Source organism: Shewanella sp. SM32, from assembly GCF_025654235.1.
Classification (GTDB): Bacteria; Pseudomonadota; Gammaproteobacteria; order Enterobacterales; family Shewanellaceae; genus Shewanella; species Shewanella oncorhynchi.
Window position 1 is genome coordinate 1 of sequence record NZ_JAKKRO010000027.1, and the last position, 57671, is coordinate 57671.

Genomic DNA, 57671 nt, shown 5'->3' on the forward strand with positions numbered 1-57671 from the left:
CACCACAGCAAGTTGCGGTTCGTGACGCCACAGCAACGCCATACCGGTCAGGATGAAGCCATACTGGCCCAACGTAAAGAACGAATTGAAGCCGCGAAAGCAGCCAACCCAAACCGTTGGGGAAAACGTGAAGTGCGAAACTGCGAACCAGTAGGGCCGACAACGCTAAACCCGGAAAGAGAGTCAGTTAAAGAAGTAGAAAAACAGGCCGCTTAAAACGGTCAATGGTGACAACTAGCTTGAAAAACGCCGCTTTTAGACATATCCTCAGTTTCGATGTCTTTCCCATGTAACGCAAACGCTTGTACCAAAAAGGGGAAATTACAATTTGGATTAGCGTTATCGTTGACTGATTGTTCTCTAATATTATTACCCTTAGGGTTTGGGGCTATGAAATATGCTGCAGCCACAGCTTTTTTACCAGTGTATCCTATTGTACGTTCTATTTTTGCAGCCAGGTCCTTGGATGTGATTGTTGATTTACAATTATTTGAGAAAAGTTGATAACCTAACGCTGCTAATTGATCAAGATCACTCTTATCACGCAAATCCTCTGGAATGTAGTAAGGACTATCAGAGGGGATAGAATCCAGATCATTCTTTATAAAATTGAGAATGTCTGACTCATAGACGGCTAATGAATCGAAGGTAATATCAATCCCAACTACGTCATTTAGCGTGCTATTATCTTTAGCCCAATAATCAACGGCTTTATTGGTAAATAGGATTTCACCACAAGAGGCGGATTTCAGGACGGTACGGGAAATTGGTTTGTCATCAATCGTCTGAATATTAGACTTTTCACTTCGGCGAGTTTCTACTGCTAAATTCAATTCACCATTGGAGTCAAAAATCATGATTAAATCTAATTTATTGATTCTTATGCTTTTGTGTGTAAGTAAAATGGATAGTTCATTTGCTCCTAGACCACCGTAGCTGACCCCCTTTATGAGTTGGACATCAGTGATTTTTTGAAGATCTTTTTCAAACTGTTGTTCCTTATCCCTTTTAGCATCACTGTAAGGAATGAAAGGCCTTACTTCCTGTGATTTTTTTATTTCTCCTTGTATCCATTTAAGTAGATCATCACTCGCGCGTTTGATAACCCATGCATTCTTATTATCAGGCACCCTGAAAAATATCGGCATATCCTTATCCATCAAAAATTTTATGACAGAGGCGGTACTTTTATTCAAATTGACTGACGATAGCTGAACCACTCTTTCCATAGACTTATATCCTTAACTGTTTGCTATTTCTGCTACTAATAGCAGAAATAGCAAACAAGGTCCCTGTGTGTCAACCTAAGCCTGAGCCAACTGATTTTGAGATAACATATAAGTCAGGGCACTCAGGAGAACGAAAATACCGAAATCAGCCACCACAGCCGATCCCAAGGTTGAGCCAATACCCGAGCTGGAAAAGCGGGGACGCAGAGTAAACATGAAGAAATCACTTAATACAGTAAGGCTCACTTGTTGGATGGATGTTTTGACTAGGCAAAGTGTTAACAATGCTAAACTTGATGGCAACACATATTAGAGCTTAAATTCTTAAGTGTAAAAAACACAAACACCCCAGTCGTTGGGATTTAAGCAAACAAGTTTACTTTAGTGATTTTCATTCATTTTTAACTTATATAAAAGCCAGGAGGGCCCTTTTTAGTCACTCTTCAAAGATAACCATTCTAGCCCCTGCTCTGCAAAGACAAATAATCTATCACTATAACCTTGAGAGATCACACTACGGATGATCTCAGGGTCAATATTCAGATAATCATGTACCAGTGCACTACGCAGGCCTATCACTTTACGCCAGCCATTTAATTCATCAGCTGGTTGTGCTCCTCGTTGACACAGGATCTCAAATGCTTGGTAGGCATCCTGCGGACTATGTCCAGCCAGTGCCTTAGCCCAATGTTTTGCAATGCCAATGCAAGCTTCAATAGAGACCTGTAGTGTTCGCTCTGCTGCTCGATATTCGAGATTAGATAAGGAACGCTGACTAAGTAATTGACGTAACTCTCCAAGCTCGGCTTGATACCGGCTAAGGCTTAAACGCAATGACGTGATATAGGCATTATCCGACATAATACAACTATTCCTTTATAGACTTTGGGCAGAATAATCGAGTTCCATTTGCGACATTATGCGAGACTCTTCTTGCATTCTTCGGCCTTCATCTCGACTAAAGATAAGTTTGTTAGCATTAATGATACCAAAGGCCAGAGGGATTGGTGCTAGATTGATATCGACGACGGAAAGCTTCCCTTCGGCTAGCCCCAATGCCCTTTGCCAATCCATAGCAAGCAATTCAGCTCTAATACGAGTATCAAGCACACTCTCCGCCTTTACGGGATCGAATGCGACGGCTAAATCCCAATCACTATGCTCGCTAGCATTTCCTTTAGCCTGCGAACCATACAGCCATAATACCGCCACCTTCGGATGGCTTGCAGCTAAAGCGCTTAGTTGGTGCAAATACTGGCTCTGCTCGATAGTCATTGGCTTGGCTTTAAGTTGGTCATGATGTAAGTGTACCAATCCTGAGTCGGAGTTAACAGGTTAGATTCGTGTGTCACATCCCTTAACCTTTTGACTCAGGGAGATAATCTCTATTCGGCCTTAACAGGTCATGCCCCTAATTTTCTTGAACCCGCTGTTACTGACAAAGAGCCAACTGCTGCAGTGGCAATATGATTGCTCCACCACTCCATTAACTTGGTCCGTCGCTCTAAATAGGTAGTGCGATTATAGGCGCTGCGGATTTGATTTTTATCTACGTGGGCTAACGCTGCCTCAATAACATCACCATCAAAGCCTTGCTCGTTTAAGGTAGTGCTTGCCAGCGAGCGTAAACCATGACCCGTTGTTCTTCCCTTTAATCCCATGCGCCCTAATGCTTTGTTAATGGTTTCAGGATCTGTGTGCTTTTGAGGATCTTTAGATGACGGGAAAACGAATTGGCTGTGTTCACTAATCGGCTTAACAGTCTCGAGTATCGCGAGGGTATGCTCTGTAAGCGGGATAATATGCTCACGATTCATTTTCATGCGTGATTCAGGAATAGTCCAAAGTTTGGCATCAAAATCGATTTCTTCCCAACGGGCTCCGGCCGCTTCATTTGGCCTGGTCATTGTGTGCAATTGCCATTCAATCAAACACCGGGTCGTTAACAATAAATTGGCGTTTGCGACGGTCTGCAGTAATTCAGCTAGCTCTGCTGGTTTTAATGCCTTCAGATGCTCCACTTTGCTTTTTCTAAAAACTTCTCGAATACCTGACAACGGATTGGCATGAATGTAACCAGAGTTAACCGAATAGTTCATGATTTCATTCAGTAACTGAGCGGTACGTTTAACCGTTTCAAGATGCCCTTTCTGTTCAAGGGGCTTGAGCGCGGCAATGGCTATAGGAGCCGTGAGTCTACTAATCGCAATACTCCCCAGCTTAGGGAAGGCATACAGCTCAAGCTTGCGCCAATTACCTTCGATGGTTTTAGCTTTAATACTGCCCTGCTTTGAGTCCATCCACATTTGCGCAATATGCTTGAGAGTTTGAGCGTTTTCTGTTGCTGCTTTTAATTTGTTTTCAACTTTAAGTAATTGAGGGTCGATGCCTTCGGCCAAGTTTTTTCGCGCTTCTAGCGCTTTATCTCGCGCCTCAGCCAAGGATACGTCAGGATATGAGCCTAAACCAAAATAGGTGGGTTTGCTGGTGGAGGGACGTATGTATCTAAATTCCCAAGTTTTCCCTGCAGTGCGCACATAGAGATAGAGATTGCCACCATCTGACAATCTATAGGGCTTTGCTTCCGCTTTAGCATTGAGCACCGCTTTTGCAGTCAGCTTATTTGTACTCCTTCCCATACCGTTCTACCCCCTCAAATTAAGCCCCAAAGTAATGCTTGATTTTGGCATTATTTCGCACTCTAAAATCAAGCATTACTTATCACTGAATAAATTTAGATAAATCAGGATATTGCCAAGTTAAATCTGGGCCATAAAATCGAGAAAATCAAGTAAAAAAACGGCATAAAAAATGGGTATTTTTTGAAGTCAAAAGTAATGCCAAAATTTGCCCAATTTCCTTGGCATTACTTTTGGCATTACTAAAGATTTCGGATGCAGTAGGATGTCATTAAACAATATAGGATGGTAAGTTATTGAATTTCATGAAAAATAGATAAGAAAAAAGACGCCCTAGGACGTCTTTAAACTTGAATTTGGCGGTGAGAGAGGGAGTCGAACCCTCGAATCACACCTTTTTCTAACAAACCCCATAAAATCATAGTATTGTGCACCTTGATTTTTTCAGATTGTACCAGCTTTTTGTACCACTTGAAACACCTAAGGAGCACGACTAACAAGTCGACTCCTTCATTATTATAGCGATCAAGTTCATAGCTAAAGAATAAACGCCTTGATAAAACCTAACGACAAACATAAGTTATGTTCGATTTTTAAGGAGTTTCAAACATAACCCATTTAAGCACAATATTTGAAGGACTTATCTGATGTGCAATGTAAAAATACTGTTTACAGTAATACTATTAACATTATCAATCACAGCATGTGGAGGTAGTAGCTCAAATGATGTTCCAGATGTACCAACTACTCCAGATGTACCGACCACTCCAGATGTACCAATAATTCCCCCTCTAAATCCTCAAGTGACTCTTACAGCAAGTACTGATCAAATACTCGTTGGTAAAACTTACACTTTAACTTGGATTCTGAAAGATGTGAGTAGCTGTACGCTATCTGGTGCAATTACCCAGACAGTAACTTCTAACGGCTCAGCAACAATAACTCCGACTCAGCAAGGGCTGCAAAAAAACATTATTGATTGTGGTTCAGTTTCCTCTAGTGTAAATGTAAATGTGTTACCGCTAACCCCTCAAGTGACTTTAACTACGTCTACTGAACAAGCTATTGTTGGTAATTCTTATACTATTAGTTGGGTCTTAAAAGATTTGAGCAGTTGTTCTTTATCTGGGGCTATTACTCAAACTGTAGAAGAAAGTGGGTCAGCCCAAATAACCCCAACACAACAAGGTGAACAAAAAACCACCATAGAATGTGGCGAAGTATCATCTAGTGTATCTGTTAATGTACTACCTGAATTTGTTGCAATACCTGATCCTGTTTTTGCAGATGCTTTATCACGAATAGGTCACCCTATCCACAACGGGCAAATGTCAACATTAGACGCACTCAATATAACGATGTTGTGTATTACTTCTAAGCAAGGATTTTATGGCGTTGCAGATAGTAATAATACTGCCATCTTCACAAATACAAGCGTACCAGACTCAGGGGTACGTTGTGCTTATACGAACGAATATATCACTGATGCAACTGGCCTAGAGAGCTTTTTGAATCTTCGGACTATACGCTTAGAGCACCAACAGATAGAACAAGTCAATTTATTAACCTTAAAAAACTTGTACTTACTATCACTATGGGGAGATCCTATTAAGGAAATCAATTTAGCAAATAACACACAATTAGCTTTTCTTGGCCTCAGTGAAACAAGTTTAACAACAGTAGATACTTCTAGACTGATGGATTTAGAGGAAGCAGCCCTACAACAAGATGGGGATCGGCAGTTACTACCATACACTCTAAGTAATGGCACCTTAGTTACTGGGTTTTCAAATGTTGATTTCTCCCAAAATCAGAAAATAAAACGAGTCTACCTAGACAACAACCCGTTAATTGATCTTGGGATTAGCAAGAATAAAGATTCATTACGAGAAATTTGGGCAAATGGTACTAACGTCGAATCATTAGACCTTTCAGGATACAAATACCTAAACTACATCATACTAAATGACAGTAAGAACTTGAATTATCTAAATCTCTACGGAGTAAACTATGATTCAGTGCCATATCGCCTATATTTGAATAACGAGCCAAGTCTTACTGAAATTATTGTCAAGAATAGAGATGCTTACATTAAAGCTAGAGATGAGCAGAAAATTTACATTGACTCTAGTATTAATATTGTTGAAGGAAAATAGCTTACATATACACAGTTTAAGATATACACGATTTATTTCTTGAAATCAATGAAGAGAGTGTCACCTATATGTCTGTTCTAGCATATTTGATGGCATCTCTTCTACCAAATAAACTGAAGTATTATCGAGATTTTGAGGCTTCCAAGACTTGATCGCTTGCGTCATTAAATGCAGGATCCGACACCATAAACCTAACAGCTCGGTCTTTATCCGTTGCATTACAAGACATGCGGTCTAACGCACCTCTTGCCAGTACATCAGCACTCCATTTCAGATCGTCAAAAACAGGCCTAATCTGTGGTTCAGTTCGACCAACTGAGCGTAATACTGCACTGATATTCTTCTCCCATAATGTAGCCTCAACATACACTGTAATCTCAATTAAAGCCCATTCTTGCTTGAGTTCTGTTGGTGACCTAGTTTTACATGCGGAGGCAATTTTCTCCCACATATAGAGTTTTTGTAGGTTGCTTGCCATATCCTCAATTCCTGCCTTTACAGGCAGTGAAAATACAGTTCCTACTAGGAGTAATAGGATGACGAAATCCCTTGGTTTACGCATAATTTCTCCAAAAAAAAGCCATCAATTTGATTAATGGCTTTGGCTGTTATTTAGAAGGCACCAGCTTTTTTGGCCGCTAAAAGAGCTTCCTTTGCGATTTCATACATTGGGTCTGAAACCATTTTTTTGACTAGATAATTTTTGTCTGACTCGTCGCAACGTACATCTGAGTATTCTTCTTGTGACAACTCTTTACCAGCCTTCATATATTCTTCAAAAAAGCGAGCTTCAGATTTATATTTATTTTCCCATGCGACTGTCTCAAAGAAGAACAAAGCACTCATAAACGTCCAATCTTGTTGAAGTGCTACAGGTGCTTTAGTTATGCATTCTAAACTCACCTGCACCCATGCGTGTAATGTAATCAGATGTGCTCCTAACTCTTCATCCGATTTAGCTTTAACCTGAAATGAACAAGATCCATAGATAATTGATAATAAAATAAATAAACATTGTGACTTAGGCATGTTTCCTCCCAAAAAAGCCATCAATTTGCTTGATGGCCTTAGGTTTTTTTATACTTTTGAATAGATACCAAGACTTATATAGTAGTTGTTACTTAATAATTTCTGTTGTTTTTTTATAGATATCCATCCCCATATACCTACTACAACGGCAAGAATTCCCTCCCAGTCAGAAATCAAGTCAAATAAATTTTTGCTACTTAATGAATGAAGTCTTAGTGGTAAATAAATCTGAATATAAAACCCGGCACAGAGATTTAGTACACCGTATGTCGCCAGAATAAAGAATAATATAGCGATTGTTTGTAACTTTAGATGTTTTTTACGAAATTCTATATGCGATAAGTCCACATTATACGATGCACTAACTTGAAACCATCTTAACCTTACGGAGATATTCCATATACCAACAAGGGATAGAACCACTGTCAACGTAAGAATAAATCCTTCAATTGAAGCAATTGGAGTTAGGAGTAATGCTATTATGGGAAATGCTTGCTTTACTGCGTTAAAGTTCGAATAATCAACTATTAGGAATATTGTACTTATCAGAAATAATGCCCCAAATACCGCATAGTAAATCTTTAATTGATTTTTTGTTTTCTCGCTCATAACTTATCCTTAGATGTTAATTGTTTTGCTATCCGTTGAACGCTGGACAAGCTGATATTCAGCCTCTTCGCCACTTCTGGCTTAGGCAAACCTTCTGCAAGCAACGGGGCAGCGTCTTTCGCCTTAGTGATTGCTGTGGGTTTACGTCCTTTATATTTTCCACGCTGTTTTGCGAGAGCTATCCCTTCTGCTTGCCGCTCTAACATCAGCTCTCGCTCAAATGTTGCGATGGCACCGACCATAGTCAGCATGAGCTTGCCTGTTGGGGTTGCTGTATCTATGCCTAGATTCTGGATTTGCAGTGAAACCTGTTTCTTGGCTAAGAACTCAGCTATCTCCAACAAGTGACGAGTGTTACGAGCAAGCCTGTCGAGCTTGGTGACAATCACAATGTCACCTTCTCTCACAAACTCAAGCATAAGTTGCAGTTGTGGACGGTCATCCTTTGCACCACTTACCTTCTCTTGGAACACTTTGTCGCAGCTCATCAATGCCTTTAGCTGGGCATCTAGGCTTTGTCCCGTGGTCGAGACTCTAGCATATCCAATTTCTGCCATTTGTGACTCCTGTTCAATAGAGCAAGGTATACTGACCAAGCCCTTCAAAAGGTCCAAAACAACCCATGTGACACGGTTATTGATGTGTTTACGACCGTGTCACATGGCCTTGGTTTATTGGTTATGAAAACAATGTGTTATTCAGATTCTTGATCTTCATCAACATCAATATTTGCCCAAGGTTCTTCATCTGAAAGGTAACGCTCAGCGAAGGCTTGGATGAGGATCGGCACTATGGTCAGCAGTGCAGCTTTAGCGACCTTTTTTAGTAACTCGTTAATGATGTTTCTCCTTCCTGATTGTCGTTCAGGCAGCCGAATGCCCACCACATGAACCCATGTAGTGAAACGCTGGCTGTCTTAATGGTGTTTGCGGGTTAATCCCAGTTGATGGTTATTTGGTAGAGATCATCTACCAGATAGCTTCTGAAGTTGGCTTCCCATAGCCGGTATAGGCCGCTGAAGTGGCTTAACGGATGATGACCAACATAAGCCTGATACCCTGAAGCCTCTGCAAAGTTGAAATCGATGTCCTTCTCTAATTCTGGGTAGTAACGTCCCTGATAGGCAAAGTCAGTGATATAGCAGAATTGCCACATGCTGGTAGTTGATGAATATTCCAAACGGATTTCGACCGGATGAAAGCCACCAGACTCAGCAGAATAGCTTGGATCACGAAAGTTAATCGTAACGGCTTTACTATTGATTGGTTTGTTAGCATCCACCAGCAATCGTTTGAGGATCTGGGCCAAACTAAGCGTGATAGGTAGTAATTTCCTTCCTGACTGAAGGTCAATCTGAATAGGCTGTTCAGTTGCCGTTGGCGTATTCATAACCATCCCCTTTCAGCAAACGAAACGACATCTTGATGACCAACAACAAAATGGTCTAACGCTGATACATCAATAGTTGCCAAGGCTGTCTTTAAACGCTCTGTAATACGTTTATCGGCCTCTGAGGGTTCAGGCATGCCTGAGGGATGGTTGTGGGCGAATATCACGGCAGCGGCGTTTCTATGCAGAACTATTTTTACCACCTCACGAGGATATACTGAGGCGGCATCTATCGTGCCGAAAAAGAGTTCTTCACAACTAATCAAACGGTGCTGGCTATCCAGTAGCAATACTGCAAATACCTCCCGCTCGTATCCAGCCATTTTCAGTCGAAGATAGTCTTTTACCAGTTGTGGAGAGGTGAATGCCTGCGGATTAGCTTGCAGGGTGTAGCGACTCTCCAAGATAGCAATGGCTTCCCTGATAACTGAGTCTGAAGAGTCGAGTTGATTACGGTGGGTTAATGTTGAAATAAGCATATATGTTTCCTGTATAGTTGATTTACATCAGGTTTCTTATGCCTTAGTTCATGGTAAAAAATGACGGTATAACTCAGTTGGCACCATCACCCACCGATTAAAATAGAAATATGGGGGGGTGACAAATACTGCCCCATTGAAACTTCAATCGGAGAAAAAATCATGCACGACGAATTAGTCTTAACCTACCCCCTTTTGCTTGTTGAAGGCAGATTTACGCCAGAAACAAGAGATCATCAAATTAACGAAGCCATCAAAAACCACAGTCCCTTCTTTACAGTTGAGATTGTCCCAGATAAACGAGGTACAGATCAGAAGATGATGCACCTTCAAGGAGAGGTGGCAATGGGTGCAGGGAGCTTTAGAGATCAAGATGCTATTAAAGCATTTCTCATTGAGAAAGGTTTTACCCCTGAGACTATCTCAATCACAAGGGATGGTAATCTATACGCGACTCATCCTAGAGAACATCTACCATATATGCACTGGATAGTCAGGCAGCTAGTCCATTTTCAGGCTTTTGGGGAATGGCTTAGCGTTAACTATTGGTATGGTGATTATCCAGACAGATAATGTGATACGAACCTTAGATAGACTCACCCACAAAGGCTTAAGGTGAGTCTCTAAAACCGCATTCGGTAGTGTTCATAATTCTGAATCACTTCTTTTTACCAAGACTTGGTAAGCCACCAGAACAAACCAATCTATTCCCGCCTCTATACTGATCCATTAAATCTGAACTTGAGTTATAGGCTTTGACACCCAATTGACGATTTAGATCAGTGAGGGCTTTTGCCCTTGATTTTGCTTTCTGTTTCTTCTGAAGTTGTTTTTGGAGATGTTCTAAAGCACGAGTAATGAGAACTAATCTTTTCAGCTGTAATTCTTTTTCGGATTCTGTTTTCTTGGTCTTTATTATCGTAGTGAGCCTAGCTTGCTCATCATGCAAATATGATAACGGTTTCTTTAATAACTCTGCGTATAACTTATGATGCTGACTTTGCACTGGTTGTTTTTTCGCCCAAGCAATCAAGTTATCATCAGGTGGTGTTTGGCTAGGAGTTTTTTTCTGCGATTTTACTGAATTTGGCACTATTACTGTAGAAGATAGTGATGGACTTTGAGTGTTCAAAGTAGTTGTAAGCGGTACAACCACAGACCAACGATGAACATTTACTAAGTGCTTCCACAAGTTCTTCTTGACGATTACTTCGTTACAAATTGCACACTTCAGTTTTTCCACGATATAGCTCCCAGTCTTCTATAAAGCACTTTTATTAGGAACAATCACTAACTTCTCACTTCTCGCCCTAGCCCCTTGAGCAAGATATCCAACAGAATATTTTGGATAGCTTTGGCCGCTTCGGGGCGAGCAAGATAATCCATCGACATCCCATGCTGAATGTCCATTCGTTCAATCACAGCTTGATCGGCCGCTTTAGGGAAGTCCCCCTGCATAATGGATTTACGGTCATTGTTGTGGATCTGGTCCATCACGACCTTATCTTCAGCAATTTTACTCGCCATGCCATGGAGCCAATCTAGCTTGTCGCCATCGGTAATGCCTTCGCCAAACAACTCATTCATCTTGACGAGGATTTCAGAGAGAAAGTCCTTTTTGTCTTTCTTAGGCGTCGCACTACCTAACCCTGTAATCCCATCAAGTCCTTCACCTCTGCCTTCCCTAAGCTCTAGGTCTTGAGTCCGTTTCTCCTTCAACTGGTAATGGCTAAGGACCAATCCATCAAGGTCAATCTCATCATCTTCCAACGCCTCTTCTCGCAGCAATGGCAGTAAATGTTTGGCAAAGGTACTGAGCTGCTCTAAGTCGATAGCATCAAACTGGGTTATCTGTGAGGCAAACTCATAGAAGCGGATATAGCTGTTAAGGTCCTTCTTGAACATCACCAACTGATTTCTAGCCTCTTCCGCTTCTGCAACACGTTTCTCGGCATTCGCTTTATCAACGTCTGTCCCTGCTTGCTTTATCTGCTTGAGTTGCTGCTTAGCGGTTCTCAAGGCATCGGTGGCCAGCAGATAGCGTTTACGGAAACGGTCTCTCGCCGGAGCAAGATAATGCAGCATATAATCGGTGCCACGTTTAGGGTCGAAGTAGCATGTCGCAAAGGCTTCGACTTCACTCCACAGGAATATGCCTTCATTCACGAGCTTGTGCTTCAGGTCATACACCAAGTTAGGATCAGACACAGTCTCAAGCTCTGCCGTTTCGTAATACTTTTGGAACTCTTCCAACACTTCCTGCGGCTCATTCACAAAGTCGAGTACAAAGGTACGATCCTTACCCGGATAAGTCCGGTTAAGCCGCGAGAGTGTCTGAATACAATCCACACCGGTTAACTTTTTGTCCACGTACATGGCACAGAGTTTTGGCTGGTCGAAGCCAGTTTGGAACTTATTCGCCACCAGCATCAGTTGGTAGCCATCGGTGTCGAATGCTTTACGCATATCTTGACCATTAAGATCTGGATTCATGCTCCGCTCGGTATGCCCAACAGCAGTCTCAGGGTCAATCACTTCACCCGAAAAGGCCACCATTGCCTTTATCTGGTGATAGCCTTGTTCCTTAACGTATTTATCAAATGCGAGCTTATACTTGACGGCTTCAAGGCGACTGCTAGTTACCACCATCGCTTTGGCTTGATGATTGAGTAAATGAGCCACATTTGCCTTAAAGTGCTCAACTATCACTTGCACCTTTTGGCCTATGTTATGTGGATGCAGCCTCATCCAACGGTTAAGGGTTTTCTTGGCTTTTTTGCTATCGACTTCCTGTTCGGCGTTACCACCTGCCATCGCCATCCGATAAGCCAAGCTGTAACTGGTGTAGTTACGCAGCACATCGAGAATATAGTTCTCCTCAATCGCCTGCCGCATACTGTACACATCAAAAGGCTTAGGTTTGTTGTCATCACTAAGCGGCATCATAGGGTTTTCTGGCCGCCCAAATAACTCTAACGTCTTACCCTTTGGGGTCGCCGTAAAGGCAAAGTAGCTGATGTTTTTGCTGCCACCACGGGCGGCGAGCGTCATGTTCATCACATCTTCAGCACTGAGTTCTTCATTGTCCTCAAGCTGCTCTGCCATCAACACTTCACGCAGTTGTCTTGCCGTGCTGCCGCTTTGGCTCGAATGGGCCTCATCGGCAATTACCGCAAAGGTACAATCCTTTAAGCTGGTGGCTTCTTGAATCGCCTTTAGCACATAGGGGAAGGTCTGAATCGTCACCACAATAATGGGTGTACCACTTGTCAGCGAAGCGGCTAACTGTGCCGATTTACTGCCATCACCTTCATCGCGGTTAATCCGGCTAATCACCCCTTCAGCATGCTCAAATTGCGAGATAGTTTCTTGTAGCTGGCTATCAAGCACTGTACGGTCAGTAATCACAATCACCGACTTAAAGATTTTATTGCCATCATGGTCGTATAACGAGGCGAGCTGGTGGGTAAGCCAAGCAATCGAGTTAGACTTACCCGAACCTGCAGAATGCTGAATAAGGTACTTTTGACCAGTCCCTTCTTGCTCAACCTGTGACAATAGCTTTTGCACTACATGCCACTGGTGATAGCGGGGAAATATCATGGTTTCTTTTTTAGTGACTCGGCCTAGGGCATCCTCTTCCCGCTTCACTTCAAGGTGAATATAACGCCCTAAAATTCGTAACCAGTTATCCGGTGAAAAAATTTCACCCCATAAATATTCAGTGGCAAATCCTTGGCCATTTTCGGGCTGTTCGTTCCCCGCACCACCTGCTTTCGTCCCCTTGTTAAAGGGCAAAAAGTAAGTGTTTTCGCCAGCCAGCTTGGTCGTCATCGCGACTTCAAACTGATTCACTGCAAAATGCACTAACGCCCCACGGCGAAACTTCAGTAGCGGCTCATCTTTGTTACCAGTTTTGACTTGGCGATCTTTACGGTACTGCTGCTTGGCATTCTCAAGGCTTTGCTTAAAGCAAGACTTGAGCTCTAAGGTCGCAACGGGTAAGCCATTAACAAATAAGGTGAGGTCTAAGCGACCATCATAACCATTAGGGCTGTACACCAGCTCAGGCACCACCCGCAAACGATTGGCGTGATAACGGCTCAGTAACTCAGGGTTCAGCCCATGATCAGGCATAAAGGTGGCTAAACGGAGTCTGGCACCACGGTCTTCAAGGTGATTGCGTAGCAGCCAAAGCGTGCCTTTATCGGCATGATCTAAATGCCTAACCACCGCATTGAGTAGATACTTTTCGGTTTCTTGGGGGTAAATCTTGGCGTATTTATCCCATGCTTCCGGTTGGCTTTGCTGCACATAAGCGAATACATCTTCAGGGTAGAGAGCACGTTCACGGTCGTAATGGGCAGAATCCCCCAGTAACCATCCCTGCTTTAGCAATGCTTGAATGATATAGTCCTGAAAGGCTTTTTCACGGGCTTTCGCATCCATGCTCATAGGGCTTGTTTCTCCTGTTGTGCTAACCAATTAATACCTTGATGGACAAAGTTAAAGAGAGCTTCGGTCTCGTTTCGAGCAATCATATTGGGGATTATCTTAGGGTCAAGATCCTGTGCTTGATGGATTAGGTCGTCCCTAAGTTCAATCAACTTCCCCCAATAATCTAAGCTCGGCATTGGTAAGGCATTACCCCTACTTTTCTTCTCGTTTAAGCACTCAAATGCTTGATAAGCATCTTGCGGGCAATCCCCCGTAATCGCCTTAGCCCAATGCTTGACCACACTAATACAACTCACTAGCAATAGTTGAATCAGTCGCTCAGCCGCTCGATATTCCAGAGCCGATAACACACGATGTCTCAGTAATAACCTCAGCTCCACCAGCTCAGATTGATAGCGGTTTAGGTTGGATCGTAGGGACAAGATATAAGTGTTATCGGTCATCAATATTAGCTTCCCTTCATGTAGGCATAATCGCTCATCAAAAACGGTCGGCGATACTATCTAATAAATCGCTAAGAATATTATGTGAGTGGGTTTGAAAAATCGATGAGCCCTTCCTGCCTCTACATGGAACTGTAAAGGAGGATGAATACCTAAAGTCAAAATCATTTGAGAGTAAAAAGGCATCTTCGGGGAAATAGTCTTCACCAAGAAGAATGACCAATAAATAATCAAACCCCTTTTCCAAATGTGTTACCCTTGCAGGGCTTTTACTAATCCGAGAAGTTTTTACTTGACATTTAAAGACTTCCTTTTCGGTTCTGACAGCGATATCCCACGATTTTTCAGTTGCCTTACCATAGAATACTTCAGCATCAGGATTGCAATGACGTAAGCAAACATAGGCAAAATACTCTCCAATTTTACCCACATTCATTGGGCCACTTGGAAGCAGGTTATTAGACTCCGCTTGTAGTTGCTCAAGTTTAACCAAAGCACTCAAATATTGGTCCATCACTTGGTTAACCTCTTGGACAGTAGCCCAATCAACAACATCATGACTTAGCACACTTAAGTCGTTATGCATTGGGTCGTTCCCAATTTCTAAGGTCTATTTTCCCTGTTACGGCGGCCGAGATAAGGGAATATCTTCTTTCATTCATAAAATCAATAGCTTGAATAGCTTTACTGGTTAGCAGATCTATCTTCGACACTGAGTCATAAACGTGTTTAACGATGCTTTCTTGCTCATTTAATTGAGATGGATAGCAAATCAAGGGCGATAATACATCGGAGTTAGATAAATTTGCTTGCTTAGTTCCTGAAGGCATTGAGTAGATTTGACTTAAATAACTGTCTGACAACAGTAGCAACAGCATAAAATCAGGGTTGATTTTTGATTGATTAAGATTGAACTTTGCTACACGTTGGTTTAGTAACGAATCTTCATCTGCATCGTACCTAACCGCAAAACCATAATCACGCTTCCCTAAAGTTCCCGTTAATGACATTAGCAAATCACCCTTAGAAACTTTAAAAACTGCATGACTTTTAGAAAATCCTATTGGTAGGAACGTGGGGTCACGTTCTAATTGCAATCGACTTTGATACAAGTTTCCTATTTTGATCAACTGTATCCCAGAATCGACGAAATCATCGCTGCTAAATGCAAAGCCCCCACTAACACTCGATACGTACTTAACGCGACTAACTGTCCAATGCTCTGGCACTTGGCCGAGCCACTCGACGCCAGAGTCTTTCATGGGGACGTTGGGGTTGAGACCTTTAGTGACGGCGTGGGAGATAACGGCTTGGCGTTTCTCTTTAAGCAGTTCAATCAGCCGCTGCTGCTTTGCTATCAACTGGTCAATTCTAGCGGTTTCGTAGTCTAAAAAGGCCACTACAGATTGTTGTAGTTTCAATTCTGGAGCTGAAATTTTTAGAGATGATACCTTTTCCTGATTAATGTTTGGCTGGCCACCACCTGAAGACAACCCAATAATTTCATCTCTAAACGCACGCAACCAATAAAAAACATACTTATTGTCAAGAGTTGCAGACTTGGTAAGCACACAGCAAGCTTGATTTGTCGTTGCTTCAATATCTAACAACCCCAAGCGCCCTATGGTTGCACCATACATGGCCATAATTAACGAGCCCTTAGGATAAACCTTAAGAGCACTGAATTTAGAAATTGCTTCGCGGGTTACATTTTTTGAGGTTGAAGCAACCAAATTTTCTCTTAGTTCCCCAGTAGTCACCCACGGAACTCCGTCACCATACCATTCATCTTCGTTACTTGGAGGTGTAGTTCCAGACCCTATTGATTGATAGGCGTGGGCTAATTTCCACATATCCCAATCTAAGGGGATTGGGCCTACCCAATCAACACAGGAATTCTTGTATTCAGGATAAGCCACATACTTATCGCTCATACTCGCCCCCAAAATGTCGGTTGGCTGATAATCAAAAAGATCACGAATGCACCTCCGCCAATAGCTGCATAATATCCTTCGCTACGGCATCCAGATCGGCATCGATTTCCTCTAATGAACGTGGTGGCTGATACTGGTAGAAATGGCGGTTAAAGGGGATCTCATAGCCCACCAGCCCAACCTTGCCATCAAGCGGGTCGGTTTTGCTGGTATCAATCCACGCATCGGGCACATGGGGCAATACTTCCCGCGAAAAGTAAACGTCAATATCCTCATTGAGCGGTACGTTTTCGTTATCTCTTAGGTCTGTGGCAGGTTCACGCTCACCCTTGGTCTTACAAACTTCGGCGGTATCATCCTGCTCGCCTAGATTGCTGAAAATCAGCTTTAGCACGGTAGCAGGTAACTTGCTGGTGGACACGGCAGCGAATGCCTTGCTAAATGCCTTTTTGAAGGCATCGCGGGATAAGTATTTATCCTGCGGCATAGCCGCTAAAGCGGACAAAATTCCTTGCTGTAGCTCAGCATCCAATTTTGCCCACGCATTTTGCTGCTGAAGACTATTAAGCCGCTCAGCATCATGGGGATAGAGGGCTAACTTTAATGGCCGTTCAACGGTGATACGGCGATAGCCAAAGTCAGTAATGTTGAAAATCTTGGCGATGGGGCTTTGCTCATAACGGCTGTAGAGATCCACAATCGTGCTAATGGCATCATCGTCGAGGAACTTACGTTTGCTACCAAGGGATTTACGCATGCTGGAATGCATATCGCTGGCGTTGATCAGCAATACCTTACCTTTGCGTTCTGCTGGCTTATGGTTTGACAGCACCCAAATATAGGTCGCAATGCCGGTGTTATAGAACATATCGGTTGGCAGTGCGATCAGGGCATCGAGTAAATCTCGCTCCAGAATATAACGGCGGATCTCACTCTCCCCACTGCCCGCCCCTCCGGTAAATAACGGTGAGCCGTTGAGGATAATCCCAATACGGCTGCCTTCAGATTTATCGGTTACGGGTTTCATCTTGCTGATTAAGTGCATCAAGAACAGCAAGGAACCATCAGACACCCGAGGCAAACCTGCCCCAAAGCGGCCATTAAAGCCCTTTAGCTTATGCTCATCGTTAATGCGTTTTTCGACCTTCTTCCAATCCACCCCAAACGGTGGGTTAGACAGACAATAATCGAAACGCTCAAATTCGAGTTGGTCATCCGACAGGGTATTACCCAGCTTAATGTTGCTGATGTCCTGCCCTTTGATCAGCATATCGGCTTTACAGATAGCATATGACTCAGGGTTTAGCTCTTGGCCATAGGTGGCTAAACGGGCATTTTCATTGATTTCTTTGAGGTATTCCATCCCCGAGGATAAGAAGCCACCCGTCCCCGCAGTGGGGTCGTAGATTGAACGCACAACACCGGGCTTTGTCAGGGCCGCATCGTCACCGCTAAAGACTAAGGAAGTGGTCAAACGGACGATATCCCTAGGGGTAAAGTGTTCCCCTGCGGTCTCGTTAGAACTTTCGGCAAAACGGCGGATAAGCTCTTCAAACACTAAGCCCATATGGTAGTTGTCTACGGCTTCGGGCGACAGGTCAACCTCGCGGAACTTCTGCACTACTTGGTAGAGGATGTTGGCATCATCAAGACCGTAGATAGTGTTGACAAAATTGAAGTGTTCGAAGATTTCCCTTGCATCCTTTGAGAAGGCTCGCACATAGGCGTCAAGGTTATCCCCTGTATTGTTCTCACCGAGGCGATTGAGGTTAAGCGGTGATGCGTTATAGAAGTTTTGCCCTGCTGCATTCAGCAGCAGTTTCTCACGGGCATTTTCGGGTAAAGCTTTAGTGGCCTCAGCTTGAGCCAGTACATTGTCTTTGGTGGCTTCTAATACGCATTCGAGGCGACGTAACACAGTAAACGGCAGAATAATGCGACCATATTGAGACTGTTTGAAATCGCCGCGAAGAAGGTCGGCAACTGACCAGATAAAACTGGCAAGAGAACTGATACTGATATGTTCCATAATGGCCCTGTTGGCTGCTTTACTTATTCCGTGAGCAGCTCTATAAAAACAATAACAAAAAGTGCCGAGAGTCTACCAATCATCCCCTTGAGTGAACAGTTGTTATTTCACAGTTTGCGGCTAATTATCCGCTCGACGACTGCTATTTTCTCCCTGCCGATTTTGCTGCTGATTTCTGCCAACTCAATCTCCATCAAATGCAAGTAATATTGCCCTATTTGACAGTTTTACTGTTTTTATTTGCTGATTTTTAATTGATTTTCTAAAAATAGCTATAGAAAAGTTAATAGAAATACTTTAGTCAGTCTGCTGATTTATTGGCAGTTGATGGAGGTTAGTGAATCAGACGGGGAAAGCTAACTATTAACCTATCCAGTGAATGCTTGCATGGCTTACAAACAACACTTCAATATTAAAATTCACTACAAAATAATCATTAACAAAAATTAATGTTGGTCTTTATACGCAATAATTCGTCACTATCTCGGATTTGTCCATTTTCGGGAAAATCATGGTATTGAACTCTCACATAAAATCATTAAATTATAGATAAGGGTGTGACATACATGGCACCACGGGAGTTCCAAATGTTTAATGAAGACGTTACCACAGAAGGCTCTATAGCAGCTGCCAGCTGCCATAACGCTGCTTATCGCCTGCCCTTTGAGTTGTTCAATGACCAGCTTGGACAGACAATTTATGAGATCAGCAGAATGTCAACTATTGATGGCTGGTTATTAGGTGGAGAAGTCAGTCTTGCAAGAGCCTTAGTCAAACGCTGTGGCTACTCAATTAGAACAGCAAGAAGGCATATTAAACGCTTGGAACAATCCGGGTTGCTGATTAGCACCCCACAACTAACCCTCGCTGGATTGCATGGGAACAACCTCTATAAGCGGTTATTTAACTAAGCATAGAGGAAATGCCCCGACTGGGTAATAAACGGAAAGAATACCCAGTCGGGGAAGAGCTTCAGTAAAGCTCGATGGCCAATTACAGACTAACTACTTCATTATTATTTTAGTCTGTGGCCACAGTTTAGGAGATGTCCAAATGACATCACAGACTCGTTTTACCACGGAAAATCAACCAGTAACATCTAAGTACATCAACTTTGCAGAAGTAAAAGGCAACTTTTCTTTACCAGAGGTAGTATCAGCCGCTCTAAACACTAGTTACAAATCATGTGGGACTGATATCTATCAGCTTGAGCCTGATGAGTGCCCTAACTGTGGGCATAAAGGATGTTTTAAGATAATTTGCCAAGATGCCGAAGATGAGCATTATCATTGCTTCTCATGTGAAGTTCATGGCGATATTTTTAATTTCCTCGTTGATTTTGAATTTGCAGAGAATCTCTTAGATGCAGCAAAAAAGCTCATTCAAAACGAGATTGAAGCATTAACAGTTATACAGGCTCCAAGACCCAAGAAAACAGAGGTGGAAGCAGAAAGAATTGAGCTTACCGCTGAGCAATTTGCTCGTCGTCAAGCGCTGTATATCGCCGCTTGGGAGTATTACTTTGAGCCGATGATGGACGATAAGAGCCTCCCTCTTAAATCAATCATGACTCAGCGAAAGCTAAGCCAAAACGTACTGATTGACTATGAAATTGGTTACTCACACGGGGCTCTTTGGCGTTATCTTATTGATCGTGGCTTCTCTCTTGAGGAGATATACGCTTCAGGACTCGTCAAAGAGAGTCCACAATCCCCATATGATATTTTCCCTAAAGGGGTCTATATCTTCCCGCATTATGATGAATCGGGAACTATTTGTCGTTTTACCCTCAAAGATCCTGCAAAAAAAGTGATATGTCAGCTTCCTAAACTGTTCTGGCTGAACAATATCCAGTTCTATGGGCAACATACTATGAACCGCCAAGGCACTGTAGCGATTGTCGAAGGTGAATTTGACCTACTGGCTCTTGTCGATCATGGATGGCGAGGCCCTGTACTGGCGTCAAATGGACAAATTAGCCAAGCACAGCTAATGTGGATTAAGGAAAAATTACAAGATCGAGATGTGGTTACCTTCTTCGATAGTGATACCGCGGGTGATAAGTATCGAGATAAGCTTACTCAGCTTGATTTACCGTCACTTGTCCATGTCACCTTACCAGAAGGTCAAGGCAAGGACATTGACGACTATTTAAGGCGTGAAGATGCTTTATCACTCGAGGAACTGGTTAATCAATACGGTGCAAGCCAGCAGTCTGTTGAAGTAATCTGTGAACCTGCTGTAAAGCATGACAACACTTCGACAGACCCTGTGTCTGTGTCTGTGTCTGATGAACCTATCCCCGAGATCTGGGCTAACTTCAACGAAGACTCACTGAATGATGTGGGTAATGCTGACCGATTAAAAGCGATCACCAACGACAGCATGATGTACGTACCAGAACTTAACAGCATAGTTAACTTTAATGGCAAACATTGGACTCCATCAAGCGGAAAGGAGCTTGAATATACCCGATGTGTTGGAGAACGTCTTATCAATCAAGCTGGTAGTATGTTAGAAGAAGCAATACAAACCAAAAATAAGACTAAGTTAGCTGAAGCAGAGCAATTACAAAAATTTGGCCGAATGACGCTTAATCGTAAAAAAATGATGGATATGCTAGAAATCTTCAAGTCAGGCAATCAGATATCTTCGAACTGCTTCGATGCTAATCCTATGCTGCTTGGAGTAAACAATGGCGTATTAGACTTAGCTAACGGAAAACTATTACCTGCACAGAAAGAAATGTACATCAGCCGCTGTGGGGATGTTCATTTCGATAGCTCAGATGGTTGCCCTCGTTGGTTACAGTTCATTGATGAAATCACCTGTGGCGACAAAGAATACGCTAAGTTTTTACAACGCATAGTTGGTTACATGCTAACCGGACGAACAGACGAACAGGTACTGTTCTTCCTCCACGGTCATGGCTGTAATGGTAAGAGCACCTTTATGAACGTGATACAGCGATTAATGGGAAGTTATTATCATCAGATCGATAGTAGTGTTTTGCTGCAAACCAATAACGGTAATACAGGCCCTAACCCATCCTTAGTTAAGCTGGATGGTAGTCGTGTAGTTGTGGCTAATGAATTACCTGAAGGCTCTAGGATGAATGAAAACCTAGTGAAATCTATGACTGGTGATGATGTGATTGTCACTCGTCAACTCTATGCCAAGGTAGAATTAGAATACCGTCCGAAGTTTAAACTCATCATGATAGGTAACCACAAGCCCGTGATTCGTGATACGAGCCTCGGCATGTGGCGAAGAATGATCATGCTTCCATTCAATGCGAGTTTCAGTCAGGAACAGATGGACCCACGATTAATGGATAAGCTATATGCTGAACTCTCAGGTATCCTCAATTGGGCTCTAGAAGGCGTTCAAATGTGGCTAAAGGATGGCATTAAAGCCTCGATTCCCAATTCGATAAAGTCAGAAATCGCAGAGTATCGTCACGAGTCAGACTTACTCGCGATATTCCTTGAGGAATGTACCTGTAAGGGGGATTTTACCTATACAGATATGCTATATGATGCCTTTAGAAAGTGGGCTGAGCGTGATGGCGACTGGAAGATGACCCGTAATATCATGACCAAACGGCTGGTGGAGAAAGGCTTTGAGAAAGGCCGACACAACAGTAAAGCCATGATTAAGGGAATTATCTTAAAACCAATATTTGATGACATAATCGAACTCGATCCTGAGCCACGGCAAGCTTCAAAACCGTTGTGGAGCTCAGCTAGCTGTATTTCGCCGGATCAGTATACTGTCTAACGGTTAATCTATAACCAATTGAAGAGAGGCCCTAGAGCCTCTCTTTTACCATCATTTCATTAGGACTCAATATTTATATGCAGATAAATCGCACAGTAGCCAGAGGACAGAATGACCTCATCAAACGACTTACAAGCCATTAAGGTACTGAGCGTAAAGGATGTCTGCAAAGTCTGTCTCTGTAATCTCTTGAAGCACTAAGTCACGCACAGCATTTGCTAGCAGCTCGTTATCCTCTGTAATTTCATAGTCGTTGAGAGACAAGTATTCGAGTGCGACTGCTAAGCCTGTTCGCTTATTTGCATCAGGACAAGCGTGAGATACCGCAATGCAAGCAGTATATTTGGCAGCAATCTCGAACACATCATCTAAGCCTTGGTAGACAATCGCATTATCGATACGGCTTAACGCTCCCTGAAGTTTAGGAATATCAACCGCACCTTTCATGCCGGGTTCTGTCGATAGAATTAACGCATTAATTTCGACAACTCGTTCAAAAGGAAAACAGATGATATCCATTACATATCAGCCAACTTTTGGAAAGTTTTAGGATGGGTTCTTAATGCTAGTTTTGTTTCAGACTTCACGATTTGACGCCCAATATCACCAGATAAATCAAGTTGCTTGGTCGCTTTAATCTTCGGTCTTGTAACCGCTTGAACACCGTAAACTTCTAATTTTCGATTCATAATCTCATACCTTCATGAGCTTCGACTTGCCAACAGTATAGCTTGATACTGCAAGGAAAAATATAGTAACGAACGAAGGCTAGTATACACTAGCACTAAGCCCCAGCGATTAAGCTACTGCCTTGTTATGATTCAGAACACCACTTAGGAATCGCTATCACTGGCATCTTATCTATCGCCTGATGAAGTTCTGAGTAGATCCCATAGTTTCGCCCCGTATTCCCCGCATTAGAGTGCCCTGTTATCGCATTTTGAATATCCTCACGCATCACCTTCCTTGCCTCTGTAATGAAGCGATGGCGGAACGCATGTAGCGGTTTGAGTGTGTCAAAATGTTCGATATTGAGCGTCATAAACGCCTCTTTGAGGTGCCTTGCAACCGCTAGATGATACTTAGCCTTATTGTTTGCTTTGAGCACCGGAAACAAACGGCCATCAACAGGCAAAGAGTGAAGGTAATCGAGTAATCCCAACTCGATGAGAGATCGACATACTGGCACTTTCCTTGATTCACCCGTCTTAACGGATTGGTCGTCCCTCACCTCTTGGATATGGAAAAACCATAGCTGTGGGTCGTCCTTATCCTGCTTAATGTCTTTCACATAGAGTTGAGCAATCTCTTCAGCCCTTGCTCCTGTATAGGCTAGGATAACGGGTAACCAGTAAGGTGCCTCACCATACCTTGCTTTCTGAGCATCTGTTCGAGCTAGAAAAAGTGGTAAGGAAAAAATCTGTGATAGCTCAGTGTTTGAATAGCCCGGATCTCTCACTGTCCTGACTGTTTCTTTACCCGGAGAGACTTGGTGACACGGGTTTTTCGGCAAGATATCCAATTTCACCGCTTGCTGGAAATAGCCTGAGATAAGCTTAAGCTCCTTATCAGCGGTATTGATGCTAACCCGAGCCAACCCTTGCTTATTTGCTATCTCAATTTGCTTCTTAAAGGAGAGATCTCTGACATCATGTGTTGGCTTACTGGGACATTGAATGATCCAATTGAAGAAGTTACGCATATCAATCTTTTGGATTTGACCTATTGGCTTAGTGCCGAAAAACTCGATGAGTCTGTTGCATGGTCGATTGCGGTCTGCTTGCCATGACTTAAAGGCCGTCTCACCTAAGATGAGACTTTTTTGAGTATTAACCCATTCAATCAAATGAGAAACGGTAGATGATGTTGAGACATCCCCTCGGATAGCCATATCATCAGGAACGACTTCTAACCCTGATTCAGCAAGTGCAGCACGACTGTTATCAGCAAAATCCTGCACATTCCCTGAGTCACTTCGTGGCATGAACAGTGGCTCGAAGCCTCTATTTCGCTCCCGTCGTGTATATACTTCTAGGTCAAATGCAGAATTACACAGCCTAATAATAGCTTCAGCTAATTTGACGGAGAGATACAGCCTAGCGGCATGGGAAAAGAGTTGGCACTGAGACAGATTGAGAGCTTCATCAACGAAATCGTTCATGTGACTCATGAAGCGTTGTTCTGCTGATTGCTGGTGGATAGTCCCTTCAGCGTCATTTAACGCCTCTAACGGATCGCTAAACCACTCTGCCATCGCTTCAAGGCCATCGGATGTCTCTAGGGTATATCGAGCGAGGATATCTGGCTGGCTTAATCGTTGACGTTCATTAACGAACCAATGACTCACGATAGCATCTAATTGGGCAGGGTTAACTTGCTGCTCTCGTTCTTGATTATCGTAACGCAACTGGGCATTAGCCGTGATAGCTTCAAACTCTGCAACAATGACTGATGCCCGAGATTTTGCTTCTGCTGCGTCCTTAGTTTCAAGACTTCTTTTAAGCTCTGTTTTACCGTCTAAGAAAGGCCGTAAATGTGCAGGAATACCTTTGCGGATTTTCCACATTCCAGACTTCGGATCTCTGCGAGGTTGGATCATAAATGCCATCGTTTTGTACCACCCTTTTGTACCACCTTAAGGTGCCAAAGGTTGGTTAGCCATTGGATTAAGCAACTATAATTCAATAAGTTTTTGATAGAAATGAAAAAACCCGACCATGTGATCGGGTTCTTAGAATTTGGCGGTGAGAGAGGGAGTCGAACCCTCGATACGTTACCGTATACACACTTTCCAGGCGTGCTCCTTCGGCCACTCGGACACCTCACCATATGTCGATTTATGTTAGCGTGGTTAATCTTTCACGTTCAAGAATCATTAACGATTTTATATAGCCCTGCCGAGAGGCTTTCATCGTTAACGGAGCGGTACTGTACGCAAAAGCCTAAAGGGGGTCAAGTAAAAAAGACTCAGTTTCAGGCGGTTGCACAATTGCTAAACAAACCGACGTGATTTCTTGAATCTTTTCACCGTTTTATACCGTTAATTGACGGTAAATTTGTGCACTTCTTTTGACATTGAATTCGCGTCAAACGTCAGGGCTTTGGTCAGCTCCCTAAGCTCATCGGAGATCCTTTGAGTATTAAGGTAAATCTCACTGATCTTCAGTGCATTACGATTTACGTCTTCGGATACCGCCGATTGCTCATGAGTTGCTGTAGCAATTTGCTCGTTCATGCGGTCAATAATGTCTACTTGCTCCACAATACGTTTCAATTCGATACCTGCCTGTTCAGCTTCATGGACACTGCTATTAGCCTGAGCTAATCCTCTGTCCATGGCTTTTACTGCAATGCTCGCTCCCGCCTTCAATCTATCTGTCATATTTTTAATGTCAGAGGTCGAGGTTTGTGAGCGCTGCGCTAAACTTCGGACTTCGTCTGCAACTACAGCAAAACCGCGGCCCATTTCCCCTGCGCGGGCAGCTTCAATGGCGGCATTAAGCGCGAGTAAATTAGTTTGCTCAGCAATACTGCTGATCACTTCAAGCACTACCACTATGCCGTGAATTTCACGGTCTAAATCGTTAATGGCTTTAGAAGCTCCACTAATATCGTCGGCTAACGCTTTGATCGCTTTGCTGGTTCGGCCGACTTCGAGGTTGCCTTCTTTAGCCTCTATATTGGCAGCGGAAGACGCTTCGGATGCCTGCACTGCATTGCTGGCAATCTCGGCCACTGTTGCGCTCATTTCTGTCATAGCGGAGGCCACTTGTTCTGCCTCACTGTGGCCCGCCATCACATCTTGCTCCATGGCATGGGTACAGAGATCCATTTGCGCCACAGCTTGTTGCAATCTAGCGCCACTGGAACGTACATGTAGGATCACTTTTTCAAAATCACTCATCATGTCGTTAAAGGCGATGGCGAGTTCACCGAATTCATCGGAGCTAGAGTGAGTCAGACGCACACTTAAGTCGTAATGTTTACGGGCTTGCGTGATGGTCGAATATAAGTGATGCACACTGTCATGCAAATAACGGATAACAGATAGACTCAATATCAATACTATCGCCAATACTGAGATTAAGGTCGCGAGCACTAAGAACATTTTCTCATTCGCTAAGGTTAATCTTTCATGGGTGGTATTAAGTAAATCTGCCGAGACTTGCTGTTCAAACTCACGTAATAGCTCAATCCGCGCCGTCGATTTACTGAACCACTCTTCGGGACTTTGTTGCAGGATTTTTTGATTATCTTGCTCGAATGCGATTTGACGTAACAGCTCAACGTCATGCATTGCAGCTGAACTCTGTAAACGGTTAAACGAGGATAATAAATCAGAATTTGCTAGCGCTAAAAAACGCTCTTGATATGTATTTTGCTCCGAAACCAAAGTGATAAATTTGGCATAAACCTTAGGCTTAAATCCAGCTTGGCCAAAGGTTGAGCTGAGTACCGCCCTTTCAATCCCCGCCCTTTCCTTTAATTGCAAAAAAGCACTAAAAGCCGTCGCTTTAATGGCGATTTCTTGATTCGCACCCGTTTTTGCGGTTTCATCGACTATTGTCAGTAATAACTTATTTAACTCAGTGTAATAGGCAACTTCATCGGCGACACTGATACTTAAACTATCCACCTGCGAGCGGATTGCATTTAAACGCCCGAGTTGAGCGTTTAGCTCTCTAAGTTTTGGGGCAAATATCTCCGGCAGATGATTCTCAGTGATAAAACGCTGATAGAGGCCGAGCTGCGTATCCGTTAATTGTCTTTGATCAGGTATTTTACCCGCAAACGCTTTTCCTGCTGAGCCAATAAATCCAGCACTCATGCCGCGCTCTTTTTGTAACTCATGCACTAAATTACTGTTGGTGACGGCTAGCTCGCTTAATTGCACCACTAAGGTTAAATCTTTTCTATATTCATATTTTTCAATGAGGTAAAGCGTGCCACATAAAAAACAGGCTAACAGTGGAGGCAAGACAACCATTAATAATTTTTGTTTTAGACTGAGATTACCAATCCATTGCCATTTCATAGAAATATCCTTTTAAACTGAGTTTTAGATCCAAACACCGAACACTAGGTATAGCATAATATCAACCGTAGGACGACTAAGGTTTATGGAAATTGCGCAAGCTAATAGCCTGATAAACGAGGATTTCCCCCATATTCCATCAATTGTTTAGATTTTGCTAATCGCAGAGCAAACTTGAGAAACGTCAAACAAGGATCAGATAGAAATAAAAAACGCATTGAAAATTCCAATGCGTTTTTCTAGAGAAAGGAACACTTAATACTGTGACTGAAGATGACTCTAACTGAAAAGCTGTGGGAATAATCCCTTCACACCAGCCGCAATGACTTCGATACCAATAGATAACATCAAGAGTCCCATAAGACGGGTAATCACGTTAATACCCGTTTTGCCGAGGATCTTATAAATGATAGATGCCATTCTAAACAGGCCAAAACTCACTAAACCAAACACTATCACAGTAATGAACATCGCAATAATGTTCGACAATGAATTATGCTCAGCGGCAAAGACAATCACCGAACTGATAGCGCCAGGTCCCGCCATCAGTGGCAAAGCCAAAGGCACAACCGCCACAGATTCCATCGCCGAGGATTCGCGGTCTTCCTCTTGGTTACGCTTCACTTCACCTAACTTACCTTGCAACATTGACATCGCAATAATGGCAATCAGGCTGCCACCAGCAATTCTAAAGGCAGATAACGAAATGCTGAACATATTCAGAATGTGCTGCCCCGCCACAATCGTGACTAAGAGAATCACCACAACCGCAAAGTTCGCTACTTTACCCGTGTGATTCCGCTCAGCCTCCGTTTGATGGCTGGTTAAGCTCACAAACACAGGCAACAAGCCAACCGGATTAATGATGGCAACGAGGCCAAGAAAAAATTTAACGTAAAGAGTTAACTCCAAGGGACTATCCTTATGTGCGTGTCACGCCGTCTTCATCAAAATAAGCTTGAGGGCAAGTATAGTATCTCAAGCGCTATTGACTGAAAAATGAGATTTTTGAGGTTAAATCACAACTTCGAATAATATTTAGTTATCGAAGCCGATGCATTTTCAGCGCAATTTTAAACAAACAAGTCACCCTAAGTGTAGTTTTATTACATAAAAGCACGATATTGTCGTTGATATCACACTTTCAACGCGGCTTTAGGTGTAATTTTCTACCATAAAGAGGATTTAGTGAATGCCTTGATTCACTAAATCTTTTTAGGAGTATTAATCATGACAGTGACCAATGCACAAGAACTGGATCTCATGGTCGAGCGAGTGGCCAAAGCACAAGCCGAGTATGCAACATTCAGCCAAGCGCAAGTCGATAAAATTTTCCGTGCAGCGGCCCTTGCCGCTGCCGATGCGCGTATCTCGCTGGCCAAAATGGCCGCTGCAGAAACCCGCATGGGTGTAGTTGAAGACAAAGTAATTAAAAACCACTTTGCCTCCGAATACATTTATAACAAATATAAAGATGAAAAAACCTGCGGAATTTTATCTGAAGATGTCACCTTCGGTACTATTACCATTGCTGAACCCGTAGGCATTATCTGTGGCATAGTCCCCACCACGAACCCCACATCGACCGCGATATTTAAAGCCTTAATCAGCCTTAAAACCCGTAACGCAATCATCTTCTCGCCCCATCCTAGGGCCAAAATATCGACCACAACTGCAGCAAAATTAGTGCTTGATGCTGCCATAGCCGCGGGCGCGCCCAAAGACATTATTGGTTGGATTGATGAACCCAGCGTTGCACTATCGAATCAATTAATGACTCACCCTAAGGTGAATTTAATCCTCGCAACGGGTGGCCCTGGCATGGTGAAAGCCGCCTACTCTTCCGGTAAACCTGCTATTGGCGTAGGTGCGGGTAACACGCCTATTGTTATCGATGAAACCGCCGACATCAAACGCGCAGTCAGTTCGATTCTCATGTCAAAAACCTTCGATAACGGTGTGGTTTGTGCGTCAGAGCAAGCGGTAATTGTGGTCGACAGTATTTATGAGCAGGTTAAAGAGCGTTTCGCAACCCACGGTGGCTATATGCTGTCGAAGGATGAAGCCGCGGCGATGCAGCAGGTCATTTTAAAAAATGGTGGCTTAAATGCCGATATCGTTGGCCAAAGCGCCGCCAGTATCGCGCAAATGGCGGGCTTTGAAGTGCCGCACTGGACCAAAGTGTTGATCGGTGAAGTCACCGATATTTGCGACAGCGAAGCCTTCGCCCATGAAAAATTATCACCACTGCTTGGTATGTACCGCGCCATCGACTTTAACGATGCCATGGATAAAGCTGAAGCTTTAGTCGCACTCGGCGGCATTGGCCACACATCAGGGCTTTATACCGACCAAGATACCCAAACCGAACGTGTACATGCCTTTGGTTTTAGAATGAAAACGGCGCGTATCTTGATCAACACCCCAGCTTCACAGGGCGGTATTGGCGATCTGTACAACTTCAAACTGGCACCTTCGCTCACTTTAGGCTGTGGTTCTTGGGGCGGCAACTCGATTTCAGAAAACGTTGGCCCGAGTCATCTAATCAATAAAAAAACCGTCGCTAAGAGGGCCGAAAACATGTTGTGGCATAAGCTTCCTGCATCTATCTATTTCCGCCGCGGTAGTTTGCCCATCGCGCTCGAAGAACTGAGCGATAAAAAACGCGCCTTAATCATCACAGACAGATTTTTGTTCAATCACGGTTATTGCGATGAAACCATGCGGATTTTAAAAGCCCAAGGCCTTGAAACCGAAATTTTTTACGATGTTGAAGCCGACCCCACCTTAGCCATAGTCCGTCAAGGCGCTAAGGTCGCTCAAAGCTTTAAACCCGATGTGATAATTGCGCTCGGCGGCGGCTCACCAATGGATGCGGCTAAGATTATTTGGGTGATGTACGAGCATCCAGATGTGGATTTTGCCGATTTGGCGCTGCGTTTTATGGACATTCGTAAACGTATCTACAAATTCCCTAAAATGGGCACCAAAGCCATGATGGTAGCAATTCCTACCACCTCAGGTACTGGCTCAGAAGTCACTCCTTTTGCGGTAGTGACAGACGAAATTACAGGTAAAAAATACCCGATTGCCGACTATCAACTCACGCCCAATATGGCGATTGTTGATCCAAATCTTGTGATGGACATGCCTAAATCCCTCACCGCCTTTGGTGGCATAGATGCGGTGACCCATGCATTGGAAGCCTATGTTAGCGTGATGGCTAATGAGTACAGTGATGGCCAAGCGCTGCAAGCCCTCGATTTACTGTGCAAATATTTACCCGATGCCTACAACTTGGGCTCACAATCACCTGTCGCCCGTGAAAAGGTCCACAATGGCGCCACTATTGCGGGTATCGCCTTTGCTAACGCTTTCCTTGGGATTTGCCACTCAATGGCACACAAACTGGGCGCCGAGTTCCATCTCGCCCATGGCCTAGCCAATGCGCTGCTGATCAACAACGTAATACGCTTTAACGCAACGGATCTGCCCACTAAGCAAGCGGCCTTTAGCCAATACGACAGGCCAAAAGCCCTGTGCCGTTATGCTGCCATCGCAGATCACTTGAAACTAGGCGGAAAGACGGATGAAGAAAAAGTCGAAAAATTGCTTGAGAAAATCACACACCTCAAGAAGACGATTGGCATTCCTGCTTCTATCCAAGAAGCCGGTGTCAACGAAGCCGACTTCCTCGCCAAGTTAGATGAATTAGCCGAAGATGCGTTCGATGATCAATGTACCGGTGCCAACCCACGTTACCCATTGATTAACGAGCTGAAACAACTGTTCCTCGATAGCTATTATGGCCGTGACTATAGCGACAACAACTAGGTTATCGCCTGCCAATGCTAGGCTCGTGCTTAATAAAAGCCGCGCGACATAAATGAAGAAGCCCTCGAATGAGGGCTTTTTATTGCGTGATGTTCCGTGGATGACCTAATTAAGGAGTCGATGCGTTAATCGATCGCACGCAAAATGACTTCACTAGCAGCTAACTCAACTGGGCATCACTCACTTACGATCACTAAGCTGAACATCACAACAAACTGTGACTAACGCTGTGCCAGTACATAATCAATGGCGCTGGTGATGGCTGCAACCTGCGCCAGATTACATTCGGCAGGCGTGGCCGTTGGGCTATCTGGGTACACTTCTGTCGTTGTGTTATAGATACAGCCAGTGACACTGCTGCAAAGCCCTAATGACTTAAGCGGATAGTTAATCACCCCGTGCTGCACCACAGTCGAGCCAATGATCTCGCCTTTCTCATCGGCAGGAGCAATGTGCGTCACTTTGCTCACGCCATCAATAATGGCTTTTTGGAAAGCATCCATTGAATGTTCGGTATCACCCACAGCATAAAAACCATCTGGGATAGTTCCTTTGACGTACTCTTTACCATCACGGGCGCAAAGCGCTGGACGAAATTCTAATTCATCTGAATCAGTGGTTTCATGTAAATCCACATGCACATCAAAATCTTGCTCTACGGATGCGACTAAGGCCATCAAGGCCGCCGATTCTTCCGCTGGACTATTGGCATAAAATGAGCGATTAGGATCGATAGCCTTAGGGTTCCAACGGTTGATGGTTTCGTAACCCCAAGGACTCACGCACACGGCGATGACAAGATTGACGCGATCAACATAATGAGCCGCCTTATCCGCTAAAAATGCCAAGGCACCATGAACACCGCTGGTTTCGTAACCGTGCACGCCACCAGTCACGAGCACGGTTGGCTTTTGTGGATCAAACTGCTGGCTTTTTACCGCAAATAATGGGTAACGATCGGCATTAATCGATAAGGCGCCATATTGCACAATGCCAAACCCAAGCGTAGATAGCTTTGCTTCCATCGCCTTGAGTGGCGTCACGACATCGTCCTGATACGAACGCTTGATTTTGGCGCTTGCAAGCCATGCAGCTTTTTCAGCCTCGCCCCATTTTTCGCCTACGGTGCCGATGGGATAAAATGTTAAATTTGCCATAATTCCTCTATTTTTAGTTCTATTCGGTAAAGTTCTTTTTATTCAAGTTCTTTGCACTCTAGTGCTTTCGTTCAAGCTCTTTTCGCTCAAGCTTTTTCGTTGAATTACTATTCAGTCGAATGATAGTGCTCGTGTTCGGATGATAAATGAATACAGTCAACCTAAAGCAATAGCTGCATGGGAATATCACGGATCCCGCCGCGTTCTCGCTCGGGTCCAAGAGGCACAAAGCCAAAGCCTAAGTACACAGCCTGCGCATTCAGCGCCGAGTTCACGGTAAACACCCCCGGATTGCCTTGGGCTAAACATTGAGCTTTGGCATGTTCCCACAGCATTCTCGCCACGCCTTGCCCCTGTGCATGGGAGGCGACAAAAAGATGGTACAAGTGGCTATTCGCCTTCATCCCCACTACGCCTGCGAGTTGGCCTGAGTCCGTTATGGCGACATGGTACTGATAACCCATAGCAAAGTAGCTACCAATCGCCTCTATCGACATGGCATTGACTAAGATTGCAGTGCCCTCAGCAGTGCAAGTTGGGGCGATAAATTCTTGGGTTAATTGAGTGAGTAATACGCTTATTTCAGGGATATCAGTTAAGGTTGCGGCTCGAATTTTCATCTTAACTCCTTGATTAAAAACATTTCATGACACAATAAAAAGCCAGAACAAAGTCTGGCTTTTTAAGATACTGAATCAAAAGGCACTTAATCAAAATACATTTGGTCAGAAAACGCTTAGTTTAAATACAGACTAAAAATACTGTGATTGTCAGTTGAGCATTAAATGACTCGCCGATGATAATCCTATCAGGGCGAGCCTTGCTTCTATGGGCTTTCGTCGCTGCAAAGCCCATAAACGCACTGGTCGTTATTGCTTAGTCCAGCGATCCATCCAACCGAAGACATTAGCATACCATTGCTCTAAGTTTTCAGGTTTTAAGATCCAATGGTTTTCATCAGGGAAAATCAATAACTCAGATGGGATCCCTTTGCGCTGCATAAAACTGAATGCCGCTAAACCTTGACCATAAGGGACGCGGAAGTCCTTCTCACCGTGGATAACCAGCATGGGTGTTTTCCAGTTTTCAACATAATTCACTGGGTTAAACTTCTCATATAACGCTTTGTTATCTGAATAAGTGCCACCAAACTCATGCTCTGCGAACCACACTTCTTCGGTCACGTAATACATAGAACGCATATCGAACAGACCCGCGTGGTTAACTAAGCACTTGAAACCGTCGTTCCAGTTACCTTGGATCCAGTTCATCATGTAGCCGCCGTAAGAACCTCCGAGCGCACAGGTGTTTTGCGGATCGAGCCATTTTTGTTGCTGGCTCACCGCTGCTAGGCCTTTTTGCAGATCTTCTAATGGCTTACCACCCCAATCTTGGCTGATTGAATCAGTAAAGGCTTGGCCGTAACCGGTAGAGCCGTGGAAATCCACCATGACGACGCCATAACCCGCACCCGCCCATAATTGGGCATTCCAACGACCACTGAAGGCATTACCAAATGAACCTTGCGGCCCACCGTGAACGAGATAGGCAATTGGGTATTTTTTCCCTTCTTGGAAATTCGCCGGTTTGATCCAGTAACCGTAAACGTCTTCGTTATTCCAACCTTTAAAGCTGAACTGTTCAAACTTACCAAACTTGATCTCGGCCAATTTGTCTTTATTCACTTCGGTTAGACGTTTAAGCCCTTCACCTTCAGTCGTAATGCTATAGAGATCGCCCGGTTCAACTAAGGTTTTGCTATCGAAAATCAGTTGTTCGTTAGTGACCGCAATTAAACTGTTCGTACCATCACTGTAGACAGAACGCACATCGCCAAATTGGGTATTCACTTGGAAAATAGAGACTTGACCTAAGTCTTGTGCCGTCACATACAAGGTACGATTGTCAGGAGCAAACATCAGTGAGCTTGGGCTGCGATCCCATAATGGCGCCACTTCTTTGGTTTGGCCTGTGCTAGTATCGCGCAGCATAATGCCGTAGCGATCTGCTTCAAAACCCGGTTTTTTCATCGCTAAATAGGCCATGTAACGACCATCGCTCGAAAATGTTGGTTGCGCATCCCATGCAAGATTGTCTTTAGTTAAGTTAGTTGCGGTGCCGCCAGTGACGGGCACTTGCCACAAATCATAGTTAGTGGTCCAAGCTTGATCTTTGCTGGGGGCTTTCGCGCTATAAACCACAAACTTACCGTCTGGGGTGAAGGTCACTTCTTCCATACCCGAGAAAGGTTTTGGCGGCGTTTCAGTATCTAAACCTTGAGTCACATCCACTACTTTAGTGAGTTTCTCACCGTTTACCGCACCAACAAATAAATGGTTACGGGCGTGGTCTTCCCACGTATCCCAATGGCGAACCATTAACTGCTTGTATTCACGGCCAGTCGATTTACGCTCAGCTTCGGCGGTAAATTTATCCTTTGAGCAAGCTAAGTCCTTACACTCGGGGAATACCCGCATGCTGAGTACAACTTGTTTACCGTCGTTTGATAATTTATAGCCATCAATATCCAAAGGTAAATCAGAAACTTGTACCGCTTCACCGCCCGTTAATGGCAGTTGAAATAACTGGCTTGAACCACTGCGACTAGCAAGGAAATAAATCGACTTGTCGTCATTGGCGAAGCTCACATCGTGCTCTGTGCCCGTGGCAGAGGTCAATTGCAGTGGTTTCGCCTTCGTGTCTATCAAATCTAATAGATACAGATCCGAGCTGGCCTCTCCTTTATCGTTTACCGTTTTAAGACCATAAACTAATTTAGTGCCATCGTGGGACACAGTCGCAGAGTGCATCTTATTGAGTTTAATGAGTTGTTGCACAGTAAAAGGCGTTGGATCGGCCGCTTGGGCTGATAACGCCAGTCCTGCAGCGCCGAGCGCCAATAGGAGAGGAGCTATTTTCATTGTTATGTCCGTTTTTGGTTAAACTGGTTCGATAGTTGCGCCAATCATTGCAAGGGTTCTACTGAAATTGCAATAGTTCTACTGAGTTGCAACCGCACGAATGTTAAAAAACGATCTGAGATCGTATCTTTCGAAGATAAGCTTGCCACACTATCGAAACAAAAACGCTCAGGCAAGCCAAATGGCGAACCTGAGCGTATTTTTTTGTGACAAAATGTCAGTGGCGCAACGTTTTACCTCAAGAACAGATATCAGAACTCAAACTTAAGCTGTTTTGCTTAAAAAGCCATCAAGTTCAATCCGCTGCATCCCAACCTTTACGCTTTCGCGTTAGCAATATTCACTTTCCAAATTGCTGGGCCAGTTTCATGGGCGTTCACACCATGTGAATCCACAGCCACAGTCACTGGCATATCTTGCACATCAAACTCGTAAATCGCTTCCATGCCCAAATCAGCAAAGGCCACGACGCGAGAATGTTTAATCGCTTTAGACACTAAATACGCAGCGCCGCCAACGGCCATCAGATATACCGCTTTGTGTTTTTTGATCGATTCAACTGTCGCAGGGCCGCGCTCAGCTTTACCTATCATGCCCATCAAGCCAGTTTTCTCTAACATTAAGTCAGTGAATTTATCCATACGAGTTGCTGTGGTTGGGCCCGCAGGGCCGACAACTTCAGTACCCACTGGATCAACTGGGCCAACGTAGTAAATAAACTTACCGGTAAAGTCCACGCCTTCTGGCAGACCTTCACCGCTTTCAATCAGGCTTTGAATGCGCTTATGGGCAGCATCGCGACCTGTGAGCATTTTACCGCTCAGCAGAATGGTTTCACCGCTCTGCCACTGCTCGATATCCGCTTGAGTGACAGTATCTAAGTTAACGCGGCGCACATCATCACCCACTTCACGGGTAATTTCTGGCCAATCGGCCAATGATGGCGGCGTTAATTCCGCAGGACCTGAACCGTCTAAATGGAAATGTACGTGGCGTGTGGCCGCGCAGTTCGGGATCATCACCACAGGCTTTGACGCCGCGTGGGTAGGCGCCGATTTGATTTTAACGTCTAATACTGTGGTTAAACCGCCAAGACCTTGTGCACCTATACCTAAGTTGTTCGCGCGCTCAAAAATGTCTAAACGCAGCTTTTCTTCGGTCGTTTGCGCGCCACGGGCCATCAACTCATGGATATCTACACTTTCCATCAGTGCTTCTTTGGCTAATACGGCCGCTTTTTCCGCCGTGCCGCCGATGCCTATACCCAGCATACCCGGTGGACACCAGCCCGCCCCCATAGTCGGTAGCGTTTTTTCTACCCATGCAGCGATATCGTCAGATGGGTTTAACATCACCATCTTAGCTTTGTTTTCACTGCCGCCGCCTTTGGCTGCAATCGCCACTTCGATGTGGTTGCCAGGCACCATGTCGATATGCACCACAGATGGGGTGTTATCTTTGGTATTTTTACGGCTGCCCGCAGGATCTGACACTATTGATGCGCGCAGTGGGTTATCAGGATTGGTATAGGCACGACGAACACCTTCGTCGACCATTTCCTGAATCGTCATATCGGTTTTGTCCCATTGGACACCCATACCCACTTTCACGAAAGTGGTCACAATCCCAGTGTCTTGACACAGAGGACGCTTACCTTCGGCCGACATACGCGAGTTAATTAAGATCTGGGCAATCGCATCCTTCGCCGCCGCACTTTGTTCACGCTCATAAGCTTGGCTCATGGCATCAACAAAATCCTTCGGGTGGTAATAAGAAATGTATTGCAAAGCATCCGCCACACTTTCAATAAAGTCGGCTTGTTTAATCACAGAAGTTTCAGACATTTTATGGTGAGATGACATAGTAGGAGCGCTCCAGCAGCCTTTGCGGCCTAACTTGTTTTTGTTTAATTCTTTCTGGGCCAATATGATACTCTTTCACATCTTTTTGGGCTACATCACATTTTGAATAGGGTTAATCGATGGCAATTAGGGCGTCAAAACAGCTTGCATCACGCCAACTTGACTGGACATTAAGTACCGCAGCACTGTTCGAACACTTTGCAAATGACACTTGGGCAATTCTGTTAGATTCGGCGAACGCGCCGCATCAAGACGCCAGATTCGACATCATTTGCGCCAATCCTATCGCAACGTTAGTGACTCAGGGCGAGCGTAGCTATATAAAGCTCATCGATACGAGCTTGAGCTTACCCGAGGCAATAGACCCAAACCGTGATCCCTTCGAGTTACTCAACACTTTATTAACCCATTGGTATTCAAAATCTTTTGATTGTGATTTGCCCTTTAGTGGTGGCGCAATGGGCAGTTTTAGCTACGATTTAGGCCGCAGAATTGAATCACTGCCGATAACGGCCAAGCAAGATATACAACTGCCAGAGATGAACATCGGCTTTTACGACTGGGCGTTAGTTTTTGATTACCAAGCCCAGTGTTGGTATTTATTGCACTATTTAGGTGAAGCGGCACTCGACATTGAGTTGAATAAAATTCAAGATAAAATCACTAAAAAGCCAAATTCCGCCGCATTCATGCTCACTAGCCCATGGGCAGCACAAATAGACAAAGCTCAATATACGGCCAAATTTGCAGCAGTTCAAGCCTATTTGCACAGCGGTGATTGCTATCAAATAAATTTAACCCAAAGATTCGAAGCCCATTATCAAGGCGATGAGTGGTCGGCCTATAGCCAACTGCGCAATGCCAATAAAGCGCCCTTCTCGGCCTTTATGCGTCTGCCGCAAAACACGATTTTGTCGATTTCACCCGAGCGCTTTATTCAGCTTCGCGGTGACGATATTCAAACCAAACCTATCAAAGGCACACTGCCGCGTCATACCGATCCCGCATTGGATGTGAAAGCCGCCAATACACTGGCAAACTCACCAAAGGATCGCGCCGAAAATGTCATGATTGTCGATTTACTGCGTAATGATATCGGCAAAGTGGCGGCAGCAGGCTCAGTACGTGTACCGCATCTATTTGAGATTGAAAGTTTTCCTGCGGTGCATCACTTAGTCAGTACGGTGACTGCCAAGCTTGATAGCCGATTCACGGCGAGTGATTTGCTGCGTGCAGCGTTTCCCGGCGGCTCAATTACCGGCGCACCGAAAATTCGCGCCATGGAAATTATTGAAGAGCTCGAACCTTCACGGCGCAGCCTTTATTGTGGATCTATGGGTTATATCAGCCAAGACGGTCAAATGGATACCAGTATCACCATTCGCACTATTGTGGCAGAACAGGGCAAACTCTATTGCTGGGCTGGCGGCGGCATAGTGGCGGATTCTGAAGTGGATGCCGAGTACCAAGAAACCTTTGATAAGGTCAGCCGTATTTTACCTTTGCTTGGCGCTGCGTCACAAAAGCCGTAAGCTTTAATACTAAACAGTCACGAGAACGTCGATGGATCAAGCGGAATTTAGACTCAGATTTAATCTGCACCCGTTAGCGCGGCAAGATCCGGCGGCCTTCCCTCACCTTGGACTGCGCAAAGCCGCGGTGTTGATCCCACTGCTGGAGATTAACGGTGAGCTGAATCTAATTTTAACCCAAAGACCTATGCATCTGCGCGCCCATCCGGGGCAGATCAGTTTCCCCGGCGGTAAAATTGAGCCCTATGATATTGATGCGATTGCGGCCGCGTTAAGGGAAGCAGAAGAGGAAATTGGACTATCAAGGCATAACGTCGACGTGGTGGGCACGTTTCCAGCCCATAATACCTTCACAGGGTTTGAAATCACTCCTGTGATAGGCATTATCAAGCAGGCATTTGATTTAAAACTCGATCCCGGTGAGGTAGCCGATTGCTTTACCGTGCCATTAAGCTTTTTTATTGAACCGAATAATCGCCACCAAAAACGCTTTTTACGCCAAGGGCGCTATTACAGCGTGCATTTTATTCCCTATCAACAACGGTTTATCTGGGGTGCGACTGCCGCGATTATCGACCATCTGTGCCGCCAATTAAGCATTCCTGCCGATATCCTCTGACTTCACTTGCCATTACTAAACCGCCACAAGCCAACAGGCTAGCTTAAACCACCAAATGGATATACAAACCGGCGACAATAGAGGTTAACAGCAACATGGGAATATTAAACCAATAACCCATACGACTGTGGTGGGCGACATAATAGTTAAACGCTAAACTGACCAAACTAATACCGCCACAAACCCAAATCAAATACTGCAATAATTGGGTTTCATGTGGATCCCAATGGACTCTAAATGTCGCACCACGGGTTAAATAATCGCCAACTTCGCGATCGGGTCTCGCGTCACCAAACACTAATAGCGCATAGACGGCAATTGCCCAGCCTAAAATGGATAAGGCCGCAAGGATAATTTGAAATATTCTAGTCTTGCTCATACCGCCTCCCGCCGTTTAACTCACTATATCGCTCAATATCGATATTATTAACCTCAGGATACCTTTTTCAGCTTGAGAAAAGCCACCAGCAAGGTAATATAAACCTCCAAAATTTTCATATAAAACGTTTCGTTGGAGAATTAAGCAACAATGAGCATTGCATCTGTCGCATCTGTATTTAAAGGTGAGCACGCCGTCGGTTCTAAAGTCACAGTGCGTGGCTGGGTCAGAACCCGTCGTGACTCTAAAGCCGGCATCTCTTTTTTAGCTGTTTACGACGGCTCTTGCTTTAATCCTATCCAAGGTGTCGTGCCCAATAGCTTAGATAATTACGACAACGAAGTGTTAAAGCTGACTGCGGGTTGTTCTGTTGTGATGACAGGCGACGTGGTGGAATCTCCTGGTGCAGGCCAAGCATTTGAGCTGCAAGTGACTGAACTTGAAGTCGCTGGCTGGGTTGATGATCCAGACACTTACCCAATGGCCGCTAAGCGTCATTCAATTGAACATTTACGCGAATTAGCGCACTTACGCCCACGTACTAACATTATTGGTGCCGTTGCTCGCGTACGTAACTGTCTATCCCAAGCGATTCACCGCTTCTACCACGAAGAAGGCTTTATTTGGGTATCGACCCCACTTATCACAGCATCAGATTGCGAAGGCGCCGGTGAGATGTTCCGCGTATCGACCTTAGATATGGAAAACCTGCCGCGTACTGAAGCAGGTAAAGTCGATTACGATAAAGATTTCTTCGGTAAAGAAGCTTTCCTGACCGTATCAGGTCAGTTGAATGCTGAAACCTACGCCTGTGCACTGTCAAAAGTGTATACCTTTGGCCCGACTTTCCGTGCTGAAAACTCAAACACTAGCCGCCACTTAGCGGAATTCTGGATGGTTGAGCCTGAAGTCGCCTTCGCTAACTTAAACGACATCGCAGGCCTTGCCGAAGCTATGTTGAAATACGCATTCAATGCCGTATTGACTGAGCGTATGGACGATTTAACCTTCTTCGCCCAACACGTTGATAAGACTGTGATCGACCGTCTGCAATCTTTCGTTTCAAGCGATTTTGCTCAAGTGGATTACACTGATGCGGTTGAAATTCTGCAAAACTGTGGCAGAACCTTCGAGTTCCCTGTGTCTTGGGGTATCGATTTATCTTCTGAGCATGAGCGTTACTTAGCCGAAGAACACTTCAAAGCCCCTGTGGTAGTGAAGAACTATCCAAAAGATATCAAGGCCTTCTACATGCGCTTAAACGATGACGGTAAAACCGTTGCCGCGATGGACGTGTTAGCCCCAGGTATTGGTGAGATCATCGGTGGCTCTCAACGTGAAGAGCGTTTAGACGTGCTAGATATGCGTCTAGACGAAATGGAACTGAACCAAGAAGATTACTGGTGGTACCGTGATATGCGCCGTTATGGCACAGTGCCACATGCAGGTTTTGGTCTAGGGTTTGAGCGTTTAGTGTCTTACGTGACAGGCGTAAACAACATTCGTGATGTTATTCCTTTCCCACGTGCACCGCGCACTGCGAACTTCTAATCTCCCTTAACTTGGGACTGCATAGCTAAGACATCTCTATTAAGCCTTAGCAAAACGAAAGGAGCTGAATATTCGGCTCCTTTTTTGTTCGTCCGTTTTAGTCACATCATGCGGCAAAAAACCATTAATCCGCCAGACTCAACGCCTGCGCAATATATTCCGCGACTCGCTTGGCAGCAATATCATCGATTGACACCAACTTAATATGACGACGAAATTTGCCACTGCCTTCAAGTACCTGATGTGGATCGCTAAGATTCGCGCCTAAGCTAAACTCCAATGAAACATGCTGTTTATAGGCAAACACACCACCAAAACTGGCTTTGGTGCTAAAGAGTATACCGCCGTACTTAACGGCTTCAGTAATGGCCCGCGACGATGTGGTAGCGGCGGTTTTGACCTCCTGCCTCACCCCCTGCACTATTTCAAACAGACTCGGGCTGATACATAAAATATCTTCTAACAGTTTTTCAAGTTGCGGCTGATCTTCCATCATGATCTCTTTACCTCTCATACAAGCAAGACTATCCCAGCGCGATTGTAGCGCGCTAATCGGACTGAATAACACCCTATTGAAGCATCCCCAAGAAATAGAATAGTGACGTGCAAATAAAAAGGCCAAGCGTGGAGTACGCTTGGCCTTTTGCTGGAGTTGTCCAACTTAGCAAGGCTAAGTCACACGGATTAACACTGTGCCCTAGATTAAAACCCCTTCACACCGGCCATATCAGGGAGATGATGAGCAATCCCCTTGTGGCAGTCGATACAGGTCTTTTCGCCGCTTGCCAGTGATGTTGAGTGCATCTGCGCCGCTCTGGGTGATTGGCGAGTAAAGTCCATGTAAGTGAAGTTATGGCAGTTACGACACTCGAGCGAATCATTGGCCTTTAACCTTGCCCACTCATGTTCTGCCAGTTCACGACGCTTATCTTCAAACTTCTCACGGGTATTAATCGTCCCAAAAACCTTACCCCACACTTCCTTAGATGCCTGCATCTTACGGGCAATTTTATCGGTCCAGTTATGCGGTACGTGGCAATCAGGACACGTCGCCCGCACGCCACTGCGGTTAGTGAAATGAATCGTCGTCTGTAGCTCTTGATAGACGTTATTTTCCATCTCATGGCAACCAATACAGAAAGCTTCTTGGTTGGTCACTTCTAGGGCAGTGTTAAACCCGCCCCAGAAAATCACCCCAGCCACAAAACCACCTAAGGTCAAAAAACCTAAACTGTAATGCACACTCGGACGATTGAGTACCTGCCAGATTTTTTTCAGTTTATCTAACATGCTAACTCCTAGTGTTTTTTCTGCTCAGTGTTGGCTTTGATCAGATGTTCCATATCCACAAAGTCGTTTTCGACCAGTAACTTGGCATCTAACTGCGGCACATGACACTGAGTGCAGAAATAGCGGCGCGGCGATAACTCGGCTAAGAAGTTATTGTCCCTGTCCATAAAATGCGTGACGCTGACCATAGGCGCTTGCGAATCCCCAATGCGGCTACGAGCATGGCAAGCCATACACTTGTTCACTTTAAGATCAAGCTGATAGCCGTCGATCTTGTGTGGGATCACCGGTGGTTGCATGGGATAGCTGCGCACTTCCTTCACATCGGTATTACGCACACTTTGCATCGCAGGTGGCGTAGGCTCGACATTGATAGGCGCTTGGCGCAGGGTATCAATTTTATCTTCGGGTATACTGGCGGCAGACACACTTGTCATGATGAATGAGCCAAATACCAATAAACCGATCGCTGAGACTAATTTTAGGGTTTTCATCGTGTTCTCCTTAAACCTTGACGATCTTCACCGCACACTTTTTAAAGTCAGTTTGTTTTGACAAGGGATCTGTCGCATCTAAAGTGACTTTATTAATGAGCTGGCTAGCATCAAACCAAGGCACGAACACTAAACCCACGGGCGGTTTATTGCGGCCACGGGTTTCGACTCGGGTCTTAATTTCACCGCGACGGGACACCACGCGAATTTCATCGCCACGGCGCAGACCGCGTTTCTTCGCATCTTCGGGGTGCATAAAACATACGGCATCGGGGAAAGCACGATATAACTCAGGCACACGTTGGGTCATAGAACCCGAATGCCAGTGTTCCAACACTCGACCCGTCGACAACCAGATATCATATTCTTCATCGGGCGCTTCTGCGGCAGGTTCATAGGGCAGCGCGAAAATCACCGCACGACCATCGGGATGACCGTAAAACTCAAAGCCCTTACCCGCCTTAACATAAGGATCTGTGCCTTCACGGAAGCGCCACTTAGTTTCTTTACCATCGACCACAGGCCAACGTAGACCATGAGCCTCATGGTAAACATCAAATGGGGCGAGATCGTGGCCATGGCCGCGGCCAAAGGTCGCATATTCCTCGAATAAGCCTTTTTGGACATAGAAGCCAAAATGTTTAGCCTCATCGTTCAAATACTTAGGATCGGCATCCGCAAGCGGAAACTTATCGACATGGCCATTTTGATATAGGACTTCGAAAAGCGTTTTGCCTTTGAACTCTGGATTGGCGGCTAATACGTCCTTTGGCCACACTTCATCTGTGGTGAAACGTTTTGCAAATTCCATCAACTGCCACAGATCCGAATGGGACTCACCCGGTGCCTGTACCATTTGATGCCAGAACTGAGTGCGACGCTCGGCGTTACCGTAGGCGCCCTCTTTTTCCACCCACATAGCAGTGGGCAAAATCAAATCGGCAGCTTGAGTCGTCACCGTCGGATAGGCATCGGACACCACGATAAAGTTGGCAGGGTTACGGTAACCCGGTAAACCTTCTTCATTGATGTTTGGGCCCGCCTGCATATTGTTGTTCACTTGCACCCAGTAACAATTCAAGTCGCCATCTTTTAGACGACGGTTTTGCTCAACGGCGTGATAACCGGGTTTAGGTGGAATAATGCCGCTTGGGATCTTCCAAATGTCTTCGGCATGCTTTCTGTGTTCAGGATTGGTCACGACCATATCGGCGGGTAAGCGATGGGAAAACGTCCCTACTTCACGGGCCGTGCCACAGGCTGATGGTTGACCCGTCAAAGAGAATGGACTGTTACCTGGGGTTGAAATTTTACCCATCAAGAGATGAATGTTATAAATCAGGTTGTTACACCACACACCTCGGGTATGTTGGTTAAAACCCATGGTCCAAAATGAGGTCACTTTGATATCGGGATCGGCATACAGCTTGGCCAGCGCAATCAGTTTATCCTCGGGCACGCCCGACAACTTACTGACTTTTTCGACGCTATAATCCGCCACGAAGGCTTTAAAGGTCTCAAAATCAATTGGGGTTGAATCCCCCGCCGTTTTAACATTTTTCGCTTTTTTCTCAAGGGGATGTGTCGGACGTAAACCATAACCAATATCTGTTGTGCCCTGACGGAAGTTAACGTGTTTCTTCACGAAGTCCCAGTTCACTTTATCATTCTGAATGATGTAGTTAGCTATGTAGTTCAAAATGGCTAAATCGGTTTGCGGGGTGAACACGATCGGCAAGTCGGCCAAATCGAAGGATCTGTGTTCAAAAGTCGACAACACGGCCACTTTTACATGGCTGGCACTGAGACGTCTGTCTGTCACTCGACTCCAGAGGATCGGGTGCATCTCCGCCATATTCGAGCCCCAAAGGACAAAGGCATCGGCGGCTTCCATATCGTCATAGCAACCCATAGGTTCGTCGATACCGAAGGTGCGCATAAACCCGACCACAGCTGACGCCATACAGTGACGCGCATTCGGATCGATATTATTCGAGCCAAAACCCGCTTTCATCAGCTTAACGGCAGCATAACCTTCCCACACTGTCCATTGGCCCGAGCCAAACATGCCCACAGCGGTTGGGCCCTTGGCTTTAATGGTCTCTTTCCATTTTTGCGCCATGATGTCAAAGGCACTGTCCCAACTGATGGGCGAAAACTCACCGTGCTTGTCGTATTTGCCATCTGTCATCCGCAGCATAGGCGTGGTTAAGCGATCGCTGCCATACATGATTTTCGACAGGAAATAGCCCTTGATACAGTTGAGCCCACGGTTCACTTCACTGTTGGCATCGCCATGGGTGGCAACCACTTTGCCGTCGCGAGTTGCGACAATCACGGAGCAGCCCGTGCCGCAAAAACGGCAAGGGGCTTTATTCCACTCTAATTTGGTTTGTTCTGAGCTGGTAATTAAGTTGCTTGCGCCAGCGGGCAAGGCTAAACCAGCGGCGCCTGCCGCGGCAATCACCGCATTGGCCTTAATAAAGTCACGTCTGTTCATATTCATTCTTCACCCTCTTCGAGCACTTCACTCTGGTGGTAAACCATAGTGGCTGATAACACGCCCGGAATGGCATTGATCGCTTCGATACTGTCCATCAAGGCGCGTTGCGTCTCGCCTTCGATCACGACGACCAATTTCACTTCGTTGTTGACGGAAAGTTCGGCATTTTCAATGGTCATTATCTGTTGTCTAACATCTGCCATTTTCTGCGGTAAGACCTGCACCACTAAACTGGTGATATGGAGTTCTTTGCTCATCCGACATTCCACTCTTATTTTTAACTATTTGATGATGTTACGTTTAACCAGCGCCCGGTGGACCCGTCAAAATTTGGCTGAACCAAATAGCAAAGCCCAGACCACTGACCAGTAGTACGGACAATAACGGTGCGAGAAACACGGTTAAAAAGATAAAGATTTTCAGTTCTAAGGATTTTTCTTCTGCGGTGCTAGCACTCATGCATCCTCCAAGAGGTGTGTTCCTGCCACTTTGAATGCGCTGCAAAAAATCGCCAGCGGCAGGTTTAATGTATATCTATTGCATCTTTGGATCACGAAGCGATCATACCTTTTAGTTGTTAACAAAATGTATACCTCCAAATTGGTAAAGCGGATGATGCTTGATCCAGATCATCAATTTGATGTGAGTATTCGTCAGATCTCAGTTTTTAAACGTTTTTTGCAATTACAAGTTAGATGATTGAATTGATTTTATGATTAATAAGCGACTGAAATAGATAAATCACTGCAAGAAAACAACAGAAAAACCGCCAAAAAAACCTGAGTATTCATAAAGGAGTAGGCAATAGAAAGGTGTTAAAACATGCGAGATAACGACTTGATCCCAAAAGAAAGATATTCGGCATAAAAGCATCGCTGCCACCCAGAAAAAGCGCTCATTTCATGGCGCATCACTGGAGGTATATCGCGTGAGCAGAGTAAGCATAGGGAAAATAAAAAACCGAGAAAATAGTTAGTTTTCTCGGTTTATTTAGTCATTTTTTGATCGCGTTATTGTTACATTAATCGGACAAAGGCGCTCAGTTCAACCTTTACATCAGTCCATTAAACCTGTTGGATATGATTCAAAATGCGTTTTTCCGATATCGGATAAGCCGTGCCTAACACCTGCGCAAAACAGGAAACACGATACTCTTCAATCATCCAGCGCGCTTCAATTAACGCGGGCGGTGTCGGCTGCGATCGTGGCACTTTCGCCAATTGTGCATTCAATGCTTCCTGCACCTTGTTAATGCTCTGCATATGCAAACGGTCACGAGTCGGATCGACAGGCAACTTCTCGACACGGATTTCAATCGCTTTTAAGTAACGCGCCACATCGACTAAACGATTCCAACCGCAGGATTCAACAAACCCTTTAAAAACTAATTTGTCTAATTGGCTTTGAATATCACTCATAGCAAAAGCGATATCTAAGCTAATTTTGCCCTTGAGACGCTTTTTAATGCTCTGGTATAAGGTCAAAATCTGCTCAACCTTCAGGGCAATTTGCTCTGCGGTCGGGTTGAGTTCTTGGCGAACCCAGTCCTTTGCCTGCTCAAATTGGGTTTGATTACGCACATCGAGGGCTTTTTCATCCAACAATTGCTGCACAGCGGCGGCAATAATGTCATCAATCAAGATTTGCACTTGACCGAAGGGATTGAAATACATCGCCAATTTCGCCTTATTCGGCAAAGCTTGCTGTAAGTGTTTCACCGGTGATGGAATGTTTAGCAGCAATAAGCGTCGCAGACCTTGGCGATGGGCATCTAAGGCTTCAAATTCGTCATCAAATAATTTGATCGCAACACTGTCTTTTTTATCGATCAGCGCCGGAAACGCCCGCACTTGATAATTGCCTTTTTGCTGCTGATATTGCTTGGGTAAATCGCCGAAGGACCACTCAGTTAACGCTTCTTGCTCTATACCTTTATCCGCCACCTGACGAATGGCTTTCGCCACCACGCCCTGCAACTCGGCTTTTAAGGTATCGAGCACCCGACCTTCGGCGACTAAGTTGTGTTTATCGTCTTCGATTTTAAAGTTCATCTGCAAATGCGCGGGCAGTTGCGTTAAATCAAAATCTTCCGGCGATATACGCGTGCCACTCATGCGCAATAATTGCTTGCACATGGCCTCAAGCAAACTGGCACTAAAAGGCACCATGGCCTGCACACAAGCGCGGGCATAGTCAGGCGCGGGCACAAAGTTACGTCGTAAACTCTTAGGCAAAGATTTGATCAGAGCGATGCACTTTTCTTCCCTTAGCCCTGCCACTAGCCAATCAAAATCGCTATCGTCGATTTGATTAAGCAGCGCCACCGGAATGTGAACCGACACGCCGTCATCCGCCGCCGCGGGTTCAAAGTGATAACTTAGCTGTAGGCGCAAATTGCCCTTGTGCCACGTATCGGGGAAATCCAAGGTCGAGATATGGTCGGCATTGCGCTGCATTAACAGTGCTTTGCTGAAATCGAGTAAATCCGGTTGCTCGCGCTTGGCCTTCTTCCACCAGCCAAAAAACAGCTGCGCGTTGTAAATCCCTTCAGGGATCCGCGGCTCGTAAAAATCCACTAACACTTGCTCGTCCACCAAAATATCGCGGCGACGGGATTTATGTTCGAGTGATTCAATGTCTTCGAGCAGCTTTTGGTTAGCGACAAAAAACGCTTCTTGGGTCTGTAACTGCCCTTCTGCCAAAGCGCTGCGGATAAAAATCTCACGCGCTTCAACAGGATCGATGGGGCCGTATTGCACTTTACGACGGTGCACAACCGTCAAACCGTAGAGCACTTGATTCTCAAGGGCGATAACGCTGCCAGGTTTTGCCTCAAAATGGGGCTCCACATAGCTTTTCTTGATCAAATGCGCCGCTAAGGGCTCTAGCCATTCGGGTTCGATTTTGGCGCAGCAGCGAGCAAATAAGCGTGAGGTTTCGGTAAGCTCAGCGGCCATGATCCACTTAGGGCCTTTTTTGGCCAGTGGCGAACCAGGGAATACAAAAAACTTACGATTACGGGCACCTAAGTACTCGTTATTGTTATCTTTAAAACCCACATGGCTCAATAAGCCCGATAAGAGCGCGCGGTGCAAGCTGTCGTAATTGGCTGGTGTATCGTTTAAGCGCCACTTTAAATCGTGCACGGCTTGCTTAAGCTGGGCGTATAAATCCTGCCACTCGCGCACGCGCAAATAGGCTAAATATTCATCGCGGCACTTTTTACGAAACTGACTAGCAGATAACTCTTTTTGTTGATCTTTTAAGTGCTGCCACAGGTTTATCCAACTGACGAAATCGGAACTGGGATCGGCAAAACGGCGATGGGCTTCATCACTGGCTTGCTTCTTCTCCATCGGACGCTCGCGGGGATCTTGAATCGACAAGCCCGCGGCAATCACTAGCACTTCGTTTAAACAACCTAACTGCTGACTCTCGACCACCATACGCGCCAAACGCGGATCCACAGGAATTTGCGCCAAGTTGCGCCCAAGTGGCGTCAGCACTAGCTTGCCGTGTTTGCTCTCAACCGCTTGTAATTCTTCGAGCAACAGGAAACCATCGCGGATATGGCGTGGATCGGGTGGCTCGATAAAGGGGAAACCGGCGATATCACCTAGGCCGATGGCCAGCATTTGCAAAATGACCGAAGCCAAGTTAGTGCGCAAGATTTCAGGATCGGTAAAGGCCGGACGATTATTAAAATCCGCCTCATCGTACAAACGAATACAGATACCCGGCCCTACACGTCCACAACGGCCTTGACGCTGATTGGCGCTCGCCTGCGAGATAGGTTCAATCGGTAAGCGTTGCACCTTAGTCCGATAGCTATAGCGGCTGATACGCGCCGTACCTGGGTCGATAACGTAGCGAATGCCCGGCACAGTCAGCGAGGTTTCCGCCACGTTGGTCGCTAATACAATCCGCCGACCTCTGTGACTACTGAAGACTTTAGACTGCTCACCGTAAGATAAACGCGCGTACAGCGGCAAAATTTCGGTATCGCGGTAATTACGCCGACTTAATTGTTCGGCCGTATCGCGAATTTCCCGCTCGCCGTTCATAAAGATCAGAATGTCACCCAGCCCTTCGGCCACCAGCTCATCGACGGCGGCAAAAATGCCTTCGATTTGATCTAAATCGGCATCGCTATCTTGCACTAAGGGTCGGTAACGGGTTTCGACCGGAAAGGTACGGCCCGACACTTCGATAATAGGCGCATTATTAAAATGCTTAGAAAAACGCTCAACGTCTATGGTCGCCGACGTGATAATAACTTTGAGATCGGGGCGTCTTTTGAGAATTTGTTTGAGGTAGCCCAGAATAAAATCGATGTTGAGGCTGCGCTCGTGGGCCTCATCTATGATGATGGTATCGTATTGATCGAGATTGCGATCGGAGGTTAATTCCGCCAGTAAAATACCGTCGGTCATCAACTTGATATAAGAGTCACTCTTAAGCGCATCGGCAAAACGCACTTTAAAGCCAACCACTTCACCGAGCGGACTTTGTAATTCTTCGGCGACTCGGCTCGCCACACTGCGGGCTGCTAAACGTCGTGGCTGGGTGTGGCCTATCATGCCACGGCAACCTAGGCCTAATTCCAAACATATTTTAGGTAACTGGGTCGTTTTACCCGAGCCCGTTTCACCAGCGATGATCACCACTTGATTGCCCGCAATCGCGCGTGCAATATCATCGCGCATCAAGGAAACGGGCAGGTTTTCAGGATAGTGGATTTTAGGCCGAGCGTTACGGCGCTGCTCAACCTTCTCAAACGCCGCCTGCGCTTGCTCGCTCAGCTGAGCTAAGACTTGGGTCTTTTTATCTGAGTCGGCTTCTTTATTGAGCTTAAATAAACGACGACGGATCCGCGACGCGTCGCTCTGATAACAAAGATTAAGAAAGGCGTTCGATAGCGGATGTTTGTCTGAGTTCAAATCCAAATTCCATTGCTAGCATCAAAAACGGCGATCCTAGCAAGGAAAGTGGCGTAATGGTATTGCTAATTTACTCTGCACTCAGTATATGGCGTGTCAGTTTCGCACTGGCTCGACTTAGATTAAACCGGTGACAGATAACATTGTTGCATATAGATATTCATGGCTTTGAGCACATTGGTGCGATTAATCGTGCCAATTACTTTGCCATGTTCAACCACTGGATACACTTTAGGTTTAGGCCCTAGCATTTGTTCGGCGAGCTGCAAAATACTGTCATCTGGCCCAACGAACAGCACTTCAGTTCGCATGCAATCCTTCACCACTGAGGTCATATCACAGTGATAGCTACTTTTGATCATCACAGCCAAACAATCCTGCTGGGATAAAAAGCCCACCAAATCGCCCGCATCATCAACCACTGCTGCGCCCATTTTATTATTATCTAACAGCTTTTCGACCGCAGTCGCGAGCGACATATTAGCGCGCAGCAACACGGGCTGGCGATCCATATGGTCGCGGATTTTAATTAAGTCCATAGTCTTTCCCTCGAATTAACCCTACGTTTGTAGTCTAGTCAAAATATCGGCAAGAATGTGCGATTTATATCGATTGGGCTTATCTAGTGCATAATACCAATCACATTAAATATCTAATCAGTTCAGAGCCTCACAGGCATCTCAATCCAAGGCGCATTGACGCAGAAATGGTTATTCCCTTTTAAGTCTATGCAACACGGGAGTGGGATGCCTGTGTGGCTCCCGAAGGGCGGGTTTCAACGCGCTTTATACTGCGTTTAAGGCTGTCGACAGAGCACCACTATGCCTTCATGCCTTCGCCTTGTCTAAAGCGCGTTGAACTCCCGCTGAATGAACAGATATTTAATACGATTGGTATAATCCAATGTCAACAAGAGCTAACAGGACAAAAATAGCGTCAACAAAGGCTGCCAGAAATAGCGACTTAGAGTTAACTGAAGCGAACACTACAAACTGAAATCAGGCAAGTATCCGATTGAGCTTCAATGGCGGCAGATAATACCATCAGTCTTCGGTGATCATGTTACTTGTCATTCCAACGCGTTTTAATTCGCTATTGATACAAGCTATAAGTCGATATAAAAGCGATAACCCACACCGGGCTCAGTCCGCACATACTGAGGTTCACTCGGGGAGTCGCCTAATTTTTGCCTTAAGTGACTGACCACAATTCGTAGATAATGTGTGTCTTCTGTATGAGCGGGCCCCCAAATTTCTTTGAGCAACTGAGTCTGAGTGACAACGCAGTTAGGTGACGACGCCAATTTAGACAATACTGCGTATTCCTTGGGTGTAAGTTCGACAATTTGATGATCAACTTTAACCAGCCTGCGACTTAAATCAATCTGCAACTTGCCATCATCTAATATGGGTAATTTTTCAGGTTTGATATGGTCCCTTAAAATCGCCCGCACCCTTGCCAGTAACTCTTCCACACTAAAGGGTTTGGTCACATAATCCTGCGCGCCTGCATCTAATGCTGCGACTTTTTCTTTATCTTGATTGCGAACCGACAATACAATCACAGCAACATCGGACCATCCCCGTAACTCCTGTAGCACTTGATGACCTTCCATATCCGGCAAGCCTAAATCCAAAATAACTAATTCAGGTTGCTGTCGAGCGACAGCTGCGAGCCCTTGCTGACCATTTTCAGCTTCGGTAACGTCATAGCCCTCACTGGTGAGTGCAATCCGCAGCATGCGGCGTATTTGGGTCTCATCATCGATAACCACGATTTTTATTGCCACGTCTCTAGTCCATTCTGTGGTTTATTAAGGATATTTTGGCTAAAAATGATTAGCCAGGAACGGGATAGTCTAACGGCAATTCAACTTCAAAACGAGTGCCTTGCCCCTGTAGGCAATCGGTAACGCGAACACTACCGCCGTGTGCAGCTATCATGCCTTTACAAATAGCCAGCCCCATACCTGTATTCTGTTTTTTCTGATCGCCATCGGCAACCACATAAAACATATCGAAAATTTGATCCCTATGACTTGCAGGGATCCCCGGCCCTCTGTCTTCTATTGCAATACAACAGCGATGATTTGAGATGGATAATTCAATACTAATAGGCTCTTCTGGTGGTGAAAATCGAACAGCATTTTCAAGAATGTTAAATAGTCCTTGTTCGATCAGCGCCGCATGCACAAAGAGGAGTGGGGGTTCTTTTTCTCTGTGATATTCAACGATTGCATTAGGGAAATAGCGTTTAAGCCTGCCAAGTACGCTGCCAATAATGTCATCTGCCGAAACCCAATCACGCTCTATGCTCAAAGTGCCATGACCCAGGCGTGTCATATCGAGTAGATTTTGGATATAGCTGTCCAAGCGACGGCTTTCTTGCAAAATAGTATCAAGTAGCTCGTTACGGTCGGCCTCTAGCAATTGTTTGTTCAATAGTTTTAAGCTCTCCGCCGCCCCCATCATGGCTGAGAGTGGTGATTTTAGATCGTGAGACACTGACGATAATAATGCGGAACGTAACTGCTCAATTTCTGTTTTCACCCGTGCTGATTCAAGATCTGACACTAACTGAATACGCCGCCATGTATTAGCGCCTTGCTGTAACATGGCCAGAATAAGCTCTCTATCAAACGGACTGAGTTCGTTGACTGTGGGTTGCCAATCTAAAATCGCCGCGCCAATTGTCGTACCTTCAAGTTCAATGGGGAACACACTCACACCCGATGCGCTCAAGGTATCGCTCAAACGCCCCGCAGCTTGCCCATGGCGCAAGGTCCAATCGATTGCGGCTAAATCAAGGTCGTTAAATGGCGTATTCAGCAGCGGTAAATAGGATCGCTGACCGTCTTTACGCTGCAAAACAATATAACAATCGGCATTCACTGAACCAGCAATCTTGCGCCCTATCGTTTGCCAAAGGGCTTTTTCATCATCGGCGACCGATAATTCTTGGGCAACATCTTTTAAGGTTTCAGCATAACGATTTGACTCACGCAGTAAAATAAACTGATTTCGGATCCGAGATGCCGCAGGGCCACTGATAAGCCCTATACACATCAAAAAGATTAAAGTGGCAATATCATCCTGACTATTTACATTCATAGTAAATTTGGGATCAGTAAGAAAAAAATTAAAGCTGAAAAAAGACCACACCGCAGTTGCCATGGCAGGCCTAGCGCCATAGGTTAAACCAATGCTGACAATCAAGAAAACATATAACAACACCAGATTGCCATTACTGAGCCAAGTATCTAAAAATGCCACCAGCGGAAAAATAACCACCACGCCAATCAACCCAAGAATATGGCCTCGAAGATCACCAAAACTGGCTTTAGGCGTAATGGGATCTCGTACTTGCATTTGGTTTTCGGGTGCGTGATAGACACTCACCTCAACAGGTAAACCAGACTCAATCAAGCGCTGATACAGCCTTTTACGCCACCAAGGATAGGTGCGTTTCACACCCGCGCCGACTAATACTGTGTTAATTCGATGCAGGGCTATGTAAGGTAAAATGGCCTGATAACTGCTTGTGTCGCGTAATACTTCAGTCTGCGCGCCAAGTTCCTTCGCTAAGGCAAAGGCCTCATTTAGCCTTTTCCGCTGATAAAGGCCCAGCGCTTTGCCGGTATCGACCCAAAGCACTAACCAAGGAATTTGCCGCCGCTCGGCAATCTGCCGACCTATACGGATCAAATACTGATGATCACTGCTGTTACTCACTAAAACCAACAATCTGTCTTTGAGAACAAAATCTGTTCCCTGTGCTTTGGCATCGAGTTCACAAATCAGTTTTGCATCGACTCGCTCTATGACTTTTTTCATTGCTAATTCGCGCAGTGCAGTCAAATTCGAGACCGAAAAAAAAGCATCTAAAGCCGAGCGAGCATACTCTGGCAGATAAACTTTGCCTTGCTGTAAGCGTTCGATGAGTGTTGATGGCGGTAAATCGACAAATATAATTTCATGGGCTTCATCAAGGAAGCGATCGGGGACGGTTTCCCGTACCCGCACTTGAGTAATTTGCAAAACCAGATCATTCAAACTGACCAAATGTTGGATATTGACTGTGGTATAGACATCAATGCCCGCAGCCAATAATTCTGCGACGTCTTGATAGCGCCGTTTATGACGACTACCGGGGACATTCGTGTGGGCCAACTCATCGACTAAGATAAGCTTAGGCCGACGAAGCAGCGCCGCATCCAGATCGAATTCCGTTAAACGATTATGATGATAATCAATGGGTTTACGTGCCAATACCTCAAAACCCGCTACCATGGCCTCGGTATCGGCACGCCCATGGGTTTCCACCAGTCCAACCAGCAAATCGATACCTTGCTGGGCCATTTCCCTTGCCGCACTTAGCATTGCATAGGTCTTGCCCACGCCTGGTGCCGCCCCAAGAAAAACCGTCAGTTTACCTTTATCATTTTGCTGTATCTGACTTAAGAGCGCATTGGCTTGCTGTGTTTGACTGATTGGTACCACGATTAGAAACTCCTTGAAAGACTCACTATCCAGCGCGCATCACACAGGGACTGGCACTGACTCTGCGATAAATCCGTATCGACATAACCGACACTCAACACATCCTGCTCAGTCATATTGAGGTTCAGCCCAACTCGCCAATCTAAATAGTGGCTATTGCTTGCGGCCATAGAACCTAAAAACAGTGCCATATCTTGCTGAGAAGCAAAAAAATTGCTCCCAAGATGCAGTACTAGACTTACATTAGAGAACAGTTGCGGCTCATAACTCGCATAAACATACTGAAAATCGTCCACATTCTCGCCAAAATAATCAGGAGAATAAACCAGCCCTAACTTAGCATCGGCGTAGCTTACCACAGCATAAATTTCGTTATAACTCAGGTCGGTATCGTCCTGAGAGTATTGGTAACGTATCACGCCTAGGTCCGTTGTTAAGCCATTATCCCAATCTTTAGCCCAGCCAGCGGACAAGTCGAGTTCTAAACTTCCATCCCCAAATTCGATGTTACTGCCCCAAAGCGAGCCATACCAGCCAGAATCATGGCTTAGGGTATACCCTGCTTGAACTGCAGGTCCTTCATCAGTTTGAGAAATACCGCGAAACGCATAATCACTGATGAGCATCACACTCCCTTGGCTCTGCCAAGAGGCATTGCCCCCATGAGTCTCAGTGCTGGCAAGCGCGCCCATAGAGAGTGAAGATAATGCCATCATCACACCCGCACAGAGGCGTGAACAAGGAGCAGACTTAATCGGTAACATAAAAATTTATCCTTAAATTCAGTAGAATATTGTTTTATTGAGCGTGTTTAGCAATCTGGTCGAGAGCGAGGTTGAGCTTGAGCACATTGACGCGCGCTTGCCCAAAAATGCCCCACTGCGGTGGTTCGATAAATTGCGCCACTAAGGTCAACACTTGTGGTTCGGCTAACTGTCGAGCCTGAGCCACGCGCGCGACTTGCAGTTTGGCTGCTGCGGGTGAAATATGAGGATCCAGTCCCGCCCCCGATGTGGCGAGTAAATCCACTGGAATATCAGCGGCCTGAACAGATTCTCTGGCTTGGATTTCTTGGCTTGTTGCCATCACACGTTCACGTAACGCCGGGTTACTCGGCGCAAGATTACTACCACCTGTCGCCATAGGATCGTAACCGACAGCGCTCGGCCGACTAAAAAAATAGGCCGGATTAACAAAGGGCTGAGCGATGAACTCAGACCCCATAGCGACATTATCCCTGTGGATCACACTGCCCTTAGCTTGTACGGGAAATAAAGCGCCACCGAGCTGAGTCACAGTGCCGGTATAGACAACGCCACACACAAATAACAGGGCGAGACTGGCTCTCAATCCCATAACGGCATGCTGGGTTTTAGTGGTATATACGATTGAATTCATTACTGTCTCCTAGAGCATAAGTGCAATGATTGAGTCGAGTGCTTTAATGCCGACAAAGGGTAAAATCACCCCACCTAAGCCATAAATCAGCATGTTATTTCGCAGTAATTTTTCGGCACTTATGGGTCTGAGCTTGATGCCTTTTAATGCCAATGGAATTAAGGCGGGAATGATAAGAGCGTTAAATACGAGTGCTGCGAGTACGGCTGAGGTTGGGCTGTGAAGCTGCATCAGATCCAGTGCACCAATCGCAGGCAAAGCCCCCGCAAATACCGCTGGAATAATGGCAAAATATTTAGCCACATCATTAGAGAGGGAAAATGTAGTCAAGGCGCCGCGGGTGATCAGCAATTGTTTTCCGACTTCAACGATAGCCAGTAATTTAGTGGGATCTGAATCCAAGTCCACCATATTGCCAGCTTCTTTAGCGGCTTGGGTACCTGAGTTCATCGCAAGACCTACATCGGCCTGCGCTAATGCCGGCGCATCGTTAGTACCATCCCCCACCATAGCCACTAATCGACCTTTGGCCTGCTCTGCGCGAATAAGGGCAAGTTTATCCTCAGGTTTAGCTTCAGCGACAAAATCATCAACCCCAGCTTCGGCGGCAATCACGCCAGCCGTTAGCGGATTATCCCCTGTCACCATGATGGTCCGTACACCGAGCGCTCTTAAACGGGCAAACCGCTCCGCAACGCCTGGCTTAATCACGTCACTTAAGGCTATAACCCCTAAAATGTGCGTGCCACTGGCGACGACTAAGGGAGTCCCCCCCTGCAAAGCCACTTTGCGGATAAGCGCGTTAACAGATTCAGGCCAGTGAATTTGATGCTGCTGCGCCCAAAACTGCATCGCATCGCCAGCGCCTTTAATGCCTTGAATACCATCGGTTAAAATCACCCCAGAAACCCGAGTCTCCGGCGTAAATGGGATAAAAGTTGCATCCGTAGGTTTGACGGGCAATACCGCGCCCAAATCTATGGCCAATTTGAGTACAGATTTCCCTTCAGGGGTGGGGTCATCGAGGGAAGAAAGCACCGCCGCATCACGCAACATCTCAGCTGCAATGCCTTTCACGGGTAAAAATGCGGTCGCTTGACGATCACCGAAAGTGATAGTGCCAGTTTTATCCAGCAGTAACGTATCGATATCCCCCGCAACTTCCACGGCTTTACCCGATTTAGCGACCACATTGGCGGCTAAGGCGCGGTTCATGCCTGCAATACCAATAGCGGGTAACAAGCCACCAATTGTCGTTGGGATTAAACACACTAACAGCGCAATTAACATAGTGTAATCAAGGCTTGCACCGACGAAACCCGCCATGGGTGGCAAAGTCACCACCACGATCAGGAAAACCGCAGTCAATGATGCAAGTAGCACAGTCAACGCCGTTTCGTTCGGTGTTTTCTGACGCTTCGCCCCTTCGACCAGCCCAATCATGCGATCTAAGAAGCTATTCCCAGGATCGTTAGCAACCAGC

49 protein-coding genes, 1 tRNA gene and 1 pseudogene (1 of these 51 running past the window's edge) are annotated in these 57671 nt (G+C 45.3%); 10 read left to right on the top strand and 41 right to left on the bottom strand.

The features are described 5' to 3' along the window. Window positions 1-216 (top strand): annotated as a pseudogene (locus L5M10_RS12425) (IS3 family transposase); the annotation flags it as partial. 5 nt (window positions 217-221) lie between these two features. Here the strand turns inward: L5M10_RS12425 and L5M10_RS12430 are convergent. The 4 genes from L5M10_RS12430 to L5M10_RS12445 all read right to left on the bottom strand — a co-directional run bounded on the left by L5M10_RS12430 (window position 222) and on the right by L5M10_RS12445 (window position 3868). Next, window positions 222-1229 carry a hypothetical protein gene (locus L5M10_RS12430; RefSeq protein ID WP_263255358.1) on the bottom strand — a complete coding sequence of 336 codons (1008 nt, stop codon included), beginning with the start codon at window positions 1227-1229 and terminating at the stop codon, window positions 222-224. Between the two features lie 432 nt (window positions 1230-1661). Next, a complete protein-coding gene (gene hepT / locus L5M10_RS12435) occupies window positions 1662-2090 on the bottom strand; it encodes a type VII toxin-antitoxin system HepT family RNase toxin (protein WP_248084371.1) in 429 nt (142 codons plus the stop codon). A gap of 15 nt (window positions 2091-2105) precedes the next feature. Further along, window positions 2106-2504, bottom strand: a complete 399-nt coding sequence (gene mntA / locus L5M10_RS12440) for a type VII toxin-antitoxin system MntA family adenylyltransferase antitoxin (RefSeq protein WP_083948204.1) — start codon at window positions 2502-2504, stop codon at window positions 2106-2108. Window positions 2505-2632: 128 nt separating this feature from the next. After that, entirely contained in the window at window positions 2633-3868 is a 1236-nt protein-coding gene (locus tag L5M10_RS12445) for a tyrosine-type recombinase/integrase (protein WP_076500109.1), read from the bottom strand. Between the two features lie 647 nt (window positions 3869-4515). On the opposite strand from L5M10_RS12445, the gene L5M10_RS12450 reads away from it, so the two are divergent. Next, the gene (locus L5M10_RS12450; RefSeq protein WP_263255362.1) at window positions 4516-6024 is read left to right on the top strand and encodes a hypothetical protein; all 1509 of its coding nucleotides are present in this window, start codon (window positions 4516-4518) and stop codon (window positions 6022-6024) included. A gap of 121 nt (window positions 6025-6145) precedes the next feature. On the opposite strand, the gene L5M10_RS12455 is transcribed toward L5M10_RS12450, so the two are convergent. The 7 genes from L5M10_RS12455 to radC form a co-directional block, all read right to left on the bottom strand. Next, complete coding sequence (locus L5M10_RS12455; protein ID WP_263255363.1) at window positions 6146-6586, bottom strand: hypothetical protein; 441 nt, start codon at window positions 6584-6586, stop codon at window positions 6146-6148. Between the two features lie 50 nt (window positions 6587-6636). Beyond that, complete coding sequence (locus tag L5M10_RS12460; protein WP_263255364.1) at window positions 6637-7053, bottom strand: hypothetical protein; 417 nt, start codon at window positions 7051-7053, stop codon at window positions 6637-6639. A gap of 48 nt (window positions 7054-7101) precedes the next feature. After that, window positions 7102-7662 carry a hypothetical protein gene (locus L5M10_RS12465; protein ID WP_263255366.1) on the bottom strand — a complete coding sequence of 187 codons (561 nt, stop codon included), beginning with the start codon at window positions 7660-7662 and terminating at the stop codon, window positions 7102-7104. Next, window positions 7659-8219: a recombinase family protein gene (locus tag L5M10_RS12470; RefSeq protein ID WP_248065855.1), complete on the bottom strand. Its 561-nt coding sequence runs from the start codon at window positions 8217-8219 to the stop codon at window positions 7659-7661. Before L5M10_RS12470 ends, L5M10_RS12465 begins: the two co-directional genes overlap by 4 nt. A 137-nt stretch (window positions 8220-8356) precedes the next feature. Beyond that, window positions 8357-8545, bottom strand: coding sequence for a hypothetical protein (locus L5M10_RS12475; RefSeq protein ID WP_105252320.1), 189 nt, complete (start codon window positions 8543-8545; stop codon window positions 8357-8359). A gap of 50 nt (window positions 8546-8595) precedes the next feature. After that, complete coding sequence (locus L5M10_RS12480) at window positions 8596-9051, bottom strand: DUF2787 domain-containing protein (RefSeq protein ID WP_105252319.1); 456 nt, start codon at window positions 9049-9051, stop codon at window positions 8596-8598. After that, entirely contained in the window at window positions 9048-9530 is a 483-nt protein-coding gene (gene radC, locus L5M10_RS12485) for a RadC family protein (protein WP_198573313.1), read from the bottom strand. Before radC ends, L5M10_RS12480 begins: the two co-directional genes overlap by 4 nt. Before the next feature lie 162 nt (window positions 9531-9692). Between radC and L5M10_RS12490 the strand changes: the two genes are divergently transcribed. Then, the gene (locus L5M10_RS12490) at window positions 9693-10103 is read left to right on the top strand and encodes a hypothetical protein (RefSeq protein WP_263181875.1); all 411 of its coding nucleotides are present in this window, start codon (window positions 9693-9695) and stop codon (window positions 10101-10103) included. A gap of 85 nt (window positions 10104-10188) precedes the next feature. Here the strand turns inward: L5M10_RS12490 and L5M10_RS12495 are convergent, their stop codons facing one another. Genes L5M10_RS12495 through L5M10_RS12520 form a run of 6 tightly spaced genes read right to left on the bottom strand, consistent with a single transcriptional unit; the run spans window position 10189 to window position 18394 of the window. Further along, window positions 10189-10773, bottom strand: coding sequence for a hypothetical protein (locus L5M10_RS12495; protein ID WP_263255367.1), 585 nt, complete (start codon window positions 10771-10773; stop codon window positions 10189-10191). 47 nt (window positions 10774-10820) lie between these two features. After that, window positions 10821-13985, bottom strand: coding sequence for a type I restriction endonuclease subunit R (locus tag L5M10_RS12500; RefSeq protein ID WP_263255368.1), 3165 nt, complete (start codon window positions 13983-13985; stop codon window positions 10821-10823). Further along, a complete protein-coding gene (locus L5M10_RS12505) occupies window positions 13982-14431 on the bottom strand; it encodes a HepT-like ribonuclease domain-containing protein (protein WP_263255369.1) in 450 nt (149 codons plus the stop codon). Before L5M10_RS12505 ends, L5M10_RS12500 begins: the two co-directional genes overlap by 4 nt. Before the next feature lie 37 nt (window positions 14432-14468). After that, complete coding sequence (locus L5M10_RS12510) at window positions 14469-15017, bottom strand: hypothetical protein (RefSeq protein ID WP_263255370.1); 549 nt, start codon at window positions 15015-15017, stop codon at window positions 14469-14471. Then, complete coding sequence (locus L5M10_RS12515) at window positions 15010-16365, bottom strand: restriction endonuclease subunit S (protein ID WP_263255371.1); 1356 nt, start codon at window positions 16363-16365, stop codon at window positions 15010-15012. The genes L5M10_RS12510 and L5M10_RS12515 overlap by 8 nt, the downstream gene beginning before the upstream one ends. 40 nt (window positions 16366-16405) lie before the next feature. After that, the gene (locus tag L5M10_RS12520) at window positions 16406-18394 is read right to left on the bottom strand and encodes a class I SAM-dependent DNA methyltransferase (protein WP_263255372.1); all 1989 of its coding nucleotides are present in this window, start codon (window positions 18392-18394) and stop codon (window positions 16406-16408) included. 587 nt (window positions 18395-18981) lie between these two features. Between L5M10_RS12520 and L5M10_RS12525 the strand changes: the two genes are divergently transcribed. Further along, complete coding sequence (locus L5M10_RS12525) at window positions 18982-19305, top strand: helix-turn-helix domain-containing protein (protein WP_259482691.1); 324 nt, start codon at window positions 18982-18984, stop codon at window positions 19303-19305. A gap of 142 nt (window positions 19306-19447) precedes the next feature. Then, entirely contained in the window at window positions 19448-22174 is a 2727-nt protein-coding gene (locus L5M10_RS12530; protein ID WP_263255373.1) for a phage/plasmid primase, P4 family, read from the top strand. Window positions 22175-22303: 129 nt separating this feature from the next. Here L5M10_RS12530 and L5M10_RS12535 read toward each other — a convergent pair whose 3' ends face one another. The 6 genes from L5M10_RS12535 to L5M10_RS12560 all read right to left on the bottom strand — a co-directional run bounded on the left by L5M10_RS12535 (window position 22304) and on the right by L5M10_RS12560 (window position 28121). Next, window positions 22304-22693, bottom strand: a complete 390-nt coding sequence (locus L5M10_RS12535) for a type II toxin-antitoxin system death-on-curing family toxin (RefSeq protein ID WP_220777600.1) — start codon at window positions 22691-22693, stop codon at window positions 22304-22306. Beyond that, complete coding sequence (locus tag L5M10_RS12540; RefSeq protein WP_259482689.1) at window positions 22693-22863, bottom strand: acetyltransferase; 171 nt, start codon at window positions 22861-22863, stop codon at window positions 22693-22695. Before L5M10_RS12540 ends, L5M10_RS12535 begins: the two co-directional genes overlap by 1 nt. Window positions 22864-22988: 125 nt before the next feature. Further along, window positions 22989-24773, bottom strand: a complete 1785-nt coding sequence (locus L5M10_RS12545; protein ID WP_263255374.1) for a DUF6538 domain-containing protein — start codon at window positions 24771-24773, stop codon at window positions 22989-22991. Window positions 24774-24913: 140 nt separating this feature from the next. Continuing rightward, window positions 24914-25001 (bottom strand) — tRNA-Ser (locus L5M10_RS12550). A gap of 213 nt (window positions 25002-25214) precedes the next feature. Beyond that, the gene (locus L5M10_RS12555) at window positions 25215-27209 is read right to left on the bottom strand and encodes a methyl-accepting chemotaxis protein (protein WP_263166389.1); all 1995 of its coding nucleotides are present in this window, start codon (window positions 27207-27209) and stop codon (window positions 25215-25217) included. A gap of 279 nt (window positions 27210-27488) precedes the next feature. Beyond that, the gene (locus L5M10_RS12560; protein ID WP_006081420.1) at window positions 27489-28121 is read right to left on the bottom strand and encodes a YchE family NAAT transporter; all 633 of its coding nucleotides are present in this window, start codon (window positions 28119-28121) and stop codon (window positions 27489-27491) included. Between the two features lie 318 nt (window positions 28122-28439). Here L5M10_RS12560 and adhE point away from each other — a divergent pair, with 318 nt between their 5' ends. Next, the gene (adhE, locus tag L5M10_RS12565) at window positions 28440-31043 is read left to right on the top strand and encodes a bifunctional acetaldehyde-CoA/alcohol dehydrogenase (protein WP_263166391.1); all 2604 of its coding nucleotides are present in this window, start codon (window positions 28440-28442) and stop codon (window positions 31041-31043) included. Window positions 31044-31264: 221 nt separating this feature from the next. Here adhE and L5M10_RS12570 read toward each other — a convergent pair whose 3' ends face one another. The 4 genes from L5M10_RS12570 to L5M10_RS12585 all read right to left on the bottom strand — a co-directional run bounded on the left by L5M10_RS12570 (window position 31265) and on the right by L5M10_RS12585 (window position 36983). After that, on the bottom strand, window positions 31265-32200 hold the full coding sequence (locus L5M10_RS12570) for a M14 family metallocarboxypeptidase (protein WP_263166392.1): 936 nt from the start codon (window positions 32198-32200) through the stop codon (window positions 31265-31267). Between the two features lie 161 nt (window positions 32201-32361). Next, entirely contained in the window at window positions 32362-32820 is a 459-nt protein-coding gene (locus tag L5M10_RS12575; RefSeq protein ID WP_263166393.1) for a GNAT family N-acetyltransferase, read from the bottom strand. Window positions 32821-33069: 249 nt separating this feature from the next. Further along, entirely contained in the window at window positions 33070-35121 is a 2052-nt protein-coding gene (locus L5M10_RS12580) for an alpha/beta hydrolase family protein (RefSeq protein WP_113939551.1), read from the bottom strand. A gap of 317 nt (window positions 35122-35438) precedes the next feature. Then, window positions 35439-36983: a fumarate hydratase gene (locus L5M10_RS12585; protein WP_113939706.1), complete on the bottom strand. Its 1545-nt coding sequence runs from the start codon at window positions 36981-36983 to the stop codon at window positions 35439-35441. A gap of 119 nt (window positions 36984-37102) precedes the next feature. Between L5M10_RS12585 and pabB the strand changes: the two genes are divergently transcribed. Both pabB and L5M10_RS12595 read left to right on the top strand, forming a co-directional pair. Continuing rightward, entirely contained in the window at window positions 37103-38515 is a 1413-nt protein-coding gene (pabB, locus tag L5M10_RS12590) for an aminodeoxychorismate synthase component I (protein ID WP_263178579.1), read from the top strand. A gap of 31 nt (window positions 38516-38546) precedes the next feature. Then, window positions 38547-39134, top strand: a complete 588-nt coding sequence (locus L5M10_RS12595; protein WP_219233693.1) for a CoA pyrophosphatase — start codon at window positions 38547-38549, stop codon at window positions 39132-39134. Between the two features lie 43 nt (window positions 39135-39177). Here the strand turns inward: L5M10_RS12595 and L5M10_RS12600 are convergent, their stop codons facing one another. Then, complete coding sequence (locus tag L5M10_RS12600) at window positions 39178-39513, bottom strand: hypothetical protein (protein ID WP_263166396.1); 336 nt, start codon at window positions 39511-39513, stop codon at window positions 39178-39180. Window positions 39514-39663: 150 nt separating this feature from the next. Here L5M10_RS12600 and asnS point away from each other — a divergent pair, with 150 nt between their 5' ends. Then, the gene (gene asnS, locus L5M10_RS12605; RefSeq protein ID WP_263166398.1) at window positions 39664-41064 is read left to right on the top strand and encodes an asparagine--tRNA ligase; all 1401 of its coding nucleotides are present in this window, start codon (window positions 39664-39666) and stop codon (window positions 41062-41064) included. A gap of 124 nt (window positions 41065-41188) precedes the next feature. Here the strand turns inward: asnS and L5M10_RS12610 are convergent, their stop codons facing one another. From L5M10_RS12610 to L5M10_RS12645, 8 genes are all read right to left on the bottom strand, one after another. Further along, window positions 41189-41560, bottom strand: coding sequence for a DUF1801 domain-containing protein (locus L5M10_RS12610; protein WP_263166400.1), 372 nt, complete (start codon window positions 41558-41560; stop codon window positions 41189-41191). Between the two features lie 206 nt (window positions 41561-41766). Continuing rightward, window positions 41767-42354, bottom strand: a complete 588-nt coding sequence (locus L5M10_RS12615; RefSeq protein ID WP_028760143.1) for a cytochrome c3 family protein — start codon at window positions 42352-42354, stop codon at window positions 41767-41769. Between the two features lie 8 nt (window positions 42355-42362). Next, entirely contained in the window at window positions 42363-42848 is a 486-nt protein-coding gene (locus L5M10_RS12620; RefSeq protein WP_028760144.1) for a nitrate reductase cytochrome c-type subunit, read from the bottom strand. Window positions 42849-42858: 10 nt separating this feature from the next. After that, window positions 42859-45348, bottom strand: coding sequence for a nitrate reductase catalytic subunit NapA (napA, locus tag L5M10_RS12625; RefSeq protein WP_263166573.1), 2490 nt, complete (start codon window positions 45346-45348; stop codon window positions 42859-42861). 2 nt (window positions 45349-45350) lie between these two features. Beyond that, a complete protein-coding gene (locus tag L5M10_RS12630) occupies window positions 45351-45608 on the bottom strand; it encodes a chaperone NapD (RefSeq protein ID WP_028760146.1) in 258 nt (85 codons plus the stop codon). Between the two features lie 43 nt (window positions 45609-45651). Beyond that, on the bottom strand, window positions 45652-45810 hold the full coding sequence (locus tag L5M10_RS12635; RefSeq protein WP_028760147.1) for a nitrate reductase: 159 nt from the start codon (window positions 45808-45810) through the stop codon (window positions 45652-45654). Window positions 45811-46415: 605 nt separating this feature from the next. Next, entirely contained in the window at window positions 46416-50291 is a 3876-nt protein-coding gene (gene hrpA, locus L5M10_RS12640; RefSeq protein ID WP_411569030.1) for an ATP-dependent RNA helicase HrpA, read from the bottom strand. A 122-nt stretch (window positions 50292-50413) separates the two neighbouring features. Then, on the bottom strand, window positions 50414-50830 hold the full coding sequence (locus tag L5M10_RS12645) for a CBS domain-containing protein (RefSeq protein WP_006081403.1): 417 nt from the start codon (window positions 50828-50830) through the stop codon (window positions 50414-50416). A 215-nt stretch (window positions 50831-51045) separates the two neighbouring features. Between L5M10_RS12645 and L5M10_RS12650 the strand changes: the two genes are divergently transcribed. After that, complete coding sequence (locus L5M10_RS12650; RefSeq protein ID WP_113939545.1) at window positions 51046-51225, top strand: hypothetical protein; 180 nt, start codon at window positions 51046-51048, stop codon at window positions 51223-51225. Between the two features lie 171 nt (window positions 51226-51396). Here the strand turns inward: L5M10_RS12650 and L5M10_RS12655 are convergent, their stop codons facing one another. The 5 genes in view from L5M10_RS12655 to kdpB are tightly spaced (at most 49 nt apart) and all read right to left on the bottom strand, a layout consistent with a single transcriptional unit that may run on beyond the window. Continuing rightward, window positions 51397-52080 carry a response regulator gene (locus L5M10_RS12655; protein ID WP_028760150.1) on the bottom strand — a complete coding sequence of 228 codons (684 nt, stop codon included), beginning with the start codon at window positions 52078-52080 and terminating at the stop codon, window positions 51397-51399. A 49-nt stretch (window positions 52081-52129) separates the two neighbouring features. Further along, window positions 52130-54790 carry a sensor histidine kinase gene (locus tag L5M10_RS12660; RefSeq protein WP_263166406.1) on the bottom strand — a complete coding sequence of 887 codons (2661 nt, stop codon included), beginning with the start codon at window positions 54788-54790 and terminating at the stop codon, window positions 52130-52132. A 2-nt stretch (window positions 54791-54792) separates the two neighbouring features. Beyond that, on the bottom strand, window positions 54793-55554 hold the full coding sequence (locus tag L5M10_RS12665) for a TorF family putative porin (protein ID WP_263166409.1): 762 nt from the start codon (window positions 55552-55554) through the stop codon (window positions 54793-54795). Window positions 55555-55588: 34 nt separating this feature from the next. Next, window positions 55589-56188 carry a potassium-transporting ATPase subunit KdpC gene (gene kdpC, locus L5M10_RS12670; RefSeq protein ID WP_168824074.1) on the bottom strand — a complete coding sequence of 200 codons (600 nt, stop codon included), beginning with the start codon at window positions 56186-56188 and terminating at the stop codon, window positions 55589-55591. 9 nt (window positions 56189-56197) lie between these two features. Continuing rightward, window positions 56198-57671: the 3' portion of a potassium-transporting ATPase subunit KdpB gene (gene kdpB, locus L5M10_RS12675; RefSeq protein WP_131525163.1), read on the bottom strand. The gene runs 545 nt beyond the window's last position; the window shows 1474 of its 2019 coding nt (coding positions 546-2019); its start codon lies off the right edge, out of view; it ends in the stop codon at window positions 56198-56200.

What these genes read in the sequence shown, in the direction of transcription:
- L5M10_RS12430 (WP_263255358.1), bottom strand. Translation starts at nt 1,229, where the DNA reads ATGGAAAGAGTGGTTCAGCTATCGTCAGTCAATTTGAATAAAAGTACC.
- hepT (WP_248084371.1), bottom strand. Translation starts at nt 2,090, where the DNA reads ATGTCGGATAATGCCTATATCACGTCATTGCGTTTAAGCCTTAGCCGG.
- mntA (WP_083948204.1), bottom strand. Translation starts at nt 2,504, where the DNA reads ATGACTATCGAGCAGAGCCAGTATTTGCACCAACTAAGCGCTTTAGCT.
- L5M10_RS12445 (WP_076500109.1), bottom strand. Translation starts at nt 3,868, where the DNA reads ATGGGAAGGAGTACAAATAAGCTGACTGCAAAAGCGGTGCTCAATGCT.
- L5M10_RS12450 (WP_263255362.1), top strand. Translation starts at nt 4,516, where the DNA reads ATGTGCAATGTAAAAATACTGTTTACAGTAATACTATTAACATTATCA.
- L5M10_RS12455 (WP_263255363.1), bottom strand. Translation starts at nt 6,586, where the DNA reads ATGCGTAAACCAAGGGATTTCGTCATCCTATTACTCCTAGTAGGAACT.
- L5M10_RS12460 (WP_263255364.1), bottom strand. Translation starts at nt 7,053, where the DNA reads ATGCCTAAGTCACAATGTTTATTTATTTTATTATCAATTATCTATGGA.
- L5M10_RS12465 (WP_263255366.1), bottom strand. Translation starts at nt 7,662, where the DNA reads ATGAGCGAGAAAACAAAAAATCAATTAAAGATTTACTATGCGGTATTT.
- L5M10_RS12470 (WP_248065855.1), bottom strand. Translation starts at nt 8,219, where the DNA reads ATGGCAGAAATTGGATATGCTAGAGTCTCGACCACGGGACAAAGCCTA.
- L5M10_RS12480 (WP_105252319.1), bottom strand. Translation starts at nt 9,051, where the DNA reads ATGAATACGCCAACGGCAACTGAACAGCCTATTCAGATTGACCTTCAG.
- radC (WP_198573313.1), bottom strand. Translation starts at nt 9,530, where the DNA reads ATGCTTATTTCAACATTAACCCACCGTAATCAACTCGACTCTTCAGAC.
- L5M10_RS12490 (WP_263181875.1), top strand. Translation starts at nt 9,693, where the DNA reads ATGCACGACGAATTAGTCTTAACCTACCCCCTTTTGCTTGTTGAAGGC.
- L5M10_RS12500 (WP_263255368.1), bottom strand. Translation starts at nt 13,985, where the DNA reads ATGAGCATGGATGCGAAAGCCCGTGAAAAAGCCTTTCAGGACTATATC.
- L5M10_RS12505 (WP_263255369.1), bottom strand. Translation starts at nt 14,431, where the DNA reads ATGACCGATAACACTTATATCTTGTCCCTACGATCCAACCTAAACCGC.
- L5M10_RS12510 (WP_263255370.1), bottom strand. Translation starts at nt 15,017, where the DNA reads ATGCATAACGACTTAAGTGTGCTAAGTCATGATGTTGTTGATTGGGCT.
- L5M10_RS12515 (WP_263255371.1), bottom strand. Translation starts at nt 16,365, where the DNA reads ATGAGCGATAAGTATGTGGCTTATCCTGAATACAAGAATTCCTGTGTT.
- L5M10_RS12520 (WP_263255372.1), bottom strand. Translation starts at nt 18,394, where the DNA reads ATGGAACATATCAGTATCAGTTCTCTTGCCAGTTTTATCTGGTCAGTT.
- L5M10_RS12525 (WP_259482691.1), top strand. Translation starts at nt 18,982, where the DNA reads ATGTTTAATGAAGACGTTACCACAGAAGGCTCTATAGCAGCTGCCAGC.
- L5M10_RS12530 (WP_263255373.1), top strand. Translation starts at nt 19,448, where the DNA reads ATGACATCACAGACTCGTTTTACCACGGAAAATCAACCAGTAACATCT.
- L5M10_RS12535 (WP_220777600.1), bottom strand. Translation starts at nt 22,693, where the DNA reads ATGGATATCATCTGTTTTCCTTTTGAACGAGTTGTCGAAATTAATGCG.
- L5M10_RS12540 (WP_259482689.1), bottom strand. Translation starts at nt 22,863, where the DNA reads ATGAATCGAAAATTAGAAGTTTACGGTGTTCAAGCGGTTACAAGACCG.
- L5M10_RS12545 (WP_263255374.1), bottom strand. Translation starts at nt 24,773, where the DNA reads ATGATCCAACCTCGCAGAGATCCGAAGTCTGGAATGTGGAAAATCCGC.
- L5M10_RS12555 (WP_263166389.1), bottom strand. Translation starts at nt 27,209, where the DNA reads ATGAAATGGCAATGGATTGGTAATCTCAGTCTAAAACAAAAATTATTA.
- adhE (WP_263166391.1), top strand. Translation starts at nt 28,440, where the DNA reads ATGACAGTGACCAATGCACAAGAACTGGATCTCATGGTCGAGCGAGTG.
- L5M10_RS12570 (WP_263166392.1), bottom strand. Translation starts at nt 32,200, where the DNA reads ATGGCAAATTTAACATTTTATCCCATCGGCACCGTAGGCGAAAAATGG.
- L5M10_RS12575 (WP_263166393.1), bottom strand. Translation starts at nt 32,820, where the DNA reads ATGAAAATTCGAGCCGCAACCTTAACTGATATCCCTGAAATAAGCGTA.
- L5M10_RS12580 (WP_113939551.1), bottom strand. Translation starts at nt 35,121, where the DNA reads ATGAAAATAGCTCCTCTCCTATTGGCGCTCGGCGCTGCAGGACTGGCG.
- L5M10_RS12585 (WP_113939706.1), bottom strand. Translation starts at nt 36,983, where the DNA reads ATGTCATCTCACCATAAAATGTCTGAAACTTCTGTGATTAAACAAGCC.
- pabB (WP_263178579.1), top strand. Translation starts at nt 37,103, where the DNA reads ATGGCAATTAGGGCGTCAAAACAGCTTGCATCACGCCAACTTGACTGG.
- L5M10_RS12595 (WP_219233693.1), top strand. Translation starts at nt 38,547, where the DNA reads ATGGATCAAGCGGAATTTAGACTCAGATTTAATCTGCACCCGTTAGCG.
- L5M10_RS12600 (WP_263166396.1), bottom strand. Translation starts at nt 39,513, where the DNA reads ATGAGCAAGACTAGAATATTTCAAATTATCCTTGCGGCCTTATCCATT.
- asnS (WP_263166398.1), top strand. Translation starts at nt 39,664, where the DNA reads ATGAGCATTGCATCTGTCGCATCTGTATTTAAAGGTGAGCACGCCGTC.
- L5M10_RS12610 (WP_263166400.1), bottom strand. Translation starts at nt 41,560, where the DNA reads ATGATGGAAGATCAGCCGCAACTTGAAAAACTGTTAGAAGATATTTTA.
- L5M10_RS12615 (WP_028760143.1), bottom strand. Translation starts at nt 42,354, where the DNA reads ATGTTAGATAAACTGAAAAAAATCTGGCAGGTACTCAATCGTCCGAGT.
- L5M10_RS12620 (WP_028760144.1), bottom strand. Translation starts at nt 42,848, where the DNA reads ATGAAAACCCTAAAATTAGTCTCAGCGATCGGTTTATTGGTATTTGGC.
- napA (WP_263166573.1), bottom strand. Translation starts at nt 45,348, where the DNA reads ATGAACAGACGTGACTTTATTAAGGCCAATGCGGTGATTGCCGCGGCA.
- L5M10_RS12630 (WP_028760146.1), bottom strand. Translation starts at nt 45,608, where the DNA reads ATGAGCAAAGAACTCCATATCACCAGTTTAGTGGTGCAGGTCTTACCG.
- L5M10_RS12635 (WP_028760147.1), bottom strand. Translation starts at nt 45,810, where the DNA reads ATGAGTGCTAGCACCGCAGAAGAAAAATCCTTAGAACTGAAAATCTTT.
- L5M10_RS12645 (WP_006081403.1), bottom strand. Translation starts at nt 50,830, where the DNA reads ATGGACTTAATTAAAATCCGCGACCATATGGATCGCCAGCCCGTGTTG.
- L5M10_RS12665 (WP_263166409.1), bottom strand. Translation starts at nt 55,554, where the DNA reads ATGTTACCGATTAAGTCTGCTCCTTGTTCACGCCTCTGTGCGGGTGTG.
- kdpC (WP_168824074.1), bottom strand. Translation starts at nt 56,188, where the DNA reads ATGAATTCAATCGTATATACCACTAAAACCCAGCATGCCGTTATGGGA.